The sequence below is a fragment of the Ghiorsea bivora genome, from assembly GCF_000744415.1.
In the GTDB taxonomy this organism is placed as follows: Bacteria; Pseudomonadota; Zetaproteobacteria; order Mariprofundales; family Mariprofundaceae; genus Ghiorsea; species Ghiorsea bivora.
Window position 1 is genome coordinate 211,664 of the sequence record NZ_JQLW01000005.1, and the last position, 57,357, is coordinate 269,020.

Genomic DNA, 57,357 nt, shown 5'->3' on the forward strand with positions numbered 1-57,357 from the left:
AACAGATTTTCGAAACTTTCAGGGTGAATCATGGTTCCCCAAAGGTGTTGTTCTTTCAGTTGAACTTGCACCAGTTTCCAAGCTGACATAAAAGCAAACACATACATCAAACCATACCAATGTATGGCAATTGGCCCCAGCTGCAGGGCAACAGGGTCAATTTGCGGGGCTAACATACGATTACCATACCATCCATAGTAGCACACCACCCAAAATAATGCGATAGATGACAAAAGGCCCCATGCCTACACGGTCTAAAAACTTGAGGAAGTAGTGAATACAAATGTATGCAGAAACTGCTGAGATTACATAACCAAGAAGCAAGGCATCAAGGCTAGCTGCTTGATTGGGTTGCTCAATCCAATCTTTGATTTTTAAACCACCTGCCAAGAAAATCACGGGTATGGATAATAAAAAGGAAAACCTTGCTGCAGCTTCGCGTGTATAACCTAAAAACAAAGCGGCTGTCATGGTGATACCAGAGCGAGATGTGCCAGGAATTAATGCAACGGCTTGTGCCAAACCAACAATCATGGTGTCTTTAATGCCCCAAGCTTGTTCACCGCGTTCGCGTTTGCCCATTTTGTCTGCCGCCCACAGCAATAAACCAAAGACAATGGAAGCAATGCCTATGGTTTCTACTGAGCGTAAGTCATTTTCGATATAATCTTTTAGCGCTAAGCCAGCAATGCCCACGGGAATAGTGGCAAGCCCAATCATCCATGCCATTTGTCCATCGCGGTTGGCTGTCCAATCACGTTTTTTGATGGTTTCACCCATGCCGAGAATCATTTTAGCCAAGTCACTACGAAAATAATAGATGACTGCGGTTAACGTGCCCCAGTGCACCATGCAATCAAAAGCCAGACCTTGGTCTTGCCATGTGGATACAAGGGGAACCAATGCCAAATGTCCTGAGGATGAAATCGGTAGAAACTCAGTTAATCCTTGAATAAGCCCAAGAATGGCAGCTTGGAAGGCGCTTAAAGATTCACTCATGCCTTGCGACGTTGTTGCACTGCTTGTGATAAAGTTTCTAACATGGGGGCAGTGTCATCCCATGAAATACAAGCATCGGTGATACTGACACCATATTTGAGTGGTGTATCAGGAGTATTGTTTTGTCTACCTTCATTTAAGTGACTTTCAATCATCACACCTTTGATGTGTTGGTTGCCTTCGGCGATTTGTGTGGATACATCTTTACCCACTTCAATTTGCCGCTTATGCTGCTTTAAAGAATTGGCATGACTAAAATCAATCATTACGCCTGAATCAATACCCGCTTGATCCAGTTTACTTACAGCAAGTGCAATACTTTCGGCATCATAATTGGGTTTATCATTGCCACCGCGAAGGATAATATGGCAATCCTCATTGCCACTGGTGGAGAAAATTGCTGATTTCCCTTCTTTGGTGAGTGATAAAAAATGATGGGGGTGTGATGCCGCACCGATAGCATCAATGGCAATACTAAAACCACCATTGGTACTGTTTTTAAAACCCACTGGGCATGATAAACCTGATGCAAGCTCTCGGTGTCCTTGGCTTTCGGTTGTGCGTGCGCCAATTGCTCCCCAACTAACCAAATCTGCAACATATTGGGGTGAAATTAAGTCTAAAAACTCAGTGCCTGCTGGTACACCCATATTGTTAATGTCTAATAACAGTTTACGAGCTTTGCGAATACCTGTGTTAATATCAAATGAACCATCCAAGTGGGGGTCGTTAATCAAACCTTTCCAGCCCACCGTGGTGCGTGGTTTCTCAAAATATACACGCATGACAATCAATAAGTCTTGTTCATATTGTTGACGTGCTTGTTGAATTAAGCTTGCATATTCAAGGGCTGCTTTGGTGTCGTGGATGGAGCATGGGCCGACAATGACCAGTAACCGGTCATCTTCACCATGTAAAATGCGGTGAATGGCTTGGCGGGTAGCAAAAATTGTTTCTGCCGCCGCATCAGTGATTGGAAACTCTGAATGAACTTCTAAGGGTGAGCTTACTTCACGTAAACCTGTAATACGAAGGTCATCGGTAAGATGGGATGCTGACACTTGAGCACTCTCCTTGAACAAAACAAACTATTATATTGGGCGCATGATACTGTTTTTTTAATAAAATTCACGAGAACAGTTTTTGATAACTCTGAAGCAACCAACAGCGGTGAATATTGCCAAAAATTTTACGCGCACGGTCGAGGTTTATAAACCTTATGAATATCCAATATTTACACATATTTTTTAACTTATCCACAGCTTACTGTGCATAAGTTGTGGGCAATATTTGTATAACAACACAAGAGATTGTGTCTTGTGTTATTTCTAAACCCAACATATAGTGGCGCACAGATAATGCAAAGATGAAGCGATTTTCATGTAAAATTCACGTTTCAGCAAGGGGACAACATCTTATGAGCCAAGTGCAACCGAAAGAACCACAGTCTATTAGCTCGGATTCAGGTATGGGTATTAATGAAGTAACATTGCAGCCAGCCAGTGAAGATATTTGGGATAAAAAGTATCGATTAAAAGATAAAGATGGTAATGCAGTGGATGCCAATGTGGCAGACACTTATAAACGTGTTGCCAAAGCTTTGTCGGAAGTGGAAGATGAAGACAAACGTGAATTTTGGAGCAATCGCTTTACTTGGGCCTTGGCGAATGGTGCAATTCCAGCGGGTCGCATTATGTCCAATGCAGGTGCGGAAGCACATAAACCTGCAACATCAACGATTAACTGTACCGTTTCTGGTGTGATTCCTGATTCTATGGATGGTATTTTGACCATGGTCAAAGAAGCTGGTCTGACACTTAAGGCTGGTTGTGGCATTGGTTATGAGTTTTCTACATTGCGCCCTAAAGGTGCATATGTGTCAGGCGCAGGTGCATATACTTCTGGCCCATTATCTTTCATGGATATCTATGATAAAATGTGTTTCACCGTGTCATCGGCAGGTGGTCGTCGTGGCGCACAAATGGGTACTTTTGATATTTCTCACCCAGACGTAACCGACTTTATCAAAGCCAAACGTGAAGATGGTCGCTTGCGTCAGTTTAACCTATCATGCTTGATTACCCGTGACTTTATGCAGGCTGTTAAAGAAGATGCCGATTGGGACTTGGTATTTCCTGCGACCAAAGATGAACTAGCCAATGATGATATGCGCATTATTTTTAAACGTGTTGCCAATCCGCCTGAAAGTGCAGCGCAGGATGATCGTGGTTTTACCGCGTGTCGTGTGTATAAAACGATTAAAGCTCGCCGCCTGTGGGACGTGATTATGTCTTCCACTTATGATTATGCTGAGCCAGGTTTTATTTTGATTGATGAAGTGAATGACCTGAACAACAACTGGTTTTGTGAAGATATTCGCGCCACCAACCCTTGTGGTGAACAACCTTTGCCACCGTATGGTGCTTGTCTTTTGGGCTCAATCAACTTAACCAAATTTGTACGTGAACCTTTCACAGAAAACGCTTATTTTGATTGGGATATGTACCGTGAAGTGGTATCGGTGTTTACCCGCATGTTGGACAATGTGGTGGACATCAATGGTTTGCCGCTTGAACAGCAACGCCAAGCAATTTTGGATAAACGCCGTCATGGTATGGGATTCTTAGGTCTTGGCTCAACGCTCACTATGTTGCGTACCAAATATGGTTCTGAAGATTCTTTGAAATTCACTGAGAAAGTTGCTTATGAAATGGCAAAAACAGGTTTTGAAGTGGGTTTACAATTGGCAGAAGAAAAGGGTGCTGCGCCGATTATGGAACAAGACTTTGAAGTGACGAAGGATATGTTGTTTAAACGCCCTGAAATGGTGAAAGACGGCTTCAAAGTGGGTGATAAAGTCAAAGGCAAAGTGCTTTGGGCAAAATATTCGCGATATATGCAAAAGTTTGCCGATTCAGGTGACCAAGAATTGTTGGATGGCTTGATTGAGAAGGGGTGTCGTTTTACCCATCATTCATCTATTGCGCCTACAGGCACGATTTCATTATCGCTTGCCAACAATGCATCCAATGGTATTGAACCATCTTTTGCCCATCATTATGCGCGTAACGTGATTAGAGAAGGTAAGAAGTCCAAAGAAAAAGTGGATGTTTTCTCTTATGAGTTATTGGCTTACCGTGAAATGGTAAATGCAGATGCTATGCCTTTTGGCACAGATGACGCGACCAAGCTGCCTGATTATTTTATCTCAGCTGATGCGGTGACACCAACACAACACGTGGATATTCAAGCTGCGGCACAAGTTTGGGTGGATTCGTCTATTTCTAAAACTGCGAATGTACCGACCGACTTCCCTTATGAAGACTTTAAAAATATTTACATGTACGCCTTTGATAAAGGTTTGAAGGGTTGTACTACTTTCCGTTTTAACCCTGAAGTGTTCCAGGGTGTGTTGGTCAAAGAAGAAGATTTGGAAAACACCACATACAAGTTCACTTTGGAAGATGGCACAGTGGTGGAAGCCAAAGGCAATGAAGAAATCGAATATGATGGTGAAATGCATACAGCAGCCAACTTATTTGATGCCCTCAAAGAAGGTTATTATGGCAAGTTTTAGTGCATATGAAGGCTAAGTTCTCACCTGAACTTAGGGTTCGTTGGGCGGAGTTAAAATTTCCGCCAATTAATCTGTGGGTGATGGCATCGTTGTCTTATGACAAACCATCGCAAGGGGAAACCGCCCACATACACCGGAGGCAACGCCCGGGGTTGAATGCAATTGTTCGTAAAACACAAGGCAAACAACCAAACGCGCTGCACAATTTGCATAAACGGCTAGAATCATTGTTGGCTGTTCGTGGAGGAAAAGTATGAGTATCAAGATTGAAAAGAAAATTACGGCTTATGAAGTTGCAAAACCTGAAGATGAAACAACAAAACAGGATAATAATATAGCATCTATTGCACCGTTGTTGGAGCGTGATGAAGTTTTGGTGGGCAGCACTTACAAAATCAAAACGCCACACTCTGAACATGCCATGTATATCACCATCAATGATGTGGTGGTCAACCAAGGCGAAGAAAGTGAACACCGCCGCCCATTTGAAGTGTTTATCAACACCAAAAACATGGAGCATTTCATGTGGATTGTCACCTTAACGCGTATTATTTCTGCGATTTTCCGCAAAGGTGGTGACATTACATTCCTCGTTGAAGAGCTGAAAGCTGTGTTCGACCCTAGAGGTGGTTACTACAAAAAAGGTGGTAAATACATGCCATCAATTGTCGCTGAAATTGGCGAAGTTATTCAAAAACACTTGGTCTCTATCGGCATGATGGAAGGACAATTACAAACTGAAGAGTTGATTGCCAAACGCAAAGAAGCTGAGGAGAAATTAGGCAAAGAAGGCGTAGCCAACGGCGCACAATGCGATAAGTGCTCAGCCATGGCGGTAGTGCGCTTAGACAATTGCAATTGCTGCCTAGAATGTGGCGATTCTAAGTGTGGATAGGGTGTTGAATCTGTAAAGATATTAAGTAGCATAAATTTAAAGTAAAAACTGACTTGGCTGTTATCTCAATGAGATAGCAGCCTTTTTTTATTAGTAATAGTTAAAAGTCGTACTGAGAACGTTTGATAAGATACAAGAACTCTAAGATGTGGGGTTATTAATTTGAGGTATTAATATGTTAGGAGGGTTTTCTATGCAATAAAGGTGAAAGCGTAAAGATATACGGATTGAGGAAACCTGAAAGTTTACAAATCTTTAAACCGACAAACCGCCCAATTTGCAAAAGCTGTCAATCAGCATCCATTGTGACCTCCTCAAAAGTTGCCAAAATCAAGCTCGTGAATCTCCAACTGTCTGTTTAATGCTCTTCTTATGAACGTATAACAACGAACGACCTAATATGGCACTTGGTGGTATAACGCCTAAGCAAAAGCTGGCGTTAGCTGCGTAACAGTTTTCTACTTATAAATGCAGACACTTATGGGTGGATTACCTCACCACATAAGGTTTTTTCAATACGAAAACTAACTTAAGTTGCCTTGGGAATTGAATTCGCCTTTTGTTACAACTTGTAGTAGTTTTAATTGGCATGTTCTTTTTCCATTCTCGTAAAATTAACCAAACAACAACGACCTGATGGGTTCCTAGATTCACACGCGCATAAACTCTCTTTTGTCTGTTTCACTACAAAGTCTTTTATGGCTTTCGCCGTTCCATTATTCAATGCAGTTTGATACACAGGTTTAGATATAGCAAAACAATGGCAAAGCATGGTATATTTTTCAGACTGAAATTCGCGCAACTTTGATTTTGAAATGATTGTAACTGCTGAAAAGTAACCTGTTGTACAATCTTGATTAGAGCAAAAGGCATAATCACCAGACACCATGTTTTGGTTGTCTGGGAACTGCACCTGATGCAACATCGTCTGCCTACCCACAGGAAAGCAGCTTTGTTTGCATGTAGGACAAACCTTTCTTCCCTTTTTGTTGGTCGTACTACAACAAGAACATGACATCATTCATTTCCTCTTAACCAGCACAACATGAAAGCTGTTTTACATCTTTAGTAAAAGTCTGAGCGCATAGCTTGATTCCTTCAACCATCGTGAGATACGGAAACAATTGATTAGAGAGTTCCTTGATCGTCATTTGGTTATACAATGCTATTGCTGCTGTCTGGATAATTTCACCACCTTCAGCAGACAGAACCTGTGCCCCAAGTAGTCGTCCAGTGTTTTTATCCGCTACCAGCTTAATAAAACCATCCGTATCAAAATTAGCCAAAGCTCTTGGCACACTCTCTAATGATAGGGTGCGTGATTCAGCATCAATACCCCTCTTTATTGCCTCTGCCTCTGTTAAACCCACCGTACCTACCTGAGGGTCGGTAAATACGACTGCGGGCATAGCTGATAAATTAAGAGCAGCATCTCCACCAGTCATATTAATGGCTGCCCGTGTTCCTGCTGCCGCAGCCACATAAACATACTGAGGTTGATTCGTACAATCCCCCGCTGCAAAAATATGCCCAACGGACGTTCGCATATGATCATCAATAATAATTGCGCCCTTGTTATCAAGCTGAACTCCTGCCTTGCCAAGCATCAACTGCTCAGTGTTAGGATTTCTCCCGGTAGCTACTAACAATTGATCACAACGAATTTCTCCTGCTTTAGATGACAAAACAAAGCTCTTCCCATCATGCGATACGGACTTGGGAAGTGTATCCAGCATAACTCGCGCACCTTCTTTCTCAAAAATGGTCACCAACCCTTCGCCAATCGCGGGATCTTCCTTCGACAAAAAAACACTCCTAGCCATTATTGTAACTTTTGACCCCAATCGTAAAAATGCTTGAGCTAATTCAAGTGCTACCACTGAAGCACCAATCACAACTAGGTGTTTAGGTAATGTTTTTGAAACCAGTGCCTCTGTTGATGTCCAATAGGGAGATTCAGAAAGACCTGGAATATCTGGAACAGCCGAACTTGCACCCGTGGCCAGAAGTATCTTATCAGGTTTAAGGCGTATCTCACTTCCCTTACCCTGTTTCACGACTAATGTGTGTGCATCTTCAAAGTTTGCCCATCCTCGAATTAGTTCAATATCAGGGTTGTTATCTAGAATACTTTCATATTTGGTATGCCTTAACTCTTCGACTCGAGCCTGTTGTTGTTTAACCAGTTTAGCACGGTTAATTTGTGGTTGATTTAGAGAAATACCACCGAAGGCATGTGAAGATTGTAAATGGGATATATGGGCGCTACGAATCATAATCTTTGAAGGTACACAACCAATATTTACACAAGTTCCCCCAATAATTTTTGCACCTTCTATTAAGGTTACTTTTGCCCCTTCTTCAGCCGCCTTGATTGCTGCAGCAAAAGCACTCGAGCCAGTTCCTACAATCGCAATATGCGTTTTAGACTCACTGGGTAATTTGTTTACATAGCAGTCATTCATTATTGATCCACCTTATGATTTTCATCACAACAGTCATCCTTACCTTTTTTCAAAAAAGCATATACCGTTAAAATAAGAAAAAATAACAGGGCTGGCATGAGTACCGTATCAAGGTGACCTACCCAAGCCGATAAACCAACAACACCAAGTAGAATAACCAGCACGGGGGTAAAGCAGCATAGTGCCAGTATTACAGAACCTATAATGCCAGTTTTCAGTAAAGTTGATTTTTTCATGCTGACTCCTTATTTAATGACATGACGGGCAGTACATTACTAACCACATTATGGCTAAAACAACCCCAATACCGATGATGACATTCGGGACAATTGAGTTACCACCCTTTTTTTCTAACGGACGCATTATTTTTTACCCTTAATTGTAGCTGGATAACCGAGATCCGTAATAGCCTGAGCTATTGCTTGAGGTGACTGTTCACTATCTTCATAAGTAACTGAGGCAAGTGACGTATTAATATCAACAGAAGCTTCGTGTACGCCTTTCATTTGCAAGGCTCTATGTCTAACACTGATGGGACATGTACCACAGGTCATGCCTGAAACATGAATAGTAACAGTTTGTTCCTGCGCCAAACCATTTTGTGCAGATATGGCAACCAAAGAGCAAAGTGCAGTAAGTAATATCGTTTTTCGCATAAATAAATCTCCTTATTTTATGAGGTATGGAAGTAATGAAGGTGAGATCAAAAGAAACATTGCAATTCCGCCTAATACCCAAAGTAGAACAGGTTTTTTGGGTGGGCAACCCTTGGCGATACATACTTTTCTACCTTGCCAGTGATTCCACCCCGCCCACACAATCAGAGCTAGAGTAATCACAGCAAATAGAGGTCTGTATGGTTCCATAGCAATAAAGGCCGAGGCTGAACCCAATCCCAACATCACTACAATTAGAGGACCAATACAGCACGCAGATGCTAACCCTCCTGCTATAACTGCACCAATTAATGGTGTGTTTTCTTTTTTTGTTTCAGTATTACTCACTTAGATTCCTCCAACGATTTTAAAATAGGGCATGCTTCACTGTCTGCTGATTGCTCACATTTATCTGCCATTTCTAAAAGAACATCCTTCATCTGGGATAACTTGGTAATACGTTCTTCTAGCTCTTGGGCTTTTGCTTTGGCAACAAGTTGCACCTGTTTACAATCACCTGACTGAAGACCAAGAAGCTGAGAAATTTCATTGAGGGTAAAACCAAGTTCTTTTGCTTGTACGATAAATTTTAAACGAATGACATCATCTTCAGAATATTGTCGGTATCCTGATTGGGTTCTCGCGGGTCGTGGAAGTAGCTCACGTTGTTCATAATAGCGTACCGTGTCTATTGGCACACTTGTCCTTTTTGATAATTCACCAATCTTCATAGGCGAATGATAAGCCTTGGAGTATACTCCAGAGTCAAGCATTAATTTGGGTTATGTAATAAGTATCTTTGGATACGGTGATTGCCCCAATCAGCTATATATACCTGCCCATCCTGATTTACTGCTACGCCAGTAGGTCCAGAGAGTTTATTCGATTGATTTTCTGTACCACCCCAAGCTTCAATGAAGTGGCCACTACGATCAAAGTGCTGAATTCGATTATTATAAAAGTCAGCCACAAAGAGGTTGCCATTTTTCCCGACAGCAATTCCTGAGGTTACACGGAACCTTCCTCCCCATAGCCCTATGCCGCCAATACTTTGCAAAAAACTACCGCTCGCATCAAAGATTTGTACTCGATTGTTATAAGCATCCGATACATAAACACGGTCATCCAATCCAATAACGATGCGAGATGGATAGTAAAACTCGCCTTTATGCCCATCTGTAACAATAAAATTTAATGCAGAACGGACCACATTGACTTTACCTTGTTTGCCCCATGTCCTAATAAAATGTCCATCAGGTGTAAACACCTGAATACGATGATGATATTGATCCACCACATAAACCTGTCCAGCTCCATTTACAGCTACATCTACAGGAGATTCAAATTCGCCCAACTTATCACCAGCATTTCCCCATACCGTTAGTAAATCCCCGTTAGCATTAAACTGAAATATTTGATCCAAATCATAATCTGTGACCCATACTGTATTATGAAGACCTATGCCAATACCACTGGGTTTTTCAAACAAATCCTGACCAATAAACATGATAAACTCACCACTTTCAGTGAACTTTTGTACACGTTTATTACGAACATCGGTAACATAAACGAAACCCCTCTTATCCACCGCTATATCAAAAGGCTCATTGAATTGCCCACACCCATCACCCAAGCTTCCCCATACCTGAACATTAATAGGGTTATCGGTACTACAAGCACTAAATAATACTGTAACAAATAATGCTAGAAAAACCTTTATTAAAATTTTCACTGGCGAGTAATATCACGTGCTGTAAAACCTGCTTTTTTTACAGCTTGGCGTAGCGATTGATCAGTCACACCCATGTTTTCCTGTATTGTAATCGTTGCCTTGCCTGTTTTCATATCAATTTTGACAGCTTCAATACCTTCTATTTTTTTCAGGTTTTTTTCTAAACCATAGGCACAAAAAGGACAGGATAGACCATCAACTTGAATGGTCACCGTTTGCGCTTTAACTCCTTCCGCAAACAAGGTATTTAAAGACATGATTGACAGAATAGTAATAACAAAAATTGATTGTAATATGCGCATTTTATAACTCCTTAAAAATTCCAGCGAAAACCTGTTGTCCACACCAAGTCTGTTTCAAGTGTTGTACCATTTAATTGTTGCTTCACTGGTATTAAGACTGCTGTTTCCAATACATATCGGCTAGTAACATATTGTAAACCAGGAACTAGGTTCCAAGTAGTTCCACCACTGTCTACATTAGTCGCACCTGCAAGCTTATTCTTTCCATTCCAAATAAGGTTAGATTCAAGCACAGCATAAATAAAAGAAGGTACACCAATATTCTCTAATGAATGTGGCAATATTCGGTATTGAAAAGACCCATCTAACCTAGCTTCATCACCAAATTTAAAGTCGTATGCTTTAGTGTTTGCCTGATAACTTGTTGCTACATCAAACTCCCAGTCCAACGTTTGTCTGGTAATGGCGATGCCTACAAAAGGATCCCAAGAACCTGACCCAGATTGTAAAGGACGTGGTATCAAGCCAAAGGCATCTTGCTTATCATACCTGCCACTGGGTATTTTTATGCCTATGAAAGGTGCGATGCGGAACGTATCCCCTGGGCTATCCACTTGGTAAACAGTGTAACGTGCAAATAGTTTACTATCACCCAAGCCCTTCGTCTTGCGACGAATACGTTCCCCTCCCATTGTGGTATCCATGAGTTTATTTACGTTAGCCACTACGCCAAATAACGCTAATTTAGAACTCAGGCCATAAGCCAGAACCAGAGGCACGGCTGTAACTGTCAAATCTCGTTTTTGGGAAGTAACATCACCAGTTTTGCGAATCAGTTTTAGTTGTGATCGAAGAATACCTACCCCTTCGGACACTGGCAGGGCACTATTAAACGTAATGGGACCAGCAGTAGCTACACCCACAAACGTAAACAAACTACTGAGCACCATAATCCATACAAACATCATTTACTCCCTTTTAGACTATCCATAATTGGACACGCGTTCAGAGCTCCTTTTTTTGGGCATGCATTCACAAGAGGAAGCAATGCATCTTTCATACGTTGTAGGTCAAGAATTTTACTTTTAATCTTTTCAAGATGACTTAAAGCCATGGCACTAACCTCAGCACAACTTGAATTATGATCACCTTGTAACGCAAGAAGTGCTGCAATTTGTTTCAGAGTAAATCCAAGCTTCTGTGCACGTTTGATAAAGAATATTCTTTGTACCGATATATCATTGAACAAACGATAGCCATTAAAAGATCGGGAAGGTTCAGGAAGCAAACCACGACGTTCGTAATAAAGAACTGTTTGTGTATTTACCCCTGCTTCTTTAGCTGCCCAACCAATAGTTTTTTGCCTCATTCATGTACTCCACTTTTTATCTACTTATAGTGCTTTCCCATTATCAACAAGATGATTCGAAAGCGGGTATTTTATTATCTCGAAAGGTTCTTTTATAGATATCATGTAATCTGCGAAAACTAAACCCATGACTATAGTATGGAGTCAAGCATTCCCAAGGAGATTATTGTTGAGGTGGTAATCCACCCATAAGTGTCTGTATTTATAAGTAGTAAATCATTAAGCAGCTAACGCTTAGTTTTTGTTTAGGCGTTTACCACCAAGTGCCATGTTAGGTCTCTCATTGTTGTACGTCCATAACCAACGTGTTGTATGCCTCTGAACTTCTTCCACCTCACTAAAGATATATTGGTTAAGTCAGCGTACTTTAAGTAACCATATTCTTTTGAAAGTTACTGAACGGCGGGTTTATTGGGTTAACCAATCCTGCATTAAACTTTTGATTTTGGTTTGATATTTGATGCCTTCAAGCGCACTTTTTTGTTTAAAGGATTCCAACATTGGTTCAGGCACTTTGAGGCTAATCAATTTACTCTTTTTTGGTTTTTCTTGCATTTTCCGAAAAGTTTCTAGGAACTCTAAAACTTGTTCCGTAGTTATACCTTTGCATCGCTCTAAATATTCATCGCTAAAGTATTGAATGGGTCTCATTTTAACTTCTTAAGGGCAGCAATATCTTCTAAATCTTGAGGTCGGCCTGATTTTTTTTTCATTTGAATTAAATCATCAATAGCAAGCACTTGAATGTCCAAACCAAAACCTTGTTTGTTTACAGTATTCATTTTAATCAAGTCTTCAGTGATAATAATATCGACCATTTCCGCTGGGTTGTTTGGGTTTACAAAGGACCAAGCAACCATATTCCGATTGTTAATATACTCATCACGAAAGTGGAATACTTCATGAGCTTTAACTGGCAAACGAGCTTGTAATCCAATCGATATGAGTGCTTTTTCAGCATTGAGAAAGTTTTGTTCATCCACTTGAATGACCAAATCGACATCCATGGTGCCGCGAAATGCACCATGTAGCGCCACAGCATAACCACCTACAAGAGCATAATTTACACTGTGTTTGCTTAATGATTGGATAAGCTTTTGGATAAACATGAATAAAGTATATCTAAAGTATATATTATGTAAAGGTACTGTAACCTATTCTACTTCATACTGTATGTTTGTAGCTTTGGGCGGTGTCTTTGCTAGGGTTCGTCCCATTCAAAAATAAACCTAATGAATATTCTGATTCAAAAGAGAGACATATGGCAGAAACAGCGGACGAACTAACCATTGATTATGAAGAAAATGGTATTTTAACGACCAAACAAACGGATAAAATGATTTTGAGTAAAGGTGCATGGGTAACTATTTTGTTTAAGTACCAAACTTGGGACAAAACCAACCAAGAATACAGCACTGATAAGTATACGATTCGTCGTTTTCAAAAGCGTGATGGTAAATATACACCGCGCTCAAAATTTAACATTACCAATGCCAAACAAGCCAAGTTGATTGTAGACACTTTACAGGATTGGATGAAATAAAGTGAGTAAGCGCAAGGTGTTATTCTTATGTACGGGTAATGCCTGCCGCTCACAAATGGCAGAAGGTTGGCTCAAATATTTAGCAGGTGACATTTATGATGTGTATTCTGCGGGCATTGTCGCACATGGTAAAAATCCGCGGGCTATTGCTGCGATGAAGCAAGCTGGTGTTGATGTTAGTCAGCAAAAGTCTGAAGCATTAGACCCTGTACTTTTGGCAGACATTGACCTTTTGATTACAGTATGTGGCAATGCGGATGCAAGCTGTCCAACTGTGCCTGTAAGCTGTGAAAAACAACACTGGCCTTTTGATGATCCAGCAAAAGCAAGTGGTAGCGAAGAAGAAATCATGGCTGAATTTTATAAGGTGCGTGACAAAATTCGTCAGCAAATCCAAGTTTTCTTGCAAGGTGCATGACAATTGAAAGCCCAGCATAAATGGCTACAGGGGATGGTATGAAAACAGCTTTTTTAAGGTTGATGAAAGGTATAGAAAATATTCGCTATGTTATGGTGAATATGCTTTTCTTGTTTTTAGTTGGCTTCTTGTTGTACACCTTGATGCAAGCGCAGCCAACCATGCCAGAACGGGCGATTTTACAGTTGGATTTAAAAGGAGCTTTGGTTGAGCAGGTCAAACGCCCAAGTTTTGGTTTATCCGCGTTAACCAATCCTGAGCCGAAACAGGTGAAGGTGCATGATGTGGTGATGGCGCTGGAAATGGCAGCCAAAGATGAGCGGATAAAAGGTGTGCGCCTTGATTTGAGCAAACTATCATCGGCTGCCTTGCCGCATTTGCAAGAAATTCGCCATGCTATTGAAACATTTAAGGCAAGTGGAAAACCTGTGATGGCGTATGCTGATAATTGGACGCAAGCACAGTATTATTTGGCGGCAGCAGCAAATGATGTGTATTTGCATCCTATGGGGAATATTGCATTGCAGGGGTATGCTGTATACCGCAACTATATTAAAGATGCCTTGGATAAGTTGGGTGTAGATGTTCATGTGTTTCGGGCGGGTAAATATAAGTCAGCCGCTGCACCTTTGATACAAAATGCCATGTCAGATGCAGAAAGAGAGGCCGATAGCCAATGGTTAAATACGCTTTGGGATGTATATAAAACAGATATTCAAAACATGCGAGGCATCAAAACGGCACGTTTACAGCAGGTCTTAGACACTCCCGTTGCGAGCATCAAGGCTTATGATGGTGATCTGGGGAAATTCTTTATGGCAGAAGGCTGGGTGGATGGTTTACTTTATCCAGAGCAGGCAGATGCTAAATTACAAGCCAAAACAGGGCCAGCTGAACTGGTGGATTATAAGTCATATTTGATGGCGAATACCAGTTTACTACCATCGCAACCGCAAGATGTGGATAACTGGGTGGGTATCATTACGGGCAGTGGTCAGATTCTAAGTGGTGAACAACCTTCAGGTACCATTGGTAGTGATACCATGGTTGAGTTATTACAAACAGCACTTCATGACACGCGCATCAAAGCTGTGGTACTGCGTTTAAATACACCTGGAGGTAGTGCCCAAGCATCCGAGAGTATTCGTCATGCTGTTGAAGTATTGCGGCAACATGGTAAACCTGTGGTGGTATCCATGGGTAGTATGGCAGCATCAGGAGGTTACTGGATTGCGTCTGCAGCCAATGAAATTTGGGCATCACCTGCCACCATTACAGGTTCTATAGGTGTTTTTGGCATTGTACCCAATATTAGTCATAGCCTAGAGAAGTTAGGTGTGCATACCGATGGTTTGGGTACAACTAAATTGGCAGGAGCAATGCGTATTGATAAACCATTAACTGCTGAGCTTGCAGCGTCGATTCAACTTAGTATTCATCAAATTTATAAGCAGTTTATCGGGCATGTAGCCCAAGGGCGGAAGATGCCAACGGAAAAGGTTGAGTCATTGGCACAAGGGCGTGTTTGGAGCGGGCGTGATGCCAAGGATTTGGGTTTGGTGGATGCGCTTGGCGACATGGATGCTGCGATTCAAGCTGCGGCACGATTGGCACATATTGAGAAGAGTCATACTGCAGTGGAAGTCACACCACCCATGAATGCATTGGAGTTTATGATGGAGAATATATTGAGTGAGGTTTTGGTATCTCTAGATATTCAACCATCGGCAATGGTTGATATGTTGATGCAAACACTTCATGTGCAAGATGATATTTTCGCGCTGAATGACCCTCGCGGTATTTATGCTTTGAGTGATATTAAATTGAAGTGATGTTTAGGTTTCTTGGTCAAAGCTTTTTAATACTTCATCATATTTGAAGCTGACATCTTTGCTGTCTTTTTCCTTCTCAAAAACAATAAACGTATGTTTGTTTAGTAAATGTTTGGGGTTGATATTGATGCGAAGCTGCTCTTGATATACTTCTTTTTTCTTGGATTCAGAAATCTTTGGCAATTTTCGCATATGTTTTTGGTAGGTCAGCAGTGAGCGTATGAGAATAAGCGGGTATAAGAAGGGAAATAAAACCAATGAACCACGGCTTAAACGTACATAACGGATTTCTTTGATATTAAAGCCTGCTAGCCGTGCAAGTATGCGTAATTTTTGTAAGCCGATTAGAAAAATATGCCCATGGTAAATTTCAGTTGATACCGATTGATCGTCCATCCAAATATCATTAATTTCATTGGGTGGCATTTGGCTACTGGTTTCACTTTCAAACATGATATAGCTGAATTTAGCTGCTAGGTTGGAGTAGCTAGGTGTGGTAATAATCAGTGTACCATTTTGTTTGAGTACACGATTAAATTCTTTGAATACCTGTAATTGGTCACTGAAATGCTCGATGCCTTCTTGGCAAATGAGCATGTCAGCAATATTATTTTTTACAGGAATACCTTGTGTTACATCAGCACGCTCACAACTTACACCTTTAAGTTTAAAGTATTCAGGGAATAAATCAAAAGCACGAACTTTTGCCCCCATATTCAGTAAAAGTTGTGATGTAAACCCAGAACCAGCAGGCAAATCAATCACCGTTTTACCCTGAAGTTGATCTTGAATACGATGTAAATACTTTGTTACATGGTATTTGATATCTTTAGGGTTTTGTGTGTGTTTGTTATCCATAATTGATTAGCCGATTAAGGTTACAACCTCACCATCGCGTTTATGAATATGACCAATGTGGTAAACTGTTTCGCCAGCATCACGAAGAACTTTTTCAGCTTCTTCGGCATTATCTTTAGGTAGAATAACAACAAAACCTATACCCATATTAAAGGTGCGATAACGTTCGGTTTTGTCTACATCAGCAAAACTGAGTAAATATTCAAACACGGGTGGTACGCCCCATGAAGATACATCGACCGTTACTGCCAAATCATCAGATAAAATACGTTCAAGATTATCAAACATGCCACCACCTGTGATATGTGAAAAACCATGTACGGTTACACCGCTTTTCATCAAAGCATTGATGGCTGGTACATACAAACGGGTTGGTGCTAAAACTTTATCAATGGCTTTGCTACCATCGGATAGCGTGTCATTGTTTAAGTCTGCTTTTCCTAGTTCTAGTAGCTTGCGTACCATAGAAAAACCATTGGAATGTGGACCATTTGAAGCAAGCCCTAAGACGACATCACCATCGGCAATGGTTGAACCATCGACCATTTTGGGTTTATCCACGACACCTACGCAGAATCCACCAATATCATAATGCCCTGGTGCATACATGCCTGGCATTTCAGCCGTTTCGCCGCCAATCAAGGCACATTCACATGTTTTGCATGCATCAGCAATACCTTCGACCACACCAGCCAAGGTTTCACCTTTAAGTGTACCTGTTGCTAAGTAATCTAAGAAGAATAATGGGGCAGCGCCCAAAGCAGCCAAGTCGTTTACACACATGGCAACGGAATCAATGCCAGCTACATGTGGTTTATCGTATTCTTGCAAAAGCAATAACTTGGTACCAACACCGTCTGTACCAGATACCAGCACAGGCTCTTGCATGCCTGAGAAATCAGGTTGGAATAACCCACCAAACCCGCCCAAACCTGCAAGCACTTCAGGGCGCATTGTGCTGTTTACAGCATTTTTAATTCTACCTACAAAAGCATTGCCAGCATCGATATCTACACCACAATCGGCATAGCTAAGTTGTTTTTTATTATTAGACATCAAGATTTCTCACTTTTAGCGCATTGGCTTGGATAAAGTCGCGGCGAGGCTCAACAGCATCACCCATTAAGGTTGAAAATGTTTCATCGGCAGATACAACATCTTCAAGAGTTACTTTAAGGAAAGTACGGTTAACAGGGTCTAAGGTCGTTTCCCAAAGTTGTTCAGGGTTCATTTCACCCAAACCTTTGTAACGTTGAATGCTCAAACCACGGCGACCTTCTTTATCAATCAGGTTTGCTACATCATCATAGGTGTTAATTTCCCAGCGTTTGTCACCACTGGATACATAAGCACCCGTGCCAACCAAAGATTGTGCATTGTTACAAAGTTTTTGGGCTTCGGAGAATTCAACGGTGGATACCAAATCAATATCCAAACGTGAAATTTTGGTACGGCCATGATCACGGCGCTCAAATTGTACCCAACATGCATCCAAATCTTCATCTTTATAAATTCGGAATTTCAAATCTTCATCCGCACGCGATTCTTGTTTGAAAGTTTCAATAATGCCTTGCATATGTGTTTCTAAGCGCTCTTTGTCACGCATCATCGCGGCAGACAGTTTTTTACCTTCAACCAATAGTTTTAAGACGCGCCCATCCACACGTTGCGATAATCTAATCACCAAAGCGTGTAAACGATGAATGCTACGAATAAAGGTTTGGAAGCGCTCGGTGGTCATGGCACCTTTTTTAGCAGATTCATGGTACTCTTTGTCTTGGCTACCTGTTTCAAGCAAAAATTCTTGCAGCTCACTATCATCAGCGATATACCTGTCTTTTTTGCCCCTTGCCACGCGATAAAGGGGTGGTTTGGCAATGTACAAATAACCACGTTCAATTAACTCGGGCATTTGACGGTAGAAGAAGGTCAGCAATAAAGTCAGAATATGTGCACCATCCACATCGGCATCGGTCATAATCACGACTTTATGGTAACGTAGTTTAGCAATATCAAAATCTTCTTTGCCAATACCTGTACCTAGTGCGGTAATTAAAGTGCCGACCTCTTGGCTGGATAACATTTTATCAAAACGGGCACGTTCAACATTCAAAATCTTACCTTTGAGTGGAAGAATAGCTTGGGTTCTGCGGTTACGACCTTGTTTGGCCGAACCTCCCGCAGAGTCCCCTTCCACAAGGTAAATTTCAGAATTTGCGGGGTCTTTTTCTTGGCAGTCGGCAAGTTTACCTGGCAAGTTGGATACATCCAAAGCGCCTTTACGACGGGTTAAATCACGTGCTTTACGTGCAGCATCTCTAGCCATCGCTGCTTCTGCAGCCTTACCAATAATGGTGTGTGCTTCTTTGGGATGTTCTTCAAACCATTCCGAAAGTTTTTCATTCACTTTACTTTCAACAATGGGGCGAACTTCAGAAGATACCAATTTATCTTTGGTTTGTGAGCCAAATTTAGGGTCGGGTACTTTAACGGATAATACTGCTGTTAAACCTTCCCTGCAGTCATCACCTGTGAGTGAAACTTTATGTTTTTTCAATAAACCATTGGATGATGCATAGTTGTTGATAGAGCGGGTTAGTGCTGCTCTTAAACCAGCCAAATGCGCACCACCATCACGCTGGGGGATATTGTTGGTGTAGCAAAATACGTTTTCTTGATAAGAATCGGTCCACTGCAAAGAAAGCTCAACACCTACATCATCTTTTTCCGTTTTAATGTCGATGCACTCTGGGTGCAAAGGTGAGCGCGCTTTATTCAAGTGCTCAACAAAGGCAGTGATACCACCATCGTATTTGAAGACCAATTGCTGGTCAGTGCGTTCATCTGTGAGTTCAATGTGTACGCCACTGTTCAAGAATGAAAGTTCACGCAGACGTTTTGCTAAAATATCAAACGACATATTACGATGTGAAAATGTTTCCAAGCTTGGCAAAAAGCGTACTTCTGTGCCTGTACCATCTGCATCACCAATCACATGGATGGGTTCAACAGTATCCCCACGCTCAAATCTACACTGATAAATTTTCCCAGCACGACGAATGGTCAACTCTAAATAATCGGAGAGTGCATTCACAACCGATACACCCACACCATGCAAACCACCGGATACTTTGTATGAATTACTATCAAATTTACCACCAGCATGAAGCACGGTCATAATCACTTCAGCAGCAGAGCGCCCTTCATCCGTATGCATTTCAACAGGGATACCACGCCCATTATCTCGCACAGTCACCGAATCATCAGAATGAAGAATCACTTCAACTTTATCGCAATGCCCAGCCAAAGCTTCATCGATAGAGTTATCTACAGCTTCGTAAACCATGTGATGCAAACCTGTGCCATCATCGGTGTCGCCGATATACATGCCAGGGCGTTTGCGCACTGCGTCTAGCCCTTTGAGGACCTTGATGCTATCCGCGCCGTATGCTGTTTGTTCTTCACTCATTTGAATACCTCATTGACCATTCTGTTCATTCAAATCTTTTTGTTCATTTTGTGTTCAAGCTTTGGTGTAATGTGTGTTTGCGAATATCTTCGGGCACATCACCAGGCGCTGTCATCAGCACTTGGCCCTGATGTTGGCCTAATCTTTCTAACAAGCGCAAAGCGCGAGTATGGTCTAACGACTCCAAGCAATCATCAAGCAATAAAATTGGCATTAAACGCTTGGTTTCTTGAAGCACCAAACATTCAGCTAACCGTAAGGCTATACCGGATACTTTTTGCTGACCTCTCGAACCACATACACGTATTTCACGGCTATTATAACTGATTTTCAGCCTATCACAATGCGGGCCTTGGGTGACACGACCAAGGCGGTGATGTTCCTCACGTTTACCATGCAACCAACTGAACCATTCTTCTTTGTTTTCAAATGTTTGCCCTGTTAGCTCAAGTTGAAAGGGTAGATCCAACCAGTCGCTTTCTTGGGTTAAATATTGGTTTAATTTGGCGATAATAGTGGCACGTTTGGCTTTGATGATACTACCGTAGCTGACAATTTGTTCTTCCCAGCTGCTTAATTCATCCGCAGAGCCATGATGACGCAATAAGCGGCCCCGTTGCATCAATGCCCGCAAATAGCCTTGATAATGGGTGTAAGAGGCTGTTTGTGTGGCAATCACAAGTCGATCTAACCACTTGCGCCGCTCACCTGGTGCACCATCAATCAAACGTACACCTTGGGGTGCATCCACAATCAAAGATATATGCTCAAACATATCCTTTCGGGCTGCAACCTTTCTACCTTGCAGCGACATATCCACTTTACCTTTTTTACCATCTACGCGAATATGTAAAGGGCCATAGCGTTGAATAGTCGCTTGAATATGAAAAGACTTGGCATCCCAGTGGGTGAGTTGCGGGGCTTTGGCTTGGCGAAATGAACGCCCATACGCCAAAATATAAGCTGCTTCCAAAATAGTGGTTTTGCCGCTGCCATTATCACCTGTAATCAAATTCAAATGCTTGCCACATTGCCATTCAAAGTCTTGATGACAGCGCAGATTGTGCATATGAATATGATGTAGGGTTAAGCGCGGGTTAGCCATTAGCGATAGTGTAATGGCAGGCGATTAAAAATATAGTGTAAGAATCCGACTACTTCATTCTTACAATTTCTTTTTTAAAAAATCATCGATGATGCTTACAGATGATTCATCCAATTCACCTGTGGATGCAATCAGTTGAAGATAGGCCATTGTATGGCGGGCAACAGCATCAGCATATCGCTGTTTGGCGGCAGCTAATCTTTCTTCGGCATCCAACGCATCTGTAATAGTTCGTACGCCTACTTCAAACCCTGCCTGTGCAGCCTTTTTTTCCGTTTTAGCGCTACTCAAGGCTGCATCCAATGCCTTAACTTCAGCAGCAGTTGTACGCAAACCAAGCAGAGATTGACGGGCTGCAAGACGTGCCGTGCGCTTGGCTTCTGCCATGTTAAATTCAGCCTGAATCTTTTCTTGAGTACTCTTGCGCTGTTGAGCCCATATTCCACCACCTGCATAGAGCGGCATGGATAATTCTATTCCAAAGGAAGCTCCTTTCACCGTTGAACCACCAAATGTGCCATCCGAGCTTTTGATATGATCCCAGCCTGCCACCAGTTGCAATGTAGGCATAGCTCCCCCCACACTTTTTAAATGTTCTGCATCAGCCATAGCTACAGCCTGATCACTTAATTGAACACCTAGCGCTGTTGCTTCTGCCCGCTGCTCCCATATTTCCAGATTATCCTCCTTGACATGCAGCGGCTCCATTCCCTGATGTAGAGTACCGGAAACCACCATCTCCATACCAACTAGCGAGTTTAATCTTGCTTCTGCTTGAGCCAAAACCTGACCTGCCCGAATTCGTCCGGCTGTAGCCAGATCACGGCGACTACTGGCCGAAAGAGAATCATTGACGGTAGCCGTACCCACTTCAAATGCCGATTTTGCCTGCATAGCAAGCTTATTCATGGCCTGCTCTCTGACTTTCGCTGCCGAAAATGCAGCCTTCGCCCGAATGACACTCAGCCATGCAGCAGAAGCTTCCAGAATGGTTTGTTGGCGTTGCATGGCTAACTTCACTTCTCCTGTCGCAGCAGAAATTTTACCCTGTTGATAGGCTGCCCACTTCTCTACATCAAACAATGGCTGATATGCCTTAATGCCATAGATTTGTTCATTATTACGCACACCTGTTTTTAGAAAATCAAATGATACATCATAGCTAAAATCCTGGTTTCTTCTCGTGAGCGAGGCATTGGCAACCACATAGGGCAACATCGATGCACGCCCCAAGGTGATATCTTCAGTCAATGCATTTCGTGCAGCCTGTGCCGCCTGAAGGGAAGGAGCATGCTTCAGAGCCAAATCAACAGCAGATTGCAAGCTTGATACACCGGCTGAAAAAGCAGGTGAAGGAAGTAGAAGGCAAAGCGATAGTATTATAATCTTTTTCATGATTTTATCTCACCTTTTATGGGTTCATCTGCCGTAATCCTTGTACGCAAACCACGCCAGTTTTTAAATCGTTCAATTCCATTTTCCATGAGTGAATAAGCGGCTGGAACAACAACCAGTGTTAACAGTGTCGATGAAATCATGCCGCCAATCACGGCGACCGACATAGGAATGGTCATTTCACTACCTGTACCCCAACCGAGTGCGGCTGGCAGCATAGCAAAGATAATAGTGAGTGATGTCATCAACACAGGTCGCATGCGCACAGGGCAAGCTTCCCGTAACGCATGGTCAATACTCATCCCCTGATTACGGTATTGATTGGTCAGATCAACAAGCAAAATCGAGTTTTTAGCCACCAAACCAACCAACAACACCAGCCCGATCATGGAAAAGATATTAAGTGTATTTCCTGTGATGACCAGGGCAGCTACACCACCGGCAATCGCCATGGGTTGGGCGAGCATTAAGACCCATGGCTGGGCGAAGGAGTTAAACTGACTCGCCAGAACCATGAAAATCAGAATCATCGCAATACCAAAGGCAAACATCATATTTTTACCTGTCTTTTTAAATTCTGCCGCCTGACCTGTATATATAATACCATAACCAGGGGGTAATAGCTCTTTGGCAAGCTCATTAACTTGATCAACAGCTCCGCCCAGCGGCATGCTAGGTGCTGTATAGAACATACCTGCGTATCGCAGATCCATTTTCTGAATCACGGCTGGGCCTAGCTGACGCTGCCAACTGGCAATAGTGTCCAGTCGAACCTGCTGCCCTGTGGGGGTGCGCAAGTATATTTTGCTCAAATCATCGGGTTGTGCGAGCTGGCCATGCTTCACTTTTAAACGTATATTGTAACGATTCCCATCGCCAGGCTCATCATTAAACTTGGCAACATCATAACCGCCAGCCAACACGCCAACAGTTTGAGCAATATCTGCGGCAGAAATACCCAAGTCCCGTGCACGCTCACGATCGACATGCAAGACCAACTGCGGCAAATCCAGTTGCAGGTCAAGATCAAGGTTCCCCATTCCAGGTAACCTATCCAGTTTCTGTTTTAGCTCATGTGATAACCTAGCAACCTCACCAAGATCAGGTCCAGTAAGCGCAAACTGCATGGGTTCGCCACGCTGTCCACCACCGACAATCGGCACCTTGATGGCAAAGGCATGCAAGCCTGGGATTTGCCCCAGTTTCGTTTGAATCTCAGGAATAATATCCCACTGCTTACGACTGCGTTCCGTCTTGTTGCTCAATCGAACAAAGGTCATACCTTGATTCACTTGCCCACGCTGCCCTGAACCAATGACCGTAAAATAGCTCCGCACATCTGGATCACTGGCCAGTACTGACTCCATTTCTTTTAAGCGCATACCCGTGTCGCTCACCGATGAGCCCAGGGGTGCCTTGAAAATGATCATAAAGCGACCTTCATCCTCTTCTGGGACAAAACCTTTACCAATCAAACCAAACAATGTTGTACTGATGACAAACAATGCTATCGATCCTGCCAATACTTTCCAGCGATGATTCAGACATCCGTTCAACACATAGCGGTACATGTTATCAAGCAGCATAAAGCCTCGATCAAATAGCTTATAAACATGACCGTGCCTTTTTTCCACATGCAAATAACGAGAACAGAGCATGGGAACCAAAGTCAGCGCAACAAATAGCGATGCCAGCACGCCAAAGCTGACAATCACGGCAAACGCATTAAAGAAACGCCCAATCATACCATCCATGAAAATCACAGGGGCAAAAATCGCCACAATACTTAAGCTCGCAGCAATCACTGCAAAGGTCACCTGTTTGCTACCCGAAATCGCAGCGCTTTTTGCATCAGGCTCCAATCCCTCTTCACGATGGCGGTAGATATTTTCCAGCACCACAATGGCATCATCAACCACAATGCCAATCAATAAAAGCAGAGCAAGAAGGGTCATTAAGTTCAACGTGAAGCCAAGGGCATAAGCAACGCCAATTGCCGCCAGCATAGAAACTGGAATTGCCGCAGTTACAATCAAGGTCGCGCGAATACTTTTCAGAAACACTAGCACAACCACAAAAGCCAGCAGAATCGATTCAATTAGATGTTCTTTTAGTCCATCAACAATACCCTGAATAATATCGGCATCATTTGAAGCAATATTGATTTCCAGTCCAGGCGGTAGTGCTGGCTGGATCTCTTCATTCAAACGCTTTTTTACCTCATCCACAATGGCAACGGCATTGGCACCTGTGACTTTTACAATGCCCAAACCAACAGTAGGCTTGCCATTGAAACGGGCAATTTGCCTGAAGTCAGCCAGTCCATCTTCAATATCGGCAATATCCGCCAAGGTAATCGTGCTACCACCTTTGGCGCGTACCACCATTTTTTTCAATGCATCAGCAGTGTGAAACTCCATGTCCAGTTTGATCATATATTCACGTTTATCACTGGTCAGAAAACCACCAGGGAATTGAACATGCTCTTTTTGAAATGCCGCAATCACTTCGGGAACAGTAACACCAAAACCCTGCATGCGATCCAGATCCAGCCATGCACGTATGGTACGTTTTCGTTCACCTGCAATCTGAACTTCACCCACGCCATTAATGTTTTCCAAACGCTTTTTAATAATATTCCGAGCATACTGATTGAGCTGTTGAAGCGTACGGTCGCCTGATAAAGATAGCCATAAAACTGGAGCAGCACCAATTTCAATCTTGGCAACAATTGGAGGCTCACTACCTTTGGGTAGCTCACTTAAAACCTGGTTGACCTTAGCCTGGACTTCGTTAAATGCCACATCAATATCTTTAGACAGAAGAAACTGTAGTGTTACCACAGATACACCGGGTGATGAATAGGATATTACATGCTCAATGCCTGAAATACTATTTACCTTTTCCTCGATAATCGATGTCATCGAGGCATCAACGATATCTGAATCCGCCCCTACCTGCACGGTGGTCACTGATACCATGGGGAAATCTACAGTAGGGAAACGATCCACACCAATACGGTTATAACTAATGATACCAAACAAGACCAACAGCGCTGACATCATCCATGCGAATACATGGCGGTTGATGGAGAGTTCAGGTAAATTCATTTTGCACCTGCCTGAACCTGTACGCTTGCCCCATCACTTAAAAATGCCGCGCCAGTTGCAGCCAGCGTGACGCCAGCACTTAAGCCATCCGTGATTTCAACATAACCGTTTCTGCGAACGCCAGTTTGGATGCTGTGCACCTCAACCTTTTCACCTTTTAGTACATAAACAACCTCTCCAGCAGGACGCAGCACCACACACTCTTCAGGCACCACAACGGCCTGCTTATGCGTCGCAATAATTAATTCCGCAATGACACTTCCGCCAGGCCGCCAGTTACCTGGATTATTGATTCTCACCCGTGCTTCAAAAGCATTTGATGACGATCCAATCATTGGCGTTAAATCATTAATTGACGCGGAAATAATCTGATCACTACCAGGCAAGTGCATGCGCACCGGAATACCTACTTTAACTGAATGAATCTTGGTTTCAGGAACCGTAATGGAGATAATAAATTGATCATTTGTAACCAATTGGAACATAGGCTTACCGACACCAATATAATCACCTGCTGCAACCCATCGTTTCTGAATCGTTCCTGTAACAGGTGCAACAATATCGGTTCGGGCCAAATTATTTTTGGCTTGCCTGAGCTGCGCTTTTGCCGCCTTTACTGATTTTTGCAAAGCTATCAATTGTGCCTCTGCCTGATCCAACATGGTGGTAGAGATAAATTTATCTTCAGCCAGTTTTCTGTAGCGCTGAACAAGCCGTTCTTGTGCATTAGCCTGCGCCTTGTTGCGTGCTAAGTTTGCTGCTGCTGTGGAAACAGCCACCTGCATATCAGAAGTATCGAGTTGCGCCAGCACATCACCTTTTGCAACCTTGTCTCCGACATCAACCTTCACCTTACGTACACGTGCTGGCACTTCTGCGGCAATGGTTGTTGTTGCTGGATCAAGTATACGCCCCAAAGCCTGCTCAATCACCTCAACATTGCGCAATTCACTTTTTACCGTAGTTATTTTTACAGACCTAACAGCATGCTGACTTTTTATATCAGTTTCTTTTCCATCCTTCGCAAGCTCTCCATCTCCACAAGATGCCAGCATAACGACCAACAATAACAATACGATTCTATTCATTTTTTATCTCCGTGAGTTGTAAAACCATTGTACAATAGTTCAAACATAATTTTTCCGCTTTCATGCTGATTCTTAAATAGGTTGCCTGGAAAGTGTTGCAGCGCTGGCCAAGATTGAAAAAGAAATATATTCATTCCAGCAAGTGCTGCTGCCATATGGTCAGGATCAATATCACGCCTAATCTCACCACGCTCCTGACATTGACATAATAATGACCTTAAAAGAGAAAAATATTCAGCAAAAACTTGCTCTGCTAGGTCTTGCCCTCTTGAGCTATTGCTATCCAGCATTTCCCGAAGAATAAGTCTGGAAATATTGCTTTTGGCATTGATATGTTTGAGGTGTTCAATAGAAAAATGTGCAAGTTGCTCAGCTGATGTACCATCAACATGTTGCAATTCAGTGAGCAGAAGTTTCATATCTTGAAGCGCACATTTCAATACAGCCAGATACAATTCATCTTTTAATTTGAAATGATGGTAGATATTGGCTTTGGATATACCTGCATCAGCAGCAATCTGTTGCATAGACACACCATCATAACCGCGCTTGGCAAACAGCTTCTCTGCCGCAATAAGTATTTGTGTTGCACTAGGAGCCAATATCATTTGATACCTCTTTGAACCTCAAACTGACCGAACGGTCGGTAGATTATCACCTTAGATTTAAACCGCAACATTTAGGGATGTGACTGTGCGCCAAAGTGAAAATATCCTCTTTACTATCGATATATGGGTTAAGTCCTTTAACCAGTGGCTATTCTGCAAACTAATATGAAATAAGGATTACATATAACTTTAAAAATATTTAAATCTTTGTTATTCAGGTAATCAATTGATGTACCTTTCGAAAAGGTTTACCTCGCACCTTAAAAAGTTTAAAAAGGCCTATAAGGCAACATTTGTGGAGGAAAAACAATATGAGTATTTTTGATATTCAAACACCGCAACAAAGTGTTGGTTTTCAGTTTTGGAAATTACATCAGAAATGGCAAAAACGGGTTCACAATGCCCTAGAACCTTATCACATCACCCATACGCAATTTGTGATGATGGCATCGATTGCTTGGTATGAAGAGCAAGGTATTCAACCTTCTCAAGCCCAAGTTACACAACTGATGAATATTGATAAAATGGCATTTTCTAAAGCTGTACGTCAGCTGGAAGAACGCGGCTTGGTCAAACGCAAGCAAAGCAAAAAGGATGCACGTATCAAAGCATTATCCTTAACAAAAAAATCACTTATTATCATGCCTCAAGCAATCTTAGCGATTGAGTCTGTAGATAAAGAAATCTTCGGTATGCTTGGAGAGCGTAAACAAACGTTTAATAAGATTCTGATTTTATTGAATAAGTCCTAAGGACAGTCTGTCAAATCAATAGCACAAGCTGTTGATTTGTAAGAGAAAGGAAAACCACATTTTTTCTTTCTCACACTGATTTTTGGCAAAACGCCAATAAATCAGAACCTCCCGAACTATGGCTTAGGGCTAATCCTAGCCAACACGCCATGCCCTTGCCTTTCATGCAATATGGCTGCTAACACATGCAAAGCAATCATTGCCTCAAGCACACCAACAATTGCCTCATGTACTTCAGCAACAAGCACCACCATCCATGATTGTGGTGCTGTGATACTCCAACCAAAATACAGTAGTACGCCTGTCACCGCCATGATTGCAGCAAGCATTAAAAGTATACCATGCATGGTTTTAGCTGTTGTTTCACTGTCTTGCGGGTTGGCAAGCTCAAGACGAAACCAGCCTTTAATTTGCGTATTCAGCTCTTGCAGTAGCTGTGTTCTGCCTTCTGCTTGTAACCAAGGAAACAATGTGCGCCAACCCGCTTCAGGCAATGCCATCAACGCCAATATCATGCGAAACACCAATAACCCCACAATGGTCAGCCCCAAAAACTCATGGGTTTCAAAACCCAGCGAAGGCGTGGTCACACCTACTTCTGCTAAATGCTCATTCTCATGGGCAAATGCTTGCGTTAGGATATGCATTGCTTCTTGATGCTCACCTTCTACTTCAGGCACATCCATCAACTCACCCACTGCCAGTTGTGCCAGCAGGCAAGCGGCAAATACAGCGTGAAATATACGAAGTATCCAAGGGTATTTAACCACATTCATGTTTATTTACCAGCCAACTGGTTCATGCGCAAACGTAATGCATTAAGTTTAATAAAACCATCTGCATCTTGCTGATTGTAAGCACCTTCATCATCTTCAAATGTACATAAACGTTCATCAAACAAGGAGTTATCCGAGCGGCGACCCAATACCATGACATTGCCTTTGTATAATTTCAGGCGTACATCACCATTCACTGTTGCTTGTGAAGCATCAATGGCTGATTGCATCATACGTGTTTCAGGGGCAAACCAATAACCATTGTAAATCAGTTTAGCATAACGTGGCATCAACTCATCTTTCAAATGTGCTGCTTCTCTGTCCACAGTGATGGATTCAATAGCACGGTGCGCTTTGAGCATAATTGTGCCGCCTGGTGTTTCGTAACAACCACGCGACTTCATGCCCACATAACGATTTTCCACAATATCAATGCGACCAATACCATGTTTGTTACCCAAACGATTGAGTTCACGCAATACTTCCGCAGGAGTCATGGTTTTGCCATTCACAGCAACAATATCACCGCCTTTATAAGTCAGCTCAATTTCTTCTGGGGTATTCGGTGCATTTTCAGGAGACACTGACCAACGCCACATATCTTCACCCGGTGCAACCCAAGGATCTTCCAAATCATAACCTTCATAAGAAATATGCAATAAATTGGCATCCATTGAGTATGGTGACTTGGAGTTTTCACGTTTACGCTCGATTTCAATGCCGTGTTTGGCTGCATATGCCAACATTTGCTCACGTGAAGTCAAATTCCATTCACGCCACGGTGCAATCACTTTCACGTCAGGTTTTAGCGCATAAAAACCAAGCTCAAAACGCACTTGATCATTACCTTTACCCGTTGCACCATGCGATACAGCATCAGCACCTTCAAGTTTGGCAATTTCAATCATACGTTTGGAAATTAACGGGCGTGCAATGGATGTACCAAGCAAATATTCGCCTTCATAAATTGCGTTGGCGCGAAACATAGGAAACACAAAGTCACGCACATATTCTTCCGTTAAATCGTCAATATAAACTGCCGATGCACCACATGCCTCAGCTTTAGAACGCGCCTCTTCAACCTCTTCACCCTGCCCAATATCAGCAGTAAACGTCACCACTTCGCATTGATAAGTATCTTGCAACCACTTAAGGATAATTGAGGTGTCCAAACCACCCGAATAGGCTAATACGACTTTATTGACTGACATAAAAGAACTCCAATTGTGTTAAACTAACTTTTAAGGAAGCGCTGGTTTATTCAGTGCTTCCGTGCAGCCCATGGGTGGGCTGCCAAATCAATAGCGCAAGCATTTGATTTTTAAGAGAAAGGAAAACCACGTTTTTCCTTTCTCGTCCTGATTTTTGGCAGGATGCCAATAAATCAGCATTTCCTTAAACACGGCGCAGCCTATCGTTTTTTTATTATAGGGCTATGAATATCCAACAAGCGATGCGCTTCAGCACAATCGGCTTGAATTTGTGCCGCCAAACCATCAGCGGAAACAAAAGCCCTATCTTCACGAATCCGCTTGACGAAATGTACTTTCAGGCGTTTGCCATACAAGTCTTCTTGCGTGTCCAATAAGTGTGTTTCTAACAACAGTGTGCGTCCGTTAAAGGTGGGGCGATAGCCCAAATATGCAGCAGATTTTACCTTTTTACCATCATATTCTGACCATGCCGCATAAATGCCAACGGGCGGATGTGTTAAATCTTTGACCTGAATGTTCGCCGTAGGAAAACCCATCTTACGCCCACGTTTTTCACCATGCCCAACTCGACCCGAAATGGCATAACAACGGCCCAATAAATCATTGGCTAAATCAAAATCAGCCGCTTCAATCGCCGAACGAATACGACTGGATGATACCACCGCGCCATCCATAGCAAAAGCAGCAGCTTCACTCACTGTAAAACCATGTCTATCACCAAGCACACGCATCATATCCGCCTGCCCTTGTCTATCTTTACCAAAGGCAAAGTCATAACCGACATGAATATGTTTAAAACCCAAACTATTATAAATATGCCGCATAAAATCTTCGGCAGACATGGATGCCAAAGCTTGATTAAAATGAAGTAAAAGAACGGCATCCACACCTGCACTTTTTAAATCTTCCAAACGTTCATGCAAATGCGACAAACGACGCGGTGCTTCTTCAGGAAACAAAAAGGCTCGGGGATGTGGCTCAAAGGTAATCACCACTGATTTTGCATCACCTAGCGCCGCAGCATGACCATTCAATTCCGCCAACACTTGTTGGTGTCCCATGTGTACACCATCAAAATTACCAATGGTGATGGCACAGCCCTGTAAATCTGCTTTTTTCGCAGCATCAAATGAACGTAAAACTTGCATGAGCTGAAACATAAGAAGACAGTCATCCTCTGTCGAGGAAACAATCTAGGTCTTGAAAAACTGTATGCTTCAACTTATATAAATTAGAACTTGCTAATATATTAAACTACATTATACTTCGCCATCAAATTTCAAAGGTAAAAGGAGATGTTAAACGTGTCTTTCCCATCCGTAATCCAACGCCTGACATGGTTTGCACTCATATGTGTTTCACCAGTCATGGGTCATGCAGCTGATACATTATCCCTCAAAGATAGTGTTTCTTTTGCACTTGAACATAATCGTATGTTGTCTGTTGCTGAGGCACAAGTACAAGCTGCTGAAGCACAAGCTGATGCTGCCACGGGGCAACTCATGCCACGTTTAGACCTATCCACGGGTTTATTTCGTACCAACTCACCACTCAATAGTTTTGGTACTAAATTGCAGCAACAAGGTGTAACCGCTGCTGACTTTGACCCGACATTATTAAACAGCCCTGCTTATATTAACAACTACCTAACCCGCCTTAACTTAACCATGCCGTTGTTTGCAGGTGGTGCAAATTGGGCTGCACAAACAGCTGCTAAGTCTCAAGCCCAAGCATCCACATACCAATTTGATTTTCGTAAACAGCAAATGATTTATCAAACCATTGCGGCTTACGTGCAAACCCGCCAAGCCTTGGCACAAGTCGAAGCTCAGCAACATGCTGTTCGCGCTGCCAACAATCGCTGGCATGATGCCCAAGCCTTGAAAAAGCGTGGCATTGCTATCGAAAGTGATGTGATGGATGCCCATGTTTATGTATTACGCAACCAAGTTGCACTTGCTCAAGCCAAAGCTCAGTATCAAGATAGTCTTGAACACCTGCACTTGGTTTTAGGTATGCCAAACACAAAACAAGCACCCGTATTGGCAGAACCTGTGATTCAATTTCAAGCTGAAAATGTCAATAAGCTCTTGGAACAGGCTTACGCCAATCGCGCTGACTTATTGGCATTGCAAAGTAGCGTTGAAGCTGCTGCTGCAGGCAAACGCCAAGCCCAAGCTGGTTTTTATCCACACATCAATTTGATTGCAGCCCAAGAATGGAACAGTGACACCTTTGGTTTAAAAAATGATAATACAACAGTAGGTATTAATTTGACCATGAATCTTTTTGCGGGTGGTGCCAACAACGCACAAACACGTGCCGCAGAGTCCAAACGTATTATGGCAAGTTTGCAGTTGGAAGATAAACGTCAACAAATTGCCAATGAAGTCCGTCAGGCATGGCGTGGGCTACATATTGCTGAACAACGTTTACGAAGCGAAACTGAAGCATTAAATCAAACCTTGGAGTCTTTACGCATCAAATCCTTGCGTCAAAAACAAGGCTTAGAAAAAACTTCTGACTTACTCGATGCGCAAGCCCATGCTGATGCATCTAGGGTCGCACAAATCCAAGCCAAATATGATTATATGATTGCCAAAGCTGCTTTATTACTGGCAGCAGGCACATTACATGAAGGGGTAGTTCAATGAACAATATCAAACAAAAATTAACATACATCACGCTAATTGCAGCTGTTACAAGTCTTAGTGCTTGCTCAGATGAGCCTGCACCAAAAGCAGCAAACTACCCTACGGCAACAGCACAAACCATGACCGTACAACAACAAGCTGTACCTGCATATTATACCACCAGTGGTACGGTAACTTCTGACCACCGTGTATCCATTAGCTCACGTTTATCCGGTTATATCCGTGAATTGACGGTACGTGAAGGCGATCAAGTCAAAGCAGGGCAAATATTGGTACGTGTTGACCCTGTTGATGCCAAACAAGCTTTGATTCAAGCCAAAGCCGATTTGGCAGATGCCGAAGCCGACTTAAACCGTTACAAAGAACTATTCAAATCGGGCGCTGTATCCAAACAACAATTATCCAAAATTGAACTGCGTTATACCGTAGCCAAATCCCAAGTGAAACAAGCCAGTAACCAATTAAGTTATGCCGAAGTACGCTCACCTGTTGCGGGTGTGGTGGTAGAAAAACGTCTTAGCCAAGGTGATTTAGCAGCACCTGGCATGCCGATTTTAACCATTGAAGACCCAACAAGCCTATTGGTAGAAACGTATGTATCTGAAGGTTTTATCAGCAAAATCCATGAAAATGCGATTGTAGATGTGACCATTCCATCATTACACCAAACCTTTGAAGGTACTGTACGCCAAGTGGTGCAAGCTGCCGACCCTGTTTCCCATCAGTTTTTGGTGAAAGTAGCGCTTAAAGCCTCTGCGGATATTCACCCTGGCATGTTTGCTCAAGCTGGTTTCCGCGTGGGTGAACGTCAAGCCATCATCGTGCCACAATCAACATTAAAAACACACTCAGGTTTACACGCGGTATATGTGCTTGATGCCCATGGTATCAGCCAATATCGTCTTGTTCGACTTGGACAAACATTGGGTGATAAGGTTGAAATTGTTGCAGGTTTACATGATGGCGACACCATTGTTTGGGGTAATCCAAACATCAAAACTGGCATGAAAATCCAAGCTGAAAACGGTAAATAACCATGGCTGAACAAGAAAATAAAACACAAGAACCCTTAAACATTGCAGGTAAGTTGGGTTTGGTGTCAATGAAGACCAACTTGACCCCGATTATCAGCATTTTGATTCTATTGATTGGTGTTTTTGCGCTATTTATTACACCGCGTGAAGAAAACCCACAAATTGATGTGCCTGCTGCCAATGTGATTATCCAAATGAATGGTGCAAGCCCACAAGAGGTGCAAAACCTTATCGTACACCCTCTGGAAATGGTCTTGCGCGAGATGAGTGGCGTTGACCATACCTATGGTACAGCCATGGGTAATGTAGGTGTTGTCACTGTTGTATTCGAAGTGGGTGCAGATACAGAAATCAGCATGGTTAAGTTATATGACCGTATCATGCAAAATCTTGACCGCATTCCTCCAGGTGCATCCCAACCCTTGGTCAAACCCATGGATGTTAACGAGGTTCCAGCGGCAGTCATTACACTTTCATCCAGCGAGCTTGATGGTCTAAGCTTAAAACGCCTTGCTGAGCGTGTGCGTGAACAACTAGCGCCGCTAGAAGGTGTATCTGTTGCCGATATTATTGGTGGTCGCGACCATGAAGTTCGCATTGAAATCGATCCTGCCAAAATGGCTGGTTATAAAATAACTTTAGACCAACTGCATAATGTATTGATGAGCGCTAATACAGGTGGCCCTGTGGGTGAGCTTGTTGGCAACAACCGCGTAAGCAAAGTTTGGTTATCTGGTTATTTGGAAAACGCACAAGAAGTGGGCGCATTAATTGTAGGTAGCCATGGTGGTAAACCTGTTCACCTTCGTGATGTAGCAACCATTATTGATGGCCCTGCTGAAGTCACACATTTGCATCGCATTGCTTATGGTCCTTCTGCAGAGCATGGTACACAAACTGGTGAAGAGCCTGAAATCAATGCTGTTTCCATCACGCTGGCAAAACAACGTGGTACCAATGCCGTATTCGTTACACAACGTATCATGGATAAATTGGAAACACTTAAAGGTGACTTTATTCCAAGTAATGTTCGCGTAGATATTACCCGCGACTCGGGTAAAAAAGCCAATGCTGCAGTAAACTATTTGGTAGAGCACTTGGTGATTGCCATTGTTTCCGTCATTCTTATTTTATTATTATTCCTTGGATGGCGCGAAGCGGCGATTGTTACAATGAACATTCCGTTGATTTTGTTTATCGTGTTGGCAATCGGTTTCTTGGCAGACCAAACCATCAACCGTATCACTCTTTTCTCACTCATCCTTGCTTTGGGATTGTTGGTGGATGATGCCATTGTGGTGATTGAAAATATTCATCGTCACTTGCACAAAGGTGTGAAAGATACCGCTGACAAAATCAAATTGATTGTGCGTGCCACCAATGAAACGGGCAAGCCAACCATTGTCGCAACCATTGCCGTGATTCTTGCCTTTATTCCTATGGGTTTTGTGACAGGCATGATGGGGCCATTCATGGCACCCATCCCATTCAATGCACCGTTGGCAATGGCAGCATCATTAATCATTGCTTATGCCTTTACGCCATGGATTGCACAACGGTTCTTGCCCAATAAAATGGTAGAACCCACCATGGAAGAACAAGATCATAACCCCAAAGACTGGGTACATAGCACATACATGAAATATGCTACGCCACTGGTTGAGAATGCTAAAGTTCGCCTCATCTTTTGGATAGTCGTAGCTGCTTTGTTTATGGGTGCAATGCTGCAACCTGCATGGCAATTTATTCGTCCTGCTGGCATCAATGGTCCATTAACAACGGGTGGTGTAGAATTGAAGATGTTACCCAAAGGCAACCAAAACACCTTTAATATCACCATCGATTTACCCGAAGGTAGCACCATGGAAGAAACCGACCGTGTTGCGCGTGAAATCGGCAATATCTTGCGCCAACATGAGATGGTTAAAGATTATGAGACCTTTGTGGGTCGTGGTGGCCCTATTGATTTCAATGGTATCTTACGTGGCGCAGCACTGTTCCGCGAAGCACCAAACTTGGGTGAAATTCGCGTCAACTTGCGAGACAAACATGAACGCAGTATTCGTTCAGAAGATATTGTGTTGGAATTGCGCGAAATGTTAGCCCCAGTATTTGCCAAACACCCCTTGGCATCCATTAAACTGGTCGAAGATCCACCAGGTCCACCTGTCCGCGCAACATTATTGGCTGAAATTTACGGCCCTGATTATGCCAAACAAAAAGAAGTGGCAGCAGAAGTCCGTAAGACCTTTGCCAACACTTATGATGTCGTGGATTTGGATGACTCCATTGGTGCATCACAAACACAATTTAACATCAAAGTGAACAAAGAAAAAGCTGCACACCTTGGTGTGGTCACACAGCAGGTTGAAGTAGCATTGCGTGACTTCTTATCTGGCTATAATTTTGGTGCCGTACACATCGAAGATGAACGTCATATCGTGAATCTACACGTACAATTGCCACGCTCCATGCGCGTCAATGCTGAAAATCTGAATCAGATTTATGTCAGCTCACCACAAGGCCCTGTAGCACTGTCTGCCATTGCTACAGTAGAAGAAAGCACCGTGAAAAACCCTATCTTCAGTAAAGATGGGCATACGGTAGTCTATGTAACTGCTGAACCTAAACAGGGTTCACAAGTCTATTCTTTGCTCGATATCGATAGTAAAATTGATGGGCAAAAACTAGCAGGTGTTGAATTAAAAACAGGCGGTATGCGTTTTACGGATACGCCCCCTGAAGACACCTTTGGTTATCATATGCTGTGGGATGGTGAAATGCGCTTAACACTGGATGTTTTCCGTGACTTGGGTGCTGCATTCATCGTGGCTATGGTCTTAATTTACCTATTAATGGTGGCATATTATGGTCAGTTTATTCTGCCCATGTTGGTCATGGCACCAACCGCTTTGACCATGATTGGTATTTTCCCTGGTCATGCGATTACAGGGCAACCCTTCACTGCCACATCCATGATTGGTATGATTGCACTGGCAGGCATTGTGGTGCGAAACTCTACCCTGCTGATTGATTTCATACTTGAATACCGCAAAAAAGGGTATGACCTCAAAACATCGGTACTTGAAGCAGGTGCAGTACGTGCCCGCCCCATCCTGCTCACAGCCATTGCCGTGGTCGCTGGTACATCCATCATGATTACCGACCCAGTATTTGGTGGTTTGGGTGTCTCTATGGCATTTGGTACCATTGCAGCAACGATTTTAACCTTGTTTGTCACCCCATTGATGTATTATCTATGGCAACGCGGCAAACCCGATCCTGCAGCCAAAGCCTAAAGCAGGCATAAGCCAAATATCAAAGCCCAGCCGTCAAACGCTGGGCTTTTTTATGCTTCAAAGCATACTGTATAGCATTTTAATCGTATTGGGATTACGCTTTCATCTATGCAGAATACTTCAATGCTAATGTGGGGGCTTGTGTTTGGCTCGATTGGCTTCGGTTTTTTCTCTTACGGGCGAAAACAAAAGGCGATTGTGCCACTACTCACAGGCATGACGCTGATGGTATTGCCCTACTTTGTTGCCAACCTCTATCTATTGTTGGGTTTAGGCGTGGTTTTACTCGCCATACCTTATTTTATTCGCTTGTAAGCGAACCCAGCATATCCAAAGGGCTAACAACCGCACCAAGGTTTTGCTGCAACACATGGGTATAAATTTCTGTAGTTTTCACATCGGCGTGTCCAAGAAGCTTTTGTACTACACGGATATTCGTACCCGATTCCAGTAAATGTGTGGCAAACGAATGGCGCAATGTATGCGATGTCACCCGCTTATTGATGTTAGCTTTTTCTTTTGCCCGCTTAATCGCTTTTTGCAAGTTCGATTGATTCACATGATGGCGGCGAATCTCACCCGTTTCAGGGTCTTTAGATAAGGTCTTAGAGGGAAAAACAAACTGCCATTCCCATGATTTTGGTGCGTTGGGATATTTTTTTGCCAATGCGCCCGACAACCATACATTGGCAACCCCCTGCTCAACATCTTGATTAAATAGCTCTCGCACACCTCGCAAATGTGCTTTTAAATCATCGTGTAAAGATGATGCCAATAAAGTGGTTCGATCTTTATCGCCCTTACCTGCATGAATCGTTAAATAACCATAGTCAAAATCAATATCTTGAACCCGCAACCGAAGCATCTCATTCAAACGCAAACCTCCACCGTACATCACACGAGCCATCAACAAGGTTTCACCTTGCATGACAGAAAAAAGACGACTCATTTCTTGTTGACTGAGCACAACAGGTAAACGTGGCGGTCTTTTTGAGCGAATCGCAGCAATATCATCTGCAAACGGTAAGTGTAAAACGCTTTTATACAAAAACAAAAGTGCATTAAACGCCTGATTTTGTGTCGAAACTGCGACTTTTCGCTTGACCGCCAAGTGACTTAAATAGGCTTCAGCTTCTGCTTTCCCCATATCTCTAGGATGGCGTTTGTTGTGAAAAAATATGAAGTCTTTAATCCAATAAGTATATGCCTCTTCAGTACGCCGCCCATAATGGTAAAAGCGCATCACTTCGCTCACTTGATCCATCAATCGCACCGATTGAGGTTGAAATGTTCGCTCATTCTTGACCTTGGGTGGATATATCGGCATCATCGCTCCTATTCCTCTTTTAAGGCTTAATATGCAATAAAGTGGAAAGGATGTCCACCTATAGGAGTTAATAATGAGGAACTTTGATTACTCCTATTCGGTTAGTTATGTGTAAAAAGCGAAAAAGGATATGCAAATGTTGAAATTTGTTTTTGGTATGTTCATAGGCGCATTAATATCTATATGTTATTTTATATTGTCACCTGAGTTTGATTTTGATAGCAACTTATCAGTTAATTTTATTATCGCTTTTGCGACATGCACAGCTACAGCTATACATTTTGACTCTATTAAGAAACAACGAAGAGATAGAATATGGGATATCAACAAATCAATCCTATTAGATTTAACGCATGCACTATCAGAAGTTATAAAAGAAACTGAATTGGCAATAGACGATGAGCTTGACTACAAATCCCCGCCCAGAGAAAACAGGGGGCATGTATTTAGAAGCTTGGAAGAAAAAATTGATTACGCCCTAAATGTCTACAAACCTTTAATGAATACTGAGTTAGCCAATAATCTTAAAGATCATAAAGCATTTAGCGACAAAATTACTGAAGAAGTTAATTATGCTCATCTAGATCACATAGATGCTTATGAAGCCATGTTAAAAGAATATAAGAGCCTATACGGGAAATTAATTAATTTTATTGCGAGTATTTCTGGTGTTAAAAACACATAACAATGCGCTGCAGTTGACCTCGCAATACGCCGCTTCGCTCTGTATTGCGGTCAACTGAGCTTAAGCGTTAGCTTTCTAGGATAAGCATGGAACCTATCTGGATTGATAAAATAGAAGTTGCAGAAAGGCAGATTGCCGAAGCAGTAAAGCTGTTTTTTGAAAAAAGAGACCTTGTTGTTATCCATACGGTAATTGCATCTGCTCACCAAGTGTTAATTGATGTTGGTAAAGAACAAAAAATTAACAGTGCTATTAAAAACCCAAAGGGGTTAACACGACAACAGTACAGGCAACATATCAAATCAATTAATGTTCCTTACAATTTTTTCAAACATGCTGATAATGACCCAAATGGAAAGCTAAATATTGCTCCCATAGAGCGTTTTACATCAGATTTCATTCTTGATGCAATACTAATGCTTCAGAGGATATCAGGAAATATTCCTTTAGAGGCTAAAGTATTCTGGGGATGGTTTGTTGCTACATACCCTGATGAGTTTGATGATTGTCCAAACAACGGTGCAATTAAAAATATGATGGAGATGGGTTTGGCAGATTGGGATTTTCCAACAATTCATCAATTTCTTATATTTGGAGAAATTTTGTATGAAAAAAGCTAACCAAAGCATCGAGAGGGACGCTCGCTGCGCTCCTGCCCCTCATGCAGGTCGTTATGTGTAAAAAGAAATAAAACATGATTAAACAATTACAGGATGTACTACACACAGAAATTCCATTAACAAAGCATATTGGCTTGTCTGTCGTTAAACATACGGAGCTATCATTAACTTTAAGTGCGCCATTAGAAAAGAACATCAATCATAAATGCACGGCATTTGGTGGCAGCATTTACTCAGTATCCGTTTTATCTGGCTGGGGTCTAATATATTTACTGCTAAAACAACATAATTTATCAGGCCACATTGTCATTCAGGAAAGCAATACAAAGTTCAGCAAACCAGTTAACTCTGATATAACGGCTACATGCTCTTTCATATCTATTCGCCAATGTGATAAATTCATCAATATGTACAAAAGAAAAGGCGTAGCAAGAATAAAGCTAGTATCTAAAATATCTTGCAATAGTGAAAATGCGGTAACATTTAATGGCACCTATGTTGTACACACATAACAATACGCTGCAGTTGACCTCGCAATACGCCGTTTCGCTTCGCTACACTCTGTATCGCGGTCAACTGAGCTAGGTCGTTAGGCAAACAAATGGAAAATATGAATATATCATTTCAGATAACCTGTAAAAACATAACTCAATTTATCGAGCACTGGTCATCTAAATATATTTACTCTAATGAGCAAAAATATGACGATAATGTTGGTAAGCCTCTTACAGCCGAATCAAGGTTAGAATTATTTGAGTGGAAAAATGGTTCAGTTATTTCAGCTAAAAAAATCGAAAGTATAAATAAAAACTATCCTTTAATTTTTGAAGGAAGCCAAGAAGAAAGATATTTAAATCACAAAAAATCTGGCGGGGCAATCTGGAATATTTTTTACATACATTGCCTAAACCCAACCCAATGGCCAATTTACGACCAACATACATTTAGAGCCATGAAATATATGAAAACAGGTGAAATTACTGAAATAGGAAATACAAATAAACAAAAATATGAAAGCTATATAAATGAATATATTCCATTTATTGAGTCTTTTAATAATATAAATCATCGAAAATTAGATATGGCTCTATTTGCATTTGGCCAATTTCTTAAAATAGCAAAAAAATATGCCTAACCAAAGCATCGAGAGGGACATAGCTTCGCTCTGCCCCTCATGCAGGTCGTTAGGGCTCTATGAGGAGGAATTGAAGTGTCACAAGTAAAAATATTTGGAATCAAAGAGAGTTTGAACCCAATCAAGAAAGAGTTATCTGATGTTATTCATGAGTGTGTTGTTGAAGCCCTTCATTTTCCTCAAGATAAAAGAGCGCACAGATTCTTTCCTCTTGAAAAAGAAAACATGTTTTACCCCAGTGGTAGAACAGATGCCTATACCATTATTGAAATTACAATGATTGAAGGTAGAGAAACAGAAACAAAGAAAAAGTTAATTAGCCTTTTATTTGATAGAATTCAAGAAAAAATCGGCATCACTCATCAAGATATTGAAATCTGCATTTATGAATCGCCAGCCTGTAATTGGGGCTTTCGTGGTATGCATGGTGATGAAGTGAAGTTAAATTATAAAATCAATGTCTAAAAGCCATAACAAAAGCATCGAGAGGGACGCTCGCTGCGCTCGCGCCCCTCATGCAGGTCGTTATATGCCATGAAATGTTTCACACTCGATTCAAACTGCATCATCGATTTAGAAGAAAATCGACCAGATGCTATCCACCTAGAAGAGTTAAAAACATTATGGCAGTCTGGAAAAATTGAAATTGGTGTCGTTTCCGTAAGCGCTTCTGAGAATCAACCATCTGGTGAATCTATGCACAATTATGCAGAGTTTGAGGCCAAATTAACCCGTGCAGGTCTATCAAATGCACGTGAATTAGCGCCCATTGGAATATGGGATTTTGGCTATTGGGATCATATGCTATGGTCTAGTGATGAATCTGAAGCCCAGCTTAAAGAAATAAAAGATATTCTTTTCCCGCAATCACAATATGACCCGCCAGACGACTTTAGCACTAATAGTAAATGGCGTAACCAGACATGTGATGCGCTAGTAGCCTGGTCGCACAATTTTCATAAATCTGACCATCTTGTAACCAGGGATAATAATTTTCATAAAAAAGCTCAGCCTTTAATAAAGTTTGGTATTAAGAGCATTGTTACTCCCGAGGAGGCAGTATCAATTGCAAAAAGCATATAACAAATCGTCCAACCCGACCTTTTTATACGCCGTTTCGCTTCGCTACGGAATAAAAGGGGTCAGGTCTTGTTTCGCGCATTCTTGACGTTATACTTGCGCCATGGCTAGACCTCTCCGAATCGAATACGAAGGCGCAGTGTATCATGTGACATCGCGCGGCAATGCACGGTCTGATATTTATTTTTCAGATGCTGACCGTGAGATATTTCTTGATGTGCTTACACATGTAGTTGAGCGATTCGATTGGGTTTGCCATGCTTATTGCCTAATGAGCAATCACTATCACCTAATGATTGAAACCCCCAAAGCCAACCTTAGCCGAGGTATGTGGAATAAAAGGGGTCAGGTCTTGTTTCGCGCATTCTTGACGTTATACTTGCCCCATGGCTAGACCTCTCCGAATCGAATACGAAGGCGCAGTGTATCATGTGACATCGCGCGGCAATGCACAGACTGATATTTATTTATCAGATGCTGACCGTGATATATTTCTTGATGTGCTTACACATGTAGTTGAGCGATTCGATTGGGTTTGCCATGCTTATTGCCTGATGAGCAATCACTATCACCTGATGATTGAAACCCCCAAAGCCAACCTTAGCCGAGGCATGCGCCAGCTTAATGGGATGTACACCCAAAGGTTTAATCGGGCACATCATCGTATCGGCCATGTGTTTCAGGGTCGGTTTAAGTCTATTATCGTGGATAAAGATGCATATTTACTTGAATTAAGCAGGTATATTGTACGTAATCCTGTTGCCGCAAATATGGTTAATTCCGTAAGTGATTGGCCTTGGAGCAGCTATAACGCTACGGCAGGCATAGAAAAAAAACCTGCTTTCTTAACTGTAAACTGGCTACTTTCCCAGTTTGGTGGTGATAGAGAAGCATATAAACGGTTTGTGAATCAATCTGAAGTCGTGATACCTTGGAAATCATTGAATGGGCCTGATTTGCTGGGCGATGATGCCTTTAGACAGAGGTTACAAGCATTCAAAAGTGAACCTGATCAGAATATACCCAAACGCAAACAAACGCTGCGGCATTTGCCATTGGCTGAACTTGCAGCGCAAGAGAAAACACGTGGTGAATGGATGCGGAAAGCTTATCAGGAGCATGGCTATACGATGCAATCCATCGCAGATTTTGCAGGCTTACACCATTCTACAGTAAGCCGGCTTATCAAACAGCAAGATGAAAATGCGCGAAACAAGACCTGACCCCAAACACAAACACACAATCATGCAAATATTATTTTTACTGGTTCTTATATACCCGCTTCAATTAAATGCTGAACCAAAGGTCTACGAAACAATTGAAGAATATAGCGTTATTTCTAAGAGTGTTGATAACTTACTTTCTAATCTCAATAAGGCTTCCCCAATTCGGCAACATGGTAGTATTTATCATGCTTACACAGATACTTATGTAGAATGGAATTACAAGTGGCGTAACCAAAAAGGCAGTTGCAAACTTAACCGCGTAGAAACTACAGTTCGTATTACTTATACGCTCCCACACCTTCTAAAAACTTCTTCAAGCAGGCAAGCTTTAAATATCTGGAATTCATATTACCCAGCCCTTGTTTTGCATGAAAAAGGGCACGGCACAATTGCTATCAATGCCGCAAAACAAATCGAAAAAACATTACTTGGGCTACCCATATATACCAATTGCGATTCTTTAAACCGAGAAGCAAACCTAAAAGCACATGATATTTTAGCACGATTTAGGCTTAAACAGGCGAATTATGATACAAGAACTGAGCACGGTAAAACACAAGGTGCAAATCTAGAATTATACTTATATAGAAAGCCTACTAAAAACACGAAGTAGATCTGTATTTTCCCTAAATCAGTAATGTAAGGGGCAAGGTCTTTGCATAATGTTTAATCATGTGATGCTTCTTTAAAGAGGTGGTCTATATTTTGGTTCCACTCATTTCGGTATAAACGCAGCCATTTATCCGCTTGGGTTTCGCCTGATTTCACCACATCAAACAACGGCAATAAATATTGTGCCTCACATCTTCCCTGCTCATCACAAATATCAAGGTTGTTTAACCCTTGTTTTGCCATATTAAGTATAGTTTCAGCATAAAAATGTACATTTTTATCTAAAAAAGGTGTTTTTAGGGCTGTTTTTGGAACATTTTCCATCAAATCAACGACTTCCTCATGTTTCCAGCCTTTTACCATGTCCCAAGCCTGGTTCAATGTAGGCTCATCATAAAGCAGACCTTTCCACAATGCAGGCAATGCTGAAATCCAGTCCCAGCCGCCTGCATCCGCACCACGTACTTCAATAAATTGCTTTAAGCGCACTTCGGGGAATGTAGTACTCACATGCAATTCCCAGTCGGCATGGGTGGGGTATTCACCAGGTAACATAGGTAACTTACCTTCCAAGAAGTCACGAAAGGATTCACCCGTGCAATCAATATATTCCGCATCTCTAAGCACAAAATACATAGGCACATCAAGCACCCATTCTGTCCATGATTCAAAACCAAAATCATCCTCAAACACACACTTGGGAATGCCTGTACGGTTGGGGTCGGTATCTAACCAACAGTCGGCGCGGGTAGACAATAAGCCCGATGGTTTACCATCTTTAAAAGGTGATGCCGCAAACATAGCGGTTACCATAGGCTGCAAGCAATAAGCCACGCGCATCTTTTTCGCCATATCTGTTTCGGATTCAAAATCCAAATTGGCTTGGGTTGTTGCGGTGCGCAACATCATGTCCAAACCTTTGTTGCCCACTTTAACCATGTATTCGCGCATCACATTGTATCGCGCCTTGGGCATCCACGGAATATCACCGCGTTTCCACTTGGGCTGAAAACCAAGCGCCAAGAAGCCAATCTCTAATTCCTTATTAAGCTGGCGCAACAAATCAAAATGGTGACCCACTTCATCATGTGTTTCATGAATCGTTGCCAGTGGCGCACCCGATAACTCCAGTTGCCCACCTGGTTCAAGAGTGATGGAAGCTAAACCATGTTTAAGCGCAATCGGATTGCCATTTTCAAGCACCGCAAGCCATTGTTCATCATGGTTCCAGTCGGCTAAACGCTCCAGCAAATGTTGAATGCTTTTTTCACCAAAATACGGAATAGGACGCAATGTTTGCGTACAATACCCAACTTTTTCATGCTCTGTACCAATCTTCCAAGCTTCTCTTGGTTTATTGCCACGGCGAAAATAATCAGCCAATTCTTCTCGATAAATGCGCTTATGTTCCAAAATCATTCCCCATCATCTAGCTTGCGTATGTGGAAACATACCCATGACAACAAAAAACAACCACCCTAAAGCGGCTACGGTTAGTTTTCGCCAATGTCTACAAGGCACTTGGGCGGACAGAACCTTATTATTTGCCTTATTATTGACCATTGCACTTTTATGGCTGCAAATCTCACATACACTCAACCAAGGTGCCCCCACAGCTTATATTTACCACGGCGATACACTGTTAGCAAAATACCCCTTACCGGATGACGAGCATATTATTCATGTCGCAGCACAAGGAGAAATCGGTATATCTGATATTGAGATATCCAAAGATGGTATTCGTTTTGATAGTTCCCCGTGTACAACCCACCATTGCATACTTGCAGGCACCAAAAGATATGCAGGCAGCGTGATTGCCTGTGTACCTAACCACATTATGGTTGTCATTCGGGGCTCTGATAAAGAAAATAAAACGCGCATCAAATTTGATGCAATCTCTGAGTAACCATGCATCAACAAAAAATAAACATCCCACCACGCCCAAAGCTTGCCTTCTTAGAGCAGCAAGCAGTTTGGCTTTCCTTCGTACTATTGGCGATTGGTTTACATGTATTTGAGGCAGCACTGCCCAGTTTAGGTCCATGGTTTAAGTTTGGTGTCGCCAATATCATGACCTTACTGGCGCTGATGTATTTGGGTGTACGTGCGGCTTTCACCCTTGCCCTTGCCCGCGTCATTATTGGTAGCATGTTTATCGGCACATTGTTCACCCCCACCTTCTTTATCAGCCTTTCAGGTGCACTTACCGCCGCCACGGTTATGGTTATATTGTATCAACTATTTCCTCGCATCAGTTTGATTAGCTTGAGCCTGCTGGCAGCAATCGCGCACATGTCAGGGCAATTTATTGCTGTAGAAACATGGTTTATTCAACAACCAGCCCTGTATTACCTGCTCCCCCCCTTGCTTGCCCTATCTTGTATTAGCGGTTGGATTAATGGTGCAATCGCAACATACATTTGGCAAAAACTAAAAGCGGAGCATGAGAAATGAATACAACCAACATAAAATATCAAGATATCATCACCTTTTGGTTCAAAACATTAACACCGAAACAATGGTTTATAAAAGATGCAGCACTGGATCAACTTATACATAAAAGTTTCCATGCAATACATGCCGCTGCATTGCGCGGTGAGCTTTATATGTGGCGCGAAACACCTGAAGGTAGGCTTGCCGAAATCATCGTGCTTGATCAATTCTCACGTAATATGTTTCGTGATAACCCCAAAGCTTTTGCATCGGATACGCTTGCTTTAGTACTTGCCCAAGAAGCCATTCGCCAAGGCGATGACCAGCGCATTGTTATTGAGCAACGCGCTTTTATGTATATGCCATATATGCACAGTGAATCAGCCCTGATTCATGAACAAGCTGAACAGTTATTTAGTCAGCCTGGTGCAGAATATAATTATGAGTTTGAATTAAAACACCAAGCTATCATTAAGCGCTTTGGTCGTTACCCACACCGCAATGCAATTTTAGGCCGTGAATCAACACCTGAAGAGATAACTTTCCTTAAACAACCTGAATCTTCATTTTAGATCATCATCTTTTTTATTTTCTAAAGGTGGCAGTTTCCGATTGGGTTTATTGTACCTTTTCCACAAATAGGAACCCAACCAAATCGCAGCACCCGCAGCTAAAGCATAGATCAATGCTTCACCTTCAGTAGATTCATCGCGCAGGCTTCGCCAGCCAATCATGCCTTATCTCTCATCAAACCCAACGTAGCCTCAGCATCAAGATAAGCAAGCCATGCATGTTATAAATGCCCTGCCTCATCAACGGGGGCAACCCAATAAAACAACTCTTTGATATGCCCTTCTTGCCTAAGCTTTTTCAATGCCTGCAATACATCTGCAATATCCACAGCACTTAACACAACATCAATACGCACATGGGGGGTATAACCCACCACCTTATCACGTGCAGAAAGAAAAGGGTTTGTTTCTGACTGTTCACTATGCCCTTCTATATGACTCAAAGTAAACCCTTGGATTTGCGGCATGGTTCGCAAATAATCGCAAACGTCTTGCTGTGCTTTCAAACCCATCACCAGTGTTAATTGCTTCATACCAGCTCCTCTTGTGGTTTTACTGCATCATGCTGCACCTTATGTTCATTTTTCTCTTCCAGCCACGCATACAATGTTGGCAAAAGAATAAGTGTGAGCAATGTAGAGCTGAGTAAACCACCAATCACCACTACAGCCAAAGGCTGCTGCAATTCAGAACCTGGCCCTGTCGCAAACAGCAATGGTACTAAACCTAAACTAGCAATCATGGCTGTCATCAATACTGGGCGTAAGCGACGTTCTGCACCCTCTTTGACCGCTTCAAGCACACTGCGTCCATTTTCACGCAGCTGGTTAAAGAATGTCACCATCACCACGCCATTGAGCACCGCCACCCCAAACAAGGTAATAAAACCAACCGATGCAGGCACGGATAAATACAAACCCGATAAATATAAACTCACCACACCACCAATCATGGCAAACGGAATGTTCATGATAATCAAACCTGCCTGACGCAATGAACCGAAAGTAACAAACAGCATCAAATAAATAAGCACGATCGCAATAGGCACAACCAAACTTAAACGGTCTGCCGCCCGTTGTTGGTTTTCAAACTGACCACCAAATGTAACATAATACCCCGTAGGAAATTTTATTTTACTTTCAATTTGCGCGCGAATATCCTCAACAAAACTCACCACATCACGCCCTTCAACATTCGCCTGAATCACCACTTGGCGCCGTGCTGATTCGCGGGCGATTTCCACAGGTCCATCCACTTCATGAATTTTAGCCAAAATATGCAATGGAACCTTGGCACCACGTGGTGTGGTCACCAATAAATTTTGAATATCTTCAGCCGAAGTACGATCTTTTGCAGCATAACGCAATAACACAGATGTACGGCGGTTATCTTCAATAATTTCAGTGACAACTTGACCTGCAACTGCTGTTTCAATCAACATATTGATATCTTCAACATGCAAACCATATTTGGCAATCGCTTCGGATAGTATATCGATTTGCAGATACGTTTGCCCCGATAATCTACCTCTAAAAATATCAACGGCACCATCCACTTGGGATACAATGTTTTCAATTTCCGCAGATAAACGCTCCAAAGTTTGTAAATCATCACCATACAACTTGATGGCCATAGCAGAGCGCACCCCCGTTAACATTTCAGACACCCGCATATCAATCGGCTGTGAAAATGCATAATCAATGCCGTCAAACCGCTTCATTTTTTCACGTAGCTTTTCCAGCAATGTTGCCTGATCAATTGTCCATTCATCCTTGGGTTTGGTAATAATAAAATTGTCGGTTTGATACAAACCCATAGGATCCATACGCAGCTCATCAGCCCCTGTACGCGAAACAACACCAATCACTTCAGGGATTTCCATAAATGCCTTTTGCATAGGTGCATCCAAGGCTAAGGAATGTTTCAACGAGACATCCGATGCTTTTTCCATCAAAATCACTGTAGAACCTTCATCCATAATCGGCATGAATTCTTTACCAATATACGGAAATAACGAAAGTGCTCCCACCAGCATCGTCACAGACAAAGTCACAGCAACCAAACGAAAACGAAGTGCCGCATTCACCACAGGACGGTAAACTTTCTTGAGTGTGCGCATCAGCCAACCGTCATCTTCACTACCACCTTTCATGACCAAGCTAGAGACCACTGGAATCACAGTGAGTGACAAAATAAGCGAGCCAATCAAGGCAAAAGAAATGGTAGCAGCCAGTGGCATAAACATTTTCCCTTCCAGCCCTGTGAGGCTAAATAGCGGCAAAAACACCACAATAATAATCAATACGCCACTGATGACAGGTGTTGCCACTTCCGTGGTTGCACGGTACACAATATGCAGCTTGCTCACGCCTTTGGGAGCATGGCTTAAACGCTCATAAATATTTTCCACAACCACCACTGCGGCATCCACCAGAATACCGATGGCAATGGCAAGCCCACCCAACGTCATCAAGTTGGCGGAAATACCTGTTAGATGCATCATAATAAAGGTAAACAACACGGAAAGCGGCAAAATAATTGCAACCGTTAACGCAGCGCGCAAGTTGCCCAACATAATAATTAAAACCAACAACACTAAAATAACTGCTTCAGACAAGGCTTTTTCTACCGTAAACACGGCTGCTGAAACCAACTCACTTCGATCATAAAAGGGAACCAGTGTGACACCTTTAGGCAAGCTTGTTTTCAGTGCCTCTAGCTCCTGTTTAATCCCTTCAATGGTTGTTCGGCTATTCGCACCTTTGCGTAACAAGACAAGCCCTGTAACAACTTCTCCTTCACCATCGGCAGTCACAGCACCATAACGTGTGAGTGAACCCATATGCACATCAGCAACCGTATCCAATGAAATCGGTACACCATTACGCACAGCTACTGTAATGCGACGAATGTCATCAGCATTACGTAATAAACCCACAGTACGCAACAATAACATAGTTTTATCACGCTCAATCCTATCGCCACCAGCGCTGCGATTATTTTTTTCTAAAGCATATTGAATATCCTGGATACTTAACCCATAACGAATCAAAGCTTTAGGGTCTGGGTTGATTTCAAAGGCACGTACTTCACCACCCAGCGAGTTAACATCCGCAACACCATCTACGGTGCGTAAACGTGGGCGTATCGTCCAATCTTGTAGAGAACGCAGTTCAGCATTGGTATAATTCTCACCTTTTATGCGGTACATGAAAATTTCACCCAAAGGGGTTGTAATTGGTGCTAAACCACCAGCAACACCTTTAGGTAACTTTCCCCAAACTTGATTGAGTCGCTCTGTAACTTGATTCCTAGCCCAGTAAATATCTGTGCCATCCTCAAAATCAATTTTGATAATACTCAAAGACGACTTGGTCACAGAGCGTAAAACTTTCTGTTTTGGTAAACCCTGCATTTCCATTTCCACAGGGAATGTGATTCGGCTTTCCACTTCTGTAGGCGATAAACCAGGTGCTTTGATAATAATTTGTACTTGTGGCGAAGAAATATCGGGAAATGCATCAATAGGTAAGGTTTTAAATGACCACAAACCACCAGCTGCCAAAGCCGCCGCTAAGATGAGTAACATCAAACGTTGTGTAAGGGAAAAACGTATCAAAGCAGCAATCATGGTGTTGTCTCCAATTCAGGTGTGCTATCGGTATAACCAATCACCGAAATACCTGCGTTCAAACGCAACAAGGCAAGCTCTTGCCAAGCTGATGTTAACATTTGGATATATGCAGCTTGCGCATCAAAAGAGGTCTTATAAGCATCAACCACATTCAACACACTCAATTCACCTGCATCAAAAGCCTGATTGGTTAATCGAAGCATCTTTTTCGCTGGTTTAAGCACCTTCTTTTTGTAATGACTGGCTTGCTTCATCAAATGCTGCACATGCAAAAAACTTTTATACACGTTCACTTGCAAATCACGCTGCGTCGCTGCTAATGCAGCCTGATTTTGTTGTACACTATATTTGGCTTGGTTAACCCCACCTTGGTTCTGATTCCACAACGGCACATCCATGCTCAATACCAAACCTGTCACTGTATCCCGTTGACCAGCGAGAAAGTCCTTACGCATAAAAAGTGTGACCACGGGGTCGGCAAAGCGTTGAGCATACGCTACAGCAATACCTGCTTCAGCTTCTGCAATCGCTTGCCTGCTGACTTGAAGCGCAGGATGCTGTGCTAAAGCAGCATCCAATATGCTGCGTGGATAAGCTTTTGTCACAGGCTGCAAAGCAGGAAAAACCAATGTCTTTTCCAAAGGTAACCCAAGCAAAGCTTTAAAATTTAAAGACGCTTCGTGATACAAACCCTCTGCTTTGGCAAGCTGCTGTTTGGCTGTTTCTTGCGCAATATTTAAACGCATCTCTTCCAAAGGCGTTAAATAACGTACCAATGGATCAGAATTATCCTTTGTGTGCTCCTGTTTCTTAATTTCACGCAAACGCTGTTGACTTAAACGCAAGATTGCTTGTTTCATTTGCACATCATAAAAAGACTGTGCAATGGTATGTTCCAATTGTAATTGTTGCCGTTGATACATGGCTTCAGCTTTGGCTACACCCAACTCTGCTTGTTTTTGTTGTTTTGCAGCACGAAAAACAGGGATAGCTTGCGACACTGCAACTTCAGTAAAGTCATACCCACCAGCAGCATCTTCAATACCCAAAAAATTATCGGCTTGCACACTTACATTCGGATTTGCCCAGGTTGTGCTCTGCTTAACTTTCCCTTGTTGCATACCAACTTGCGCCCGTGCCGCTTTCATTTCTGGTGTATTACTTATGCCAATATGAATACTTTTTTCTAGCGTAAGTGATAATTTATTTTCACCTGCCAATGCCAGCGATGACATGAATAAAATGCTACCGGTAAGTGAAAATTTTAAGCACAACAAGCCTAACTTGCTACTGGGTACTAAATATCCAATGCTCATAAACAACCCTTGTTCTTTGATATTATCAAACACCATACTACCTTATTTGATTGCAGCGCATGCTGGTAAACAAGTATTAAGCTCATGTTAAGATTATAAAAAATGTTTAAGCATAAATATAATCGATAACTCTAAAAAGATTTGGCAAGGTTGTTTATATGCATCAAATAACGTGTACTATTTTTGGGGCCACCAACCTTGTTCTTGGAAGGACAATACTTGTGTACCCGCCAATAAAAAATGGTCCAAAAGTTTGATGTCTAACGTATTACAAGCTTCAATCAATTGCCTTGTTAATGCAATATCTTGTTCACTGGCTAAAGCTGTGCCTGCTGGATGGTTATGAAAAATAATTAATCCTTTGGCATCCAACTCCAAAGCGCGTTTAATCAAAGTACGGGGATACACCACTGCTCTATCAACCGTGCCTTCAAACAGTATTTCAGTAGAAATACACTGGTTTTGTTGATCGGTAAACAGCGCACCAAAATATTCAATACTTTTTTCTTGAAGTTTAAGGCGCAACCAAGCTTTAACTGTTTCAGGTGAGTCTAGCTTAGGTTTTGATGCCAGTTCCGATTCAAGGTAACGCACTTGCGCTGCTTTCAAGAGTTTTAAGAGCTGCGCAGATTCTTTACCCAAACCTTCAACCGTTTGCAACTCTTGAACCTGTGCATCAAACACACCCGCTAAAGTTTGAAATTGTACCATCAATCGCTTGGCAACGGGTTTTACATCTTTGCGCGGAATTGCATACGTCAGCAGCAATTCCAACACTTCATATTCATGGAACCCATCAAGACCATGCTCGGTAAAACGCTGTTTTAACCGAGCTCTATGCCCTTGAACAGACTTATCTACCAATCAGGCAAGCCTCGATACATCCGCAAGGCGCAAAAACAAGCCTCGCAAACGCGATAACAACGCCAAACGATTGACTTTAATCGCATCATCATCCGCCATCACCATTACACCATCAAAGAAGGCATCCACAGGCTCTCGTAAGCCTGCCAACACTTGAAGTTGAGCCTCTGCATCATCGGGGAAGTTACTCTCAGCTTTCTGCAATGCTGAGAACAACGCTTTTTCCACATCTTCCACAAGTAATGATTCATCAATATCACTGCTCACATCACCTGCTTTTTTCAGAATGTTGGCAATGCGTTTATTCGCTGCCGCCACAGCCTGCCCCGCTTCGGAATCGGCAAAACCTGTTAACAAGCGCGCCACCTGCAAATGTTTATGCAGTGGCAAAGCTAGGTTTGCACCCAATGCCGCATCACATGCAGGTTTGGTCACATCAAAACCATCAGATAAACCCAAGAAACGCTCATGAATAAAGGACAGCACTGCCGCTTGTGTTTCATCACTAATCGTAATCGTCACACGCTGTTGATTCCATTGCTTGGAAGCTTCCTGCAACACCTCTTGCAAGGTCATATCAACCGGATTGGTTTCATCTGCCAACAAGCGCACAAGACCAATGGCTGCACGACGCAAAGCAAACGGGTCAGCACTCGCAGTTGGGATTTTACCCAAGTGGAAATAACCCAACAATTTATCTGCGCGTTCCACCACAGCAATCGCTTTGGCAATCGACGAAGTCGGCAAGTCATCATCTGCACCTGCGGGGGCATAATGTTGACTAATCGCTTCAGCAACTTCTTTATTTTCACCATCCATTTCGGCGTAAATGCCGCCCATATAACCTTGAAGTTCAGGAAACTCACCCACCAAGCCAGTAGTTAAATCGGATTTACACAAGTATGCAGCGCGTTGCGTATCATTGGCATCGACACCCAGCTTATCTGCATTATCAAGTACAAAACCACGCAAACGACGTACTTGGTCACCCACCATACCTAAGCCATCTTGGAACACAATTTCCGATAGTTTTTCTACACGTGATTCTAAGCTTTCTTTGGGGTCACGCTCAAAGAAAAACATAGCATCAGCAAGGCGTGCATTGACCACGCGCTCATTACCATGCGCCACCATAGCAGGGTCATTGGATTTGATGTTTGCTACAGCAAAGAATACATTGGATGTATTACCATCCTTATCTTTGGTTGAGAAGCAGCGTTGATGATGTTTCAGCTCAATGCGGCTCACTTCAATCGGCAAAGCGAGGAATTTCTCTTCATATTTGCCTGTAATCACATGCGGCCATTCGGTTAAGTCGGTGACTTCTTCAACCAAAGCATCATCTTCGACCAAAGCCACACCTACAGCTTTGGCTGCATTGTTCAAACCTTGCACAATACTTGCTTTGCGCGCATCTCTATCGGCAATCACCATGCGCTCTTCTAACCACGCAAATGGATCTGTTACACTGATGTCACCCTTGGCATCTTTACACATGCGATGGGCATAGGATTGTTTGCCTGCTTGGATACCAGCAAAGGAAAAGTCCAACACATCATCACCCAATCGCGCCACAATCCAACGGATGGGGCGAATAAAACTATCGCCTCGGCTCTCACCATCTTGCCATTGCATTTGTTTGGGGCTTGGCAATCCGCGCAAGATTGCAGGCATGGCTTCAGCAATAATATCAATCGTTTTGCGCCCTTTCACGGTGATAACCGCTTTCATATATTTGGCTTTACCATCACCTTTATCGGTAAATTCAAAGTCAGATACACTTAAACCCGATTTACGGGCAAATCCTTCTGCTGCTTTGCTTGGCTCGCCATCTTTGAGCGCGATATTTTCAGGCGGCCCCCAAATCACTTGCTCGCTGTCGGCTTGCATGGTTGGGCACGCTGCAACATGAATCAACAAACGGCGCGGGGTCACCCCCAAACGCAGATCCGACACATCTAAATTCGCATCGTTAAACAATTTCACCAACGCAGCTTGAAGTGCGCTGCCCATACGAGGTGCAACACCTGCGGGGATTTCTTCCACACCAATTTCAATCAATAGTGGTTTCAAATCACTCATGATTCCACCCCCGCATACCCTTGGGCAACGGTGCGTGATAATCCACGAACACGCCCAATAAAGCGTTGCCGCTCAGCCACCGAAATCGCGCCCCTTGCATCCAACAAGTTAAAGGCATGAGATGCTTTAATCACTTCTTCGTAGGCAGGTAAAAACAAGTTATTTTCTGCCAGCTTTTTGCAATCGCCTTCAGCTTGGTCAAATTGCTGTTGTAAAAATTCAATGTTGGCATGTTCAAAGTTATACGCTGAAAATTCCTGCTCATTACGTAAAAACACTTCGCCATAGGTCACTTGCTTGCCATCAGGCTGCTCCACCCAAATCAGGTCATACACATTTTCTACGCCTTGGATATACATCGCCAAGCGTTCCAAGCCATAAGTAATCTCGCCTGGGGTGCGCGGTAATTCAACGCCACCCACCTGTTGAAAATAGGTAAACTGAGTTACTTCCATGCCGTTAAGCCAAACTTCCCAACCCAAACCCCATGCGCCAAGTGTTGGCGATTCCCAATCATCTTCAACAAAACGAATATCGTGAACATCAGTATCAATGCCGATTTCACGCAAAGATGCCAAATACAAATCCAAAATATCATCAGGTGCAGGTTTTAGAATCACCTGAAATTGATAATAATGTTGTAAGCGGTTGGGGTTTTCACCATAGCGCCCATCGGTTGGGCGGCGGCACGGCTGCACATAAGCCGTGCGCCAATCTTTATCATCCAACACCCTCAAAAAGGTGGATGGGTGGAATGTGCCAGCACCCATAGAGCTATCATAAGGCTGCTGAACCACGCAGCCCTGCTTTGCCCAAAAGTGTTGCAATGTCAGCAATAAATCTTGAAATGTCACGGTAAAAACTCCGATGCCTAGCTTAAAACAATAATCTTTCTTGCTCGAACTATATCGACATCAGTTTTTTCGTCATTACAAACTTGGCACAGATTGCATTTATGCGTTTAGTCTTGCATGATATGCCTATGAATATTGAATTAACAGGGCATAAACCCTTACGCTCTGCAAATCATGAGCAAATGCAAAAGAGACTATCATAGATGGAGTTACCAAAGTTTAATGACACATTCATGCCTATTTTAGAAGTCCTAAATGATGGAAAAGTAATAAAAGGTCGCGATTTGGTTAGAATTGTCGAAGAAAAATTTTACTCTGACTTGCCTCCAGAACTTCTTGAACAAACAACAAAAAGTGGGCGTAGGTTAATAGAAGATAGAATTAGCTGGGGTAAGACCTACCTAAAAAAGGGAGGGCTTGTTCATTACCCCCAACGAGGGCATGTTCAAATTACCGAAAAAGGAAAAGAAGCAACGCTACAAAATGTATCATTACAAGAAATTCAATCTAACGTCATTCGGTTGTATGAGCCTGAAAACAAATCATCACCAAATACAAATATTGAAGCTAGTGCTACACCGCAAGACCTTATTGATCTAGGATTTGAAAAAATTGAAAGAGAAGTAAAAGATGAGCTGCTTTCAAAACTAAAAGAGGTTGACCCCTACTCTTTCGAAAAAATTATTTTAATTTTACTTAAAAAAATGGGCTATGGCGACTTTATCGAAACAGCTAAGTCTGGCGATGGTGGGATAGATGGAATAATAAATGAAGACCAATTGGGCTTAGAAAAAATATATATCCAAGCAAAGCGCTATACTACTAATAAAGTGCGAGAAACTGATATACGCAATTTTATTGGTGCTATGAGTGGAGACACTCGTAAAGGCATATTTGTTACCACGTCATCTTTTGATGAAAAAGCAAAAACCAAAACAAGGGATGCGCATCATACTATCATTTTAATCGATGGTTCAAAACTTGTAGATTTAATGCATAAATTTAATGTTGGTGTGCAAATAAAAAGTCACTATGAAGTAAAAATGCTAGATAATGATTTTTTTGATGCCGAAGACATATAGATTATTAGGAAACCCTACTTACTCTGGGTCAGAACCCTTTTAGCCAAAAAGCGAGGGGCTAAACCCCTCACCTCATCAAGCAATAATCGGTAAAATTAACTCCAATGGTCTTGCAATCGCAGCTTTTAAGTCGTTGGCAACAATCGGGCGCTCAATCATTTTGGGATGTTCCACCATCAACGCAATCAATTCATCACGGCTTAAATCTTTGCCTTGGATGTATTCTTTGTATTCGGCTTCACCTTTGCGCATCAAGTCTTGCGGCTCCATGCCTAACTTATCGAGAATAGCTGTTAACTCTTCAATCGTAGGTGGATTTTTAAGGTAGTCGATAACCTCATGCTCCACACCTTTTTCTTCTAAAAGGTTTAAAGCTGCTCGAGATTTACTGCATCTTGGGTTATGGTATATTTGAATAGCCATTAGTGACCACAGCCGCCTTCGCCATGTACATGTCCATGCTCTAATTCTTCTGAAGTTGCATCACGAATACTCAAGATTTCAACATCGAAGTTTAAAGTTTCACCTGCAAGCGGGTGATTGGCATCAATGGTGACCACTTTATCATCCACTGCAACCACTGTCACCAACTCAACACCGTGTTCCGCTTCAGCTTCAAAGCGCATACCCACCTCAATATCACCATCAAACTGGAACACATCACGTGGCACGGCTTGTGTAAGCTCAGGGTTGCGCTCACCATAACCTTCAGCAGGTGCAACTGATGTTTTAATCACATCACCCA

Annotated in this window: 60 protein-coding genes and 2 pseudogenes (2 of these 62 only partly in view); 24 read left to right on the forward strand and 38 right to left on the reverse strand. The window is 42.5% G+C overall.

The annotated features are described in order from the left end of the window. The 3 genes in view from lgt to DM09_RS01565 are tightly spaced (at most 4 nt apart) and all read right to left on the reverse strand, a layout consistent with a single transcriptional unit that may run on beyond the window. On the reverse strand, nucleotides 1–176 hold the beginning of the coding sequence (gene lgt, locus DM09_RS01555) for a prolipoprotein diacylglyceryl transferase (RefSeq protein ID WP_038247039.1). 616 nt of this gene lie to the left of the window's left edge; the window shows 176 of its 792 coding nt (coding positions 1–176); it begins with the start codon at nucleotides 174–176; its stop codon lies off the left edge, out of view. Nucleotides 177–180: 4 nt separating this feature from the next. Continuing rightward, a complete protein-coding gene (locus DM09_RS01560) occupies nucleotides 181–999 on the reverse strand; it encodes an undecaprenyl-diphosphate phosphatase (protein WP_038247042.1) in 819 nt (272 codons plus the stop codon). Further along, entirely contained in the window at nucleotides 996–2,060 is a 1,065-nt protein-coding gene (locus DM09_RS01565; RefSeq protein WP_038247045.1) for a 3-deoxy-7-phosphoheptulonate synthase, read from the reverse strand. The genes DM09_RS01560 and DM09_RS01565 overlap by 4 nt, the downstream gene beginning before the upstream one ends. 407 nt (nucleotides 2,061–2,467) lie before the next feature. On the opposite strand from DM09_RS01565, the gene DM09_RS01570 reads away from it, so the two are divergent. The 3 genes from DM09_RS01570 to DM09_RS01575 are packed head-to-tail and all read left to right on the forward strand — an operon-like array spanning nucleotide 2,468 to nucleotide 5,471. Next, on the forward strand, nucleotides 2,468–4,576 hold the full coding sequence (locus tag DM09_RS01570) for an adenosylcobalamin-dependent ribonucleoside-diphosphate reductase (protein ID WP_051937987.1): 2,109 nt from the start codon (nucleotides 2,468–2,470) through the stop codon (nucleotides 4,574–4,576). Continuing rightward, the gene (locus DM09_RS11515) at nucleotides 4,576–4,833 is read left to right on the forward strand and encodes a hypothetical protein (protein WP_232507716.1); all 258 of its coding nucleotides are present in this window, start codon (nucleotides 4,576–4,578) and stop codon (nucleotides 4,831–4,833) included. Before DM09_RS01570 ends, DM09_RS11515 begins: the two co-directional genes overlap by 1 nt. Continuing rightward, nucleotides 4,830–5,471, forward strand: coding sequence for a TSCPD domain-containing protein (locus tag DM09_RS01575; RefSeq protein WP_038247051.1), 642 nt, complete (start codon nucleotides 4,830–4,832; stop codon nucleotides 5,469–5,471). The genes DM09_RS11515 and DM09_RS01575 overlap by 4 nt, the downstream gene beginning before the upstream one ends. Nucleotides 5,472–6,051: 580 nt before the next feature. On the opposite strand, the gene DM09_RS01580 is transcribed toward DM09_RS01575, so the two are convergent. The 13 genes and pseudogenes from DM09_RS01580 to DM09_RS01635 form a co-directional block, all read right to left on the reverse strand. Beyond that, complete coding sequence (locus DM09_RS01580; RefSeq protein WP_318024113.1) at nucleotides 6,052–6,492, reverse strand: putative iron-sulfur cluster-binding metallochaperone; 441 nt, start codon at nucleotides 6,490–6,492, stop codon at nucleotides 6,052–6,054. A gap of 10 nt (nucleotides 6,493–6,502) precedes the next feature. Further along, nucleotides 6,503–7,936 (reverse strand): mercury(II) reductase, encoded by a 1,434-nt coding sequence (gene merA / locus DM09_RS01585; RefSeq protein WP_038247053.1) that lies wholly within the window; start codon nucleotides 7,934–7,936, stop codon nucleotides 6,503–6,505. Beyond that, nucleotides 7,936–8,172 carry a mercury resistance system transport protein MerF gene (gene merF, locus DM09_RS01590; protein WP_038247054.1) on the reverse strand — a complete coding sequence of 79 codons (237 nt, stop codon included), beginning with the start codon at nucleotides 8,170–8,172 and terminating at the stop codon, nucleotides 7,936–7,938. The genes merA and merF overlap by 1 nt, the downstream gene beginning before the upstream one ends. Before the next feature lie 126 nt (nucleotides 8,173–8,298). Continuing rightward, a complete protein-coding gene (locus DM09_RS01595; protein WP_038247055.1) occupies nucleotides 8,299–8,592 on the reverse strand; it encodes a cation transporter in 294 nt (97 codons plus the stop codon). A gap of 12 nt (nucleotides 8,593–8,604) precedes the next feature. Then, nucleotides 8,605–8,940, reverse strand: a complete 336-nt coding sequence (locus tag DM09_RS10955) for a mercuric transporter MerT family protein (RefSeq protein ID WP_051937910.1) — start codon at nucleotides 8,938–8,940, stop codon at nucleotides 8,605–8,607. Further along, nucleotides 8,937–9,365 carry a MerR family transcriptional regulator gene (locus tag DM09_RS01605; protein WP_081881041.1) on the reverse strand — a complete coding sequence of 143 codons (429 nt, stop codon included), beginning with the start codon at nucleotides 9,363–9,365 and terminating at the stop codon, nucleotides 8,937–8,939. Before DM09_RS01605 ends, DM09_RS10955 begins: the two co-directional genes overlap by 4 nt. Further along, nucleotides 9,365–10,324: an NHL repeat-containing protein gene (locus DM09_RS01610; protein ID WP_038247057.1), complete on the reverse strand. Its 960-nt coding sequence runs from the start codon at nucleotides 10,322–10,324 to the stop codon at nucleotides 9,365–9,367. Before DM09_RS01610 ends, DM09_RS01605 begins: the two co-directional genes overlap by 1 nt. Continuing rightward, complete coding sequence (locus DM09_RS01615; protein ID WP_038247058.1) at nucleotides 10,321–10,626, reverse strand: heavy-metal-associated domain-containing protein; 306 nt, start codon at nucleotides 10,624–10,626, stop codon at nucleotides 10,321–10,323. The genes DM09_RS01610 and DM09_RS01615 overlap by 4 nt, the downstream gene beginning before the upstream one ends. Nucleotides 10,627–10,637: 11 nt before the next feature. Continuing rightward, nucleotides 10,638–11,531, reverse strand: coding sequence for a transporter family protein (locus DM09_RS01620; RefSeq protein WP_051937911.1), 894 nt, complete (start codon nucleotides 11,529–11,531; stop codon nucleotides 10,638–10,640). Beyond that, entirely contained in the window at nucleotides 11,531–11,935 is a 405-nt protein-coding gene (locus DM09_RS01625) for a MerR family transcriptional regulator (protein ID WP_038247062.1), read from the reverse strand. The genes DM09_RS01620 and DM09_RS01625 overlap by 1 nt, the downstream gene beginning before the upstream one ends. A 202-nt stretch (nucleotides 11,936–12,137) precedes the next feature. After that, nucleotides 12,138–12,292, reverse strand: a pseudogene (locus DM09_RS11285) (integrase core domain-containing protein); the annotation flags it as partial. A gap of 51 nt (nucleotides 12,293–12,343) precedes the next feature. Continuing rightward, a complete protein-coding gene (locus tag DM09_RS01630) occupies nucleotides 12,344–12,586 on the reverse strand; it encodes a CopG family antitoxin (protein WP_038247065.1) in 243 nt (80 codons plus the stop codon). After that, complete coding sequence (locus DM09_RS01635; protein ID WP_038247067.1) at nucleotides 12,583–13,044, reverse strand: DUF6036 family nucleotidyltransferase; 462 nt, start codon at nucleotides 13,042–13,044, stop codon at nucleotides 12,583–12,585. The genes DM09_RS01630 and DM09_RS01635 overlap by 4 nt, the downstream gene beginning before the upstream one ends. Nucleotides 13,045–13,196: 152 nt before the next feature. Here DM09_RS01635 and DM09_RS01640 point away from each other — a divergent pair, with 152 nt between their 5' ends. The 3 genes from DM09_RS01640 to sppA are packed head-to-tail and all read left to right on the forward strand — an operon-like array spanning nucleotide 13,197 to nucleotide 15,728. Further along, nucleotides 13,197–13,478, forward strand: coding sequence for a hypothetical protein (locus tag DM09_RS01640; protein ID WP_038247069.1), 282 nt, complete (start codon nucleotides 13,197–13,199; stop codon nucleotides 13,476–13,478). Between the two features lies 1 nt (nucleotide 13,479). Beyond that, nucleotides 13,480–13,896 (forward strand): arsenate reductase (thioredoxin), encoded by a 417-nt coding sequence (gene arsC, locus DM09_RS01645; protein WP_038247071.1) that lies wholly within the window; start codon nucleotides 13,480–13,482, stop codon nucleotides 13,894–13,896. A 38-nt stretch (nucleotides 13,897–13,934) separates the two neighbouring features. Then, nucleotides 13,935–15,728 (forward strand): signal peptide peptidase SppA, encoded by a 1,794-nt coding sequence (gene sppA, locus DM09_RS01650; RefSeq protein ID WP_038247423.1) that lies wholly within the window; start codon nucleotides 13,935–13,937, stop codon nucleotides 15,726–15,728. A gap of 3 nt (nucleotides 15,729–15,731) precedes the next feature. Here the strand turns inward: sppA and DM09_RS01655 are convergent, their stop codons facing one another. From DM09_RS01655 to DM09_RS01690, 8 genes are read right to left on the reverse strand one after another with little or no spacing between them, the layout of a single operon-like run. Next, nucleotides 15,732–16,586 (reverse strand): class I SAM-dependent methyltransferase, encoded by an 855-nt coding sequence (locus tag DM09_RS01655; protein ID WP_038247073.1) that lies wholly within the window; start codon nucleotides 16,584–16,586, stop codon nucleotides 15,732–15,734. 6 nt (nucleotides 16,587–16,592) lie between these two features. Further along, entirely contained in the window at nucleotides 16,593–17,642 is a 1,050-nt protein-coding gene (gene purM, locus DM09_RS01660; protein ID WP_038247075.1) for a phosphoribosylformylglycinamidine cyclo-ligase, read from the reverse strand. After that, nucleotides 17,635–20,055, reverse strand: coding sequence for a DNA topoisomerase (ATP-hydrolyzing) subunit B (gyrB, locus tag DM09_RS01665; protein ID WP_038247077.1), 2,421 nt, complete (start codon nucleotides 20,053–20,055; stop codon nucleotides 17,635–17,637). The genes purM and gyrB overlap by 8 nt, the downstream gene beginning before the upstream one ends. Before the next feature lie 43 nt (nucleotides 20,056–20,098). Beyond that, nucleotides 20,099–21,160, reverse strand: coding sequence for a DNA replication/repair protein RecF (gene recF / locus DM09_RS01670; protein WP_081881043.1), 1,062 nt, complete (start codon nucleotides 21,158–21,160; stop codon nucleotides 20,099–20,101). 60 nt (nucleotides 21,161–21,220) lie between these two features. Continuing rightward, complete coding sequence (locus tag DM09_RS01675; protein WP_038247079.1) at nucleotides 21,221–22,555, reverse strand: TolC family protein; 1,335 nt, start codon at nucleotides 22,553–22,555, stop codon at nucleotides 21,221–21,223. Further along, entirely contained in the window at nucleotides 22,552–25,665 is a 3,114-nt protein-coding gene (locus tag DM09_RS01680; protein WP_051937916.1) for an efflux RND transporter permease subunit, read from the reverse strand. The genes DM09_RS01675 and DM09_RS01680 overlap by 4 nt, the downstream gene beginning before the upstream one ends. Continuing rightward, nucleotides 25,662–26,753: an efflux RND transporter periplasmic adaptor subunit gene (locus DM09_RS01685; RefSeq protein ID WP_038247081.1), complete on the reverse strand. Its 1,092-nt coding sequence runs from the start codon at nucleotides 26,751–26,753 to the stop codon at nucleotides 25,662–25,664. The genes DM09_RS01680 and DM09_RS01685 overlap by 4 nt, the downstream gene beginning before the upstream one ends. Further along, complete coding sequence (locus DM09_RS01690; protein ID WP_051937918.1) at nucleotides 26,750–27,361, reverse strand: TetR/AcrR family transcriptional regulator; 612 nt, start codon at nucleotides 27,359–27,361, stop codon at nucleotides 26,750–26,752. The genes DM09_RS01685 and DM09_RS01690 overlap by 4 nt, the downstream gene beginning before the upstream one ends. A 311-nt stretch (nucleotides 27,362–27,672) precedes the next feature. Here DM09_RS01690 and DM09_RS01695 point away from each other — a divergent pair, with 311 nt between their 5' ends. After that, nucleotides 27,673–28,113 (forward strand): MarR family winged helix-turn-helix transcriptional regulator, encoded by a 441-nt coding sequence (locus DM09_RS01695; protein WP_038247083.1) that lies wholly within the window; start codon nucleotides 27,673–27,675, stop codon nucleotides 28,111–28,113. Nucleotides 28,114–28,229: 116 nt separating this feature from the next. Here DM09_RS01695 and DM09_RS01700 read toward each other — a convergent pair whose 3' ends face one another. From DM09_RS01700 to DM09_RS01710, 3 genes are all read right to left on the reverse strand, one after another. After that, on the reverse strand, nucleotides 28,230–28,889 hold the full coding sequence (locus DM09_RS01700; RefSeq protein ID WP_038247084.1) for a cytochrome b/b6 domain-containing protein: 660 nt from the start codon (nucleotides 28,887–28,889) through the stop codon (nucleotides 28,230–28,232). Nucleotides 28,890–28,891: 2 nt separating this feature from the next. Next, a complete protein-coding gene (locus tag DM09_RS01705; RefSeq protein WP_038247085.1) occupies nucleotides 28,892–30,100 on the reverse strand; it encodes an argininosuccinate synthase in 1,209 nt (402 codons plus the stop codon). 200 nt (nucleotides 30,101–30,300) lie between these two features. Continuing rightward, a complete protein-coding gene (locus DM09_RS01710) occupies nucleotides 30,301–31,263 on the reverse strand; it encodes a bifunctional riboflavin kinase/FAD synthetase (RefSeq protein WP_232507718.1) in 963 nt (320 codons plus the stop codon). Nucleotides 31,264–31,407: 144 nt separating this feature from the next. Between DM09_RS01710 and DM09_RS01715 the strand changes: the two genes are divergently transcribed. The 4 genes from DM09_RS01715 to DM09_RS01730 all read left to right on the forward strand — a co-directional run bounded on the left by DM09_RS01715 (nucleotide 31,408) and on the right by DM09_RS01730 (nucleotide 37,405). Next, the gene (locus tag DM09_RS01715) at nucleotides 31,408–32,757 is read left to right on the forward strand and encodes a TolC family protein (protein WP_198401639.1); all 1,350 of its coding nucleotides are present in this window, start codon (nucleotides 31,408–31,410) and stop codon (nucleotides 32,755–32,757) included. Beyond that, nucleotides 32,754–33,791: an efflux RND transporter periplasmic adaptor subunit gene (locus DM09_RS01720; RefSeq protein ID WP_051937920.1), complete on the forward strand. Its 1,038-nt coding sequence runs from the start codon at nucleotides 32,754–32,756 to the stop codon at nucleotides 33,789–33,791. Before DM09_RS01715 ends, DM09_RS01720 begins: the two co-directional genes overlap by 4 nt. A 2-nt stretch (nucleotides 33,792–33,793) precedes the next feature. Continuing rightward, a complete protein-coding gene (locus tag DM09_RS01725) occupies nucleotides 33,794–37,090 on the forward strand; it encodes an efflux RND transporter permease subunit (RefSeq protein ID WP_038247089.1) in 3,297 nt (1,098 codons plus the stop codon). A 108-nt stretch (nucleotides 37,091–37,198) separates the two neighbouring features. Next, nucleotides 37,199–37,405, forward strand: a complete 207-nt coding sequence (locus DM09_RS01730) for a hypothetical protein (RefSeq protein ID WP_038247090.1) — start codon at nucleotides 37,199–37,201, stop codon at nucleotides 37,403–37,405. Here the strand turns inward: DM09_RS01730 and DM09_RS01735 are convergent. Continuing rightward, on the reverse strand, nucleotides 37,392–38,417 hold the full coding sequence (locus DM09_RS01735) for an integron integrase (protein WP_081881045.1): 1,026 nt from the start codon (nucleotides 38,415–38,417) through the stop codon (nucleotides 37,392–37,394). The genes DM09_RS01730 and DM09_RS01735 overlap by 14 nt on opposite strands. Before the next feature lie 136 nt (nucleotides 38,418–38,553). Here DM09_RS01735 and DM09_RS01740 point away from each other — a divergent pair, with 136 nt between their 5' ends. From DM09_RS01740 to DM09_RS01780, 9 genes and pseudogenes are all read left to right on the forward strand, one after another. Further along, nucleotides 38,554–39,102, forward strand: a complete 549-nt coding sequence (locus DM09_RS01740; protein WP_038247092.1) for a hypothetical protein — start codon at nucleotides 38,554–38,556, stop codon at nucleotides 39,100–39,102. 86 nt (nucleotides 39,103–39,188) lie between these two features. Further along, nucleotides 39,189–39,722 carry a hypothetical protein gene (locus DM09_RS01745; RefSeq protein WP_038247093.1) on the forward strand — a complete coding sequence of 178 codons (534 nt, stop codon included), beginning with the start codon at nucleotides 39,189–39,191 and terminating at the stop codon, nucleotides 39,720–39,722. Nucleotides 39,723–39,796: 74 nt separating this feature from the next. Further along, complete coding sequence (locus DM09_RS01750) at nucleotides 39,797–40,234, forward strand: thioesterase domain-containing protein (RefSeq protein WP_038247095.1); 438 nt, start codon at nucleotides 39,797–39,799, stop codon at nucleotides 40,232–40,234. Nucleotides 40,235–40,332: 98 nt separating this feature from the next. Continuing rightward, nucleotides 40,333–40,857: a hypothetical protein gene (locus DM09_RS01755; protein WP_232507719.1), complete on the forward strand. Its 525-nt coding sequence runs from the start codon at nucleotides 40,333–40,335 to the stop codon at nucleotides 40,855–40,857. 75 nt (nucleotides 40,858–40,932) lie between these two features. Then, nucleotides 40,933–41,322 (forward strand): tautomerase family protein, encoded by a 390-nt coding sequence (locus DM09_RS01760; RefSeq protein ID WP_038247097.1) that lies wholly within the window; start codon nucleotides 40,933–40,935, stop codon nucleotides 41,320–41,322. Between the two features lie 69 nt (nucleotides 41,323–41,391). Then, nucleotides 41,392–41,940, forward strand: coding sequence for a hypothetical protein (locus tag DM09_RS01765; RefSeq protein WP_038247099.1), 549 nt, complete (start codon nucleotides 41,392–41,394; stop codon nucleotides 41,938–41,940). A gap of 100 nt (nucleotides 41,941–42,040) precedes the next feature. Continuing rightward, nucleotides 42,041–42,283, forward strand: a pseudogene (locus DM09_RS01770) (transposase); the annotation flags it as partial. A 40-nt stretch (nucleotides 42,284–42,323) separates the two neighbouring features. Next, nucleotides 42,324–43,160 (forward strand): transposase, encoded by an 837-nt coding sequence (locus DM09_RS01775; RefSeq protein WP_038247101.1) that lies wholly within the window; start codon nucleotides 42,324–42,326, stop codon nucleotides 43,158–43,160. Further along, complete coding sequence (locus DM09_RS01780; protein WP_038247102.1) at nucleotides 43,135–43,776, forward strand: DUF922 domain-containing Zn-dependent protease; 642 nt, start codon at nucleotides 43,135–43,137, stop codon at nucleotides 43,774–43,776. The genes DM09_RS01775 and DM09_RS01780 overlap by 26 nt, the downstream gene beginning before the upstream one ends. Before the next feature lie 53 nt (nucleotides 43,777–43,829). Here the strand turns inward: DM09_RS01780 and DM09_RS01785 are convergent, their stop codons facing one another. Then, nucleotides 43,830–45,194 (reverse strand): glutamate--cysteine ligase, encoded by a 1,365-nt coding sequence (locus tag DM09_RS01785; RefSeq protein WP_038247103.1) that lies wholly within the window; start codon nucleotides 45,192–45,194, stop codon nucleotides 43,830–43,832. A 37-nt stretch (nucleotides 45,195–45,231) separates the two neighbouring features. On the opposite strand from DM09_RS01785, the gene DM09_RS01790 reads away from it, so the two are divergent. The 3 genes from DM09_RS01790 to DM09_RS01800 are packed head-to-tail and all read left to right on the forward strand — an operon-like array spanning nucleotide 45,232 to nucleotide 46,780. Continuing rightward, the gene (locus DM09_RS01790) at nucleotides 45,232–45,681 is read left to right on the forward strand and encodes a NusG domain II-containing protein (protein ID WP_038247104.1); all 450 of its coding nucleotides are present in this window, start codon (nucleotides 45,232–45,234) and stop codon (nucleotides 45,679–45,681) included. Between the two features lie 2 nt (nucleotides 45,682–45,683). Next, on the forward strand, nucleotides 45,684–46,229 hold the full coding sequence (locus DM09_RS01795) for a Gx transporter family protein (RefSeq protein ID WP_038247105.1): 546 nt from the start codon (nucleotides 45,684–45,686) through the stop codon (nucleotides 46,227–46,229). After that, nucleotides 46,226–46,780 (forward strand): DUF924 family protein, encoded by a 555-nt coding sequence (locus DM09_RS01800; RefSeq protein WP_038247106.1) that lies wholly within the window; start codon nucleotides 46,226–46,228, stop codon nucleotides 46,778–46,780. Before DM09_RS01795 ends, DM09_RS01800 begins: the two co-directional genes overlap by 4 nt. Here DM09_RS01800 and DM09_RS11520 read toward each other — a convergent pair. The 7 genes from DM09_RS11520 to DM09_RS01830 all read right to left on the reverse strand — a co-directional run bounded on the left by DM09_RS11520 (nucleotide 46,772) and on the right by DM09_RS01830 (nucleotide 55,530). Then, a complete protein-coding gene (locus tag DM09_RS11520; protein ID WP_157753581.1) occupies nucleotides 46,772–46,942 on the reverse strand; it encodes a hypothetical protein in 171 nt (56 codons plus the stop codon). The two genes, DM09_RS01800 and DM09_RS11520, sit on opposite strands and share 9 nt — an antisense overlap. Nucleotides 46,943–47,001: 59 nt before the next feature. Beyond that, complete coding sequence (locus DM09_RS01805) at nucleotides 47,002–47,313, reverse strand: DUF3240 family protein (RefSeq protein ID WP_038247107.1); 312 nt, start codon at nucleotides 47,311–47,313, stop codon at nucleotides 47,002–47,004. Then, nucleotides 47,310–50,411 (reverse strand): efflux RND transporter permease subunit, encoded by a 3,102-nt coding sequence (locus tag DM09_RS01810; protein ID WP_051937923.1) that lies wholly within the window; start codon nucleotides 50,409–50,411, stop codon nucleotides 47,310–47,312. Before DM09_RS01810 ends, DM09_RS01805 begins: the two co-directional genes overlap by 4 nt. Continuing rightward, complete coding sequence (locus tag DM09_RS01815; RefSeq protein WP_198401640.1) at nucleotides 50,408–51,649, reverse strand: TolC family protein; 1,242 nt, start codon at nucleotides 51,647–51,649, stop codon at nucleotides 50,408–50,410. Before DM09_RS01815 ends, DM09_RS01810 begins: the two co-directional genes overlap by 4 nt. A 258-nt stretch (nucleotides 51,650–51,907) precedes the next feature. Next, nucleotides 51,908–52,594: a RadC family protein gene (gene radC, locus DM09_RS01820; RefSeq protein WP_038247111.1), complete on the reverse strand. Its 687-nt coding sequence runs from the start codon at nucleotides 52,592–52,594 to the stop codon at nucleotides 51,908–51,910. Further along, nucleotides 52,595–54,676 carry a glycine--tRNA ligase subunit beta gene (glyS, locus tag DM09_RS01825; RefSeq protein WP_038247114.1) on the reverse strand — a complete coding sequence of 694 codons (2,082 nt, stop codon included), beginning with the start codon at nucleotides 54,674–54,676 and terminating at the stop codon, nucleotides 52,595–52,597. Further along, the gene (locus tag DM09_RS01830) at nucleotides 54,673–55,530 is read right to left on the reverse strand and encodes a glycine--tRNA ligase subunit alpha (protein WP_081881047.1); all 858 of its coding nucleotides are present in this window, start codon (nucleotides 55,528–55,530) and stop codon (nucleotides 54,673–54,675) included. The genes glyS and DM09_RS01830 overlap by 4 nt, the downstream gene beginning before the upstream one ends. A gap of 233 nt (nucleotides 55,531–55,763) precedes the next feature. Here DM09_RS01830 and DM09_RS01835 point away from each other — a divergent pair, with 233 nt between their 5' ends. After that, complete coding sequence (locus DM09_RS01835) at nucleotides 55,764–56,612, forward strand: restriction endonuclease (protein ID WP_232507720.1); 849 nt, start codon at nucleotides 55,764–55,766, stop codon at nucleotides 56,610–56,612. Nucleotides 56,613–56,687: 75 nt separating this feature from the next. On the opposite strand, the gene arsC (DM09_RS01840) is transcribed toward DM09_RS01835, so the two are convergent. After that, nucleotides 56,688–57,035, reverse strand: coding sequence for an arsenate reductase (glutaredoxin) (gene arsC / locus DM09_RS01840; RefSeq protein WP_038247120.1), 348 nt, complete (start codon nucleotides 57,033–57,035; stop codon nucleotides 56,688–56,690). Beyond that, nucleotides 57,035–57,357 carry the 3' portion of an FKBP-type peptidyl-prolyl cis-trans isomerase gene (locus tag DM09_RS01845; RefSeq protein ID WP_038247122.1) on the reverse strand. It continues 169 nt past the right edge of the window, so the window shows 323 of its 492 coding nt (coding positions 170–492); the start codon falls outside the window, past its right edge; it ends in the stop codon at nucleotides 57,035–57,037. Before DM09_RS01845 ends, arsC (DM09_RS01840) begins: the two co-directional genes overlap by 1 nt.

What these genes read in the sequence shown, in the direction of transcription:
- DM09_RS01560 (WP_038247042.1), bottom strand. Translation starts at nt 999, where the DNA reads ATGAGTGAATCTTTAAGCGCCTTCCAAGCTGCCATTCTTGGGCTTATT.
- DM09_RS01570 (WP_051937987.1), top strand. Translation starts at nt 2,468, where the DNA reads ATGGGTATTAATGAAGTAACATTGCAGCCAGCCAGTGAAGATATTTGG.
- DM09_RS01575 (WP_038247051.1), top strand. Translation starts at nt 4,830, where the DNA reads ATGAGTATCAAGATTGAAAAGAAAATTACGGCTTATGAAGTTGCAAAA.
- DM09_RS01580 (WP_318024113.1), bottom strand. Translation starts at nt 6,492, where the DNA reads ATGATGTCATGTTCTTGTTGTAGTACGACCAACAAAAAGGGAAGAAAG.
- merA (WP_038247053.1), bottom strand. Translation starts at nt 7,936, where the DNA reads ATGAATGACTGCTATGTAAACAAATTACCCAGTGAGTCTAAAACGCAT.
- merF (WP_038247054.1), bottom strand. Translation starts at nt 8,172, where the DNA reads ATGAAAAAATCAACTTTACTGAAAACTGGCATTATAGGTTCTGTAATA.
- DM09_RS01595 (WP_038247055.1), bottom strand. Translation starts at nt 8,592, where the DNA reads ATGCGAAAAACGATATTACTTACTGCACTTTGCTCTTTGGTTGCCATA.
- DM09_RS01605 (WP_081881041.1), bottom strand. Translation starts at nt 9,365, where the DNA reads ATGCTTGACTCTGGAGTATACTCCAAGGCTTATCATTCGCCTATGAAG.
- DM09_RS01615 (WP_038247058.1), bottom strand. Translation starts at nt 10,626, where the DNA reads ATGCGCATATTACAATCAATTTTTGTTATTACTATTCTGTCAATCATG.
- DM09_RS01620 (WP_051937911.1), bottom strand. Translation starts at nt 11,531, where the DNA reads ATGTTTGTATGGATTATGGTGCTCAGTAGTTTGTTTACGTTTGTGGGT.
- DM09_RS01625 (WP_038247062.1), bottom strand. Translation starts at nt 11,935, where the DNA reads ATGAGGCAAAAAACTATTGGTTGGGCAGCTAAAGAAGCAGGGGTAAAT.
- DM09_RS01630 (WP_038247065.1), bottom strand. Translation starts at nt 12,586, where the DNA reads ATGAGACCCATTCAATACTTTAGCGATGAATATTTAGAGCGATGCAAA.
- DM09_RS01635 (WP_038247067.1), bottom strand. Translation starts at nt 13,044, where the DNA reads ATGTTTATCCAAAAGCTTATCCAATCATTAAGCAAACACAGTGTAAAT.
- DM09_RS01640 (WP_038247069.1), top strand. Translation starts at nt 13,197, where the DNA reads ATGGCAGAAACAGCGGACGAACTAACCATTGATTATGAAGAAAATGGT.
- sppA (WP_038247423.1), top strand. Translation starts at nt 13,935, where the DNA reads ATGAAAACAGCTTTTTTAAGGTTGATGAAAGGTATAGAAAATATTCGC.
- DM09_RS01655 (WP_038247073.1), bottom strand. Translation starts at nt 16,586, where the DNA reads ATGGATAACAAACACACACAAAACCCTAAAGATATCAAATACCATGTA.
- purM (WP_038247075.1), bottom strand. Translation starts at nt 17,642, where the DNA reads ATGTCTAATAATAAAAAACAACTTAGCTATGCCGATTGTGGTGTAGAT.
- gyrB (WP_038247077.1), bottom strand. Translation starts at nt 20,055, where the DNA reads ATGAGTGAAGAACAAACAGCATACGGCGCGGATAGCATCAAGGTCCTC.
- recF (WP_081881043.1), bottom strand. Translation starts at nt 21,160, where the DNA reads ATGGCTAACCCGCGCTTAACCCTACATCATATTCATATGCACAATCTG.
- DM09_RS01675 (WP_038247079.1), bottom strand. Translation starts at nt 22,555, where the DNA reads ATGAAAAAGATTATAATACTATCGCTTTGCCTTCTACTTCCTTCACCT.
- DM09_RS01680 (WP_051937916.1), bottom strand. Translation starts at nt 25,665, where the DNA reads ATGAATTTACCTGAACTCTCCATCAACCGCCATGTATTCGCATGGATG.
- DM09_RS01685 (WP_038247081.1), bottom strand. Translation starts at nt 26,753, where the DNA reads ATGAATAGAATCGTATTGTTATTGTTGGTCGTTATGCTGGCATCTTGT.
- DM09_RS01690 (WP_051937918.1), bottom strand. Translation starts at nt 27,361, where the DNA reads ATGATATTGGCTCCTAGTGCAACACAAATACTTATTGCGGCAGAGAAG.
- DM09_RS01695 (WP_038247083.1), top strand. Translation starts at nt 27,673, where the DNA reads ATGAGTATTTTTGATATTCAAACACCGCAACAAAGTGTTGGTTTTCAG.
- DM09_RS01700 (WP_038247084.1), bottom strand. Translation starts at nt 28,889, where the DNA reads ATGAATGTGGTTAAATACCCTTGGATACTTCGTATATTTCACGCTGTA.
- DM09_RS01705 (WP_038247085.1), bottom strand. Translation starts at nt 30,100, where the DNA reads ATGTCAGTCAATAAAGTCGTATTAGCCTATTCGGGTGGTTTGGACACC.
- DM09_RS01710 (WP_232507718.1), bottom strand. Translation starts at nt 31,263, where the DNA reads ATGTTTCAGCTCATGCAAGTTTTACGTTCATTTGATGCTGCGAAAAAA.
- DM09_RS01720 (WP_051937920.1), top strand. Translation starts at nt 32,754, where the DNA reads ATGAACAATATCAAACAAAAATTAACATACATCACGCTAATTGCAGCT.
- DM09_RS01725 (WP_038247089.1), top strand. Translation starts at nt 33,794, where the DNA reads ATGGCTGAACAAGAAAATAAAACACAAGAACCCTTAAACATTGCAGGT.
- DM09_RS01730 (WP_038247090.1), top strand. Translation starts at nt 37,199, where the DNA reads ATGCAGAATACTTCAATGCTAATGTGGGGGCTTGTGTTTGGCTCGATT.
- DM09_RS01735 (WP_081881045.1), bottom strand. Translation starts at nt 38,417, where the DNA reads ATGCCGATATATCCACCCAAGGTCAAGAATGAGCGAACATTTCAACCT.
- DM09_RS01740 (WP_038247092.1), top strand. Translation starts at nt 38,554, where the DNA reads ATGTTGAAATTTGTTTTTGGTATGTTCATAGGCGCATTAATATCTATA.
- DM09_RS01745 (WP_038247093.1), top strand. Translation starts at nt 39,189, where the DNA reads ATGGAACCTATCTGGATTGATAAAATAGAAGTTGCAGAAAGGCAGATT.
- DM09_RS01750 (WP_038247095.1), top strand. Translation starts at nt 39,797, where the DNA reads ATGATTAAACAATTACAGGATGTACTACACACAGAAATTCCATTAACA.
- DM09_RS01755 (WP_232507719.1), top strand. Translation starts at nt 40,333, where the DNA reads ATGAATATATCATTTCAGATAACCTGTAAAAACATAACTCAATTTATC.
- DM09_RS01765 (WP_038247099.1), top strand. Translation starts at nt 41,392, where the DNA reads ATGAAATGTTTCACACTCGATTCAAACTGCATCATCGATTTAGAAGAA.
- DM09_RS01775 (WP_038247101.1), top strand. Translation starts at nt 42,324, where the DNA reads ATGGCTAGACCTCTCCGAATCGAATACGAAGGCGCAGTGTATCATGTG.
- DM09_RS01780 (WP_038247102.1), top strand. Translation starts at nt 43,135, where the DNA reads ATGAAAATGCGCGAAACAAGACCTGACCCCAAACACAAACACACAATC.
- DM09_RS01785 (WP_038247103.1), bottom strand. Translation starts at nt 45,194, where the DNA reads ATGATTTTGGAACATAAGCGCATTTATCGAGAAGAATTGGCTGATTAT.
- DM09_RS01790 (WP_038247104.1), top strand. Translation starts at nt 45,232, where the DNA reads ATGACAACAAAAAACAACCACCCTAAAGCGGCTACGGTTAGTTTTCGC.
- DM09_RS01795 (WP_038247105.1), top strand. Translation starts at nt 45,684, where the DNA reads ATGCATCAACAAAAAATAAACATCCCACCACGCCCAAAGCTTGCCTTC.
- DM09_RS01800 (WP_038247106.1), top strand. Translation starts at nt 46,226, where the DNA reads ATGAATACAACCAACATAAAATATCAAGATATCATCACCTTTTGGTTC.
- DM09_RS11520 (WP_157753581.1), bottom strand. Translation starts at nt 46,942, where the DNA reads ATGATTGGCTGGCGAAGCCTGCGCGATGAATCTACTGAAGGTGAAGCA.
- DM09_RS01805 (WP_038247107.1), bottom strand. Translation starts at nt 47,313, where the DNA reads ATGAAGCAATTAACACTGGTGATGGGTTTGAAAGCACAGCAAGACGTT.
- DM09_RS01810 (WP_051937923.1), bottom strand. Translation starts at nt 50,411, where the DNA reads ATGATTGCTGCTTTGATACGTTTTTCCCTTACACAACGTTTGATGTTA.
- DM09_RS01815 (WP_198401640.1), bottom strand. Translation starts at nt 51,649, where the DNA reads ATGTCATCGCTGGCATTGGCAGGTGAAAATAAATTATCACTTACGCTA.
- glyS (WP_038247114.1), bottom strand. Translation starts at nt 54,676, where the DNA reads ATGAGTGATTTGAAACCACTATTGATTGAAATTGGTGTGGAAGAAATC.
- DM09_RS01835 (WP_232507720.1), top strand. Translation starts at nt 55,764, where the DNA reads ATGCCTATTTTAGAAGTCCTAAATGATGGAAAAGTAATAAAAGGTCGC.
- arsC (WP_038247120.1), bottom strand. Translation starts at nt 57,035, where the DNA reads ATGGCTATTCAAATATACCATAACCCAAGATGCAGTAAATCTCGAGCA.